This is a genomic window from Ruegeria sp. BHSC276 (assembly GCF_059612945.1).
The window spans coordinates 1-57,311 of sequence record NZ_JBXWRP010000007.1 but is presented as its reverse complement, the minus strand read 5'-3'; the positions used below and the strand labels follow the sequence as shown (position 1 = coordinate 57,311).

Annotated in this window: 51 protein-coding genes, 1 other RNA gene and 1 riboswitch (1 of these 53 running past the window's edge); of the genes, 35 read left to right on the top strand and 17 right to left on the bottom strand. The window is 62.5% G+C overall.

From position 1 onward, the window contains the following. On the top strand, positions 1-1,469 hold the 3' portion of the coding sequence (locus tag AC2FMD_RS12750; RefSeq protein ID WP_496742633.1) for a RiPP maturation radical SAM C-methyltransferase. Its footprint begins 511 nt before the window's first position; the window shows 1,469 of its 1,980 coding nt (coding positions 512-1,980); the start codon falls outside the window, past its left edge; it ends in the stop codon at positions 1,467-1,469. Between the two features lie 62 nt (positions 1,470-1,531). Here AC2FMD_RS12750 and AC2FMD_RS12745 read toward each other — a convergent pair whose 3' ends face one another. The 7 genes from AC2FMD_RS12745 to AC2FMD_RS12715 all read right to left on the bottom strand — a co-directional run bounded on the left by AC2FMD_RS12745 (position 1,532) and on the right by AC2FMD_RS12715 (position 7,318). Further along, positions 1,532-2,215, bottom strand: coding sequence for a type 1 glutamine amidotransferase domain-containing protein (locus AC2FMD_RS12745; protein ID WP_496710710.1), 684 nt, complete (start codon positions 2,213-2,215; stop codon positions 1,532-1,534). A gap of 33 nt (positions 2,216-2,248) precedes the next feature. Then, positions 2,249-3,277 carry an NADPH-dependent curcumin/dihydrocurcumin reductase gene (gene curA / locus AC2FMD_RS12740; protein ID WP_496795082.1) on the bottom strand — a complete coding sequence of 343 codons (1,029 nt, stop codon included), beginning with the start codon at positions 3,275-3,277 and terminating at the stop codon, positions 2,249-2,251. Positions 3,278-3,313: 36 nt separating this feature from the next. Beyond that, entirely contained in the window at positions 3,314-3,727 is a 414-nt protein-coding gene (locus AC2FMD_RS12735; RefSeq protein WP_496710708.1) for an organic hydroperoxide resistance protein, read from the bottom strand. Positions 3,728-3,788: 61 nt separating this feature from the next. Beyond that, positions 3,789-4,379 (bottom strand): TetR/AcrR family transcriptional regulator, encoded by a 591-nt coding sequence (locus AC2FMD_RS12730; protein ID WP_496710707.1) that lies wholly within the window; start codon positions 4,377-4,379, stop codon positions 3,789-3,791. A gap of 113 nt (positions 4,380-4,492) precedes the next feature. Continuing rightward, positions 4,493-5,086, bottom strand: coding sequence for a recombination mediator RecR (gene recR, locus AC2FMD_RS12725; RefSeq protein WP_496742630.1), 594 nt, complete (start codon positions 5,084-5,086; stop codon positions 4,493-4,495). A 46-nt stretch (positions 5,087-5,132) separates the two neighbouring features. Next, positions 5,133-5,477 (bottom strand): YbaB/EbfC family nucleoid-associated protein, encoded by a 345-nt coding sequence (locus AC2FMD_RS12720; RefSeq protein ID WP_170360889.1) that lies wholly within the window; start codon positions 5,475-5,477, stop codon positions 5,133-5,135. A gap of 86 nt (positions 5,478-5,563) precedes the next feature. Further along, positions 5,564-7,318 carry a DNA polymerase III subunit gamma/tau gene (locus AC2FMD_RS12715; protein WP_496795081.1) on the bottom strand — a complete coding sequence of 585 codons (1,755 nt, stop codon included), beginning with the start codon at positions 7,316-7,318 and terminating at the stop codon, positions 5,564-5,566. 155 nt (positions 7,319-7,473) lie between these two features. Here AC2FMD_RS12715 and AC2FMD_RS12710 point away from each other — a divergent pair, with 155 nt between their 5' ends. Next, positions 7,474-7,977 carry a protein-tyrosine phosphatase family protein gene (locus AC2FMD_RS12710; RefSeq protein ID WP_496742628.1) on the top strand — a complete coding sequence of 168 codons (504 nt, stop codon included), beginning with the start codon at positions 7,474-7,476 and terminating at the stop codon, positions 7,975-7,977. 3 nt (positions 7,978-7,980) lie between these two features. Here the strand turns inward: AC2FMD_RS12710 and AC2FMD_RS12705 are convergent, their stop codons facing one another. Next, on the bottom strand, positions 7,981-8,388 hold the full coding sequence (locus AC2FMD_RS12705; protein ID WP_496742627.1) for a hypothetical protein: 408 nt from the start codon (positions 8,386-8,388) through the stop codon (positions 7,981-7,983). Between the two features lie 87 nt (positions 8,389-8,475). Then, positions 8,476-8,691, bottom strand: a riboswitch (cobalamin riboswitch). 28 nt (positions 8,692-8,719) lie between these two features. Further along, entirely contained in the window at positions 8,720-9,292 is a 573-nt protein-coding gene (locus AC2FMD_RS12700; RefSeq protein WP_496710702.1) for a TetR/AcrR family transcriptional regulator, read from the bottom strand. Positions 9,293-9,375: 83 nt separating this feature from the next. On the opposite strand from AC2FMD_RS12700, the gene AC2FMD_RS12695 reads away from it, so the two are divergent. After that, entirely contained in the window at positions 9,376-10,233 is an 858-nt protein-coding gene (locus AC2FMD_RS12695; protein WP_496742626.1) for an alpha/beta hydrolase family protein, read from the top strand. Between the two features lie 62 nt (positions 10,234-10,295). Here the strand turns inward: AC2FMD_RS12695 and ffs are convergent. Next, positions 10,296-10,392: signal recognition particle sRNA small type (gene ffs / locus AC2FMD_RS12690), an RNA gene on the bottom strand. Between the two features lie 40 nt (positions 10,393-10,432). Continuing rightward, positions 10,433-12,352: a bifunctional 2',3'-cyclic-nucleotide 2'-phosphodiesterase/3'-nucleotidase gene (locus tag AC2FMD_RS12685; RefSeq protein ID WP_496742625.1), complete on the bottom strand. Its 1,920-nt coding sequence runs from the start codon at positions 12,350-12,352 to the stop codon at positions 10,433-10,435. Between the two features lie 144 nt (positions 12,353-12,496). Between AC2FMD_RS12685 and nudC the strand changes: the two genes are divergently transcribed. Together nudC and AC2FMD_RS12675 are read left to right on the top strand one after the other, a co-directional pair. Next, on the top strand, positions 12,497-13,480 hold the full coding sequence (gene nudC / locus AC2FMD_RS12680; RefSeq protein ID WP_496742624.1) for an NAD(+) diphosphatase: 984 nt from the start codon (positions 12,497-12,499) through the stop codon (positions 13,478-13,480). A gap of 38 nt (positions 13,481-13,518) precedes the next feature. Next, positions 13,519-13,986, top strand: a complete 468-nt coding sequence (locus AC2FMD_RS12675; protein ID WP_496795080.1) for an SRPBCC family protein — start codon at positions 13,519-13,521, stop codon at positions 13,984-13,986. A 20-nt stretch (positions 13,987-14,006) separates the two neighbouring features. Here the strand turns inward: AC2FMD_RS12675 and AC2FMD_RS12670 are convergent, their stop codons facing one another. Then, the gene (locus AC2FMD_RS12670) at positions 14,007-14,840 is read right to left on the bottom strand and encodes a prephenate dehydratase (protein ID WP_490360572.1); all 834 of its coding nucleotides are present in this window, start codon (positions 14,838-14,840) and stop codon (positions 14,007-14,009) included. A gap of 119 nt (positions 14,841-14,959) precedes the next feature. Here AC2FMD_RS12670 and AC2FMD_RS12665 point away from each other — a divergent pair, with 119 nt between their 5' ends. From AC2FMD_RS12665 to AC2FMD_RS12645, 5 genes are all read left to right on the top strand, one after another. Beyond that, positions 14,960-15,469 carry a c-type cytochrome gene (locus AC2FMD_RS12665; protein ID WP_496680455.1) on the top strand — a complete coding sequence of 170 codons (510 nt, stop codon included), beginning with the start codon at positions 14,960-14,962 and terminating at the stop codon, positions 15,467-15,469. Positions 15,470-15,638: 169 nt separating this feature from the next. Further along, positions 15,639-17,549 carry an extracellular solute-binding protein gene (locus tag AC2FMD_RS12660; protein WP_496742623.1) on the top strand — a complete coding sequence of 637 codons (1,911 nt, stop codon included), beginning with the start codon at positions 15,639-15,641 and terminating at the stop codon, positions 17,547-17,549. Between the two features lies 1 nt (position 17,550). Next, on the top strand, positions 17,551-18,645 hold the full coding sequence (locus tag AC2FMD_RS12655; RefSeq protein ID WP_496710696.1) for a microcin C ABC transporter permease YejB: 1,095 nt from the start codon (positions 17,551-17,553) through the stop codon (positions 18,643-18,645). Then, a complete protein-coding gene (locus AC2FMD_RS12650) occupies positions 18,646-19,752 on the top strand; it encodes an ABC transporter permease (RefSeq protein ID WP_496710695.1) in 1,107 nt (368 codons plus the stop codon). Then, on the top strand, positions 19,749-21,326 hold the full coding sequence (locus tag AC2FMD_RS12645; protein WP_496742622.1) for an ABC transporter ATP-binding protein: 1,578 nt from the start codon (positions 19,749-19,751) through the stop codon (positions 21,324-21,326). The genes AC2FMD_RS12650 and AC2FMD_RS12645 overlap by 4 nt, the downstream gene beginning before the upstream one ends. Here AC2FMD_RS12645 and AC2FMD_RS12640 read toward each other — a convergent pair. After that, the gene (locus AC2FMD_RS12640) at positions 21,323-23,251 is read right to left on the bottom strand and encodes an elongation factor G (RefSeq protein ID WP_496742621.1); all 1,929 of its coding nucleotides are present in this window, start codon (positions 23,249-23,251) and stop codon (positions 21,323-21,325) included. The two genes, AC2FMD_RS12645 and AC2FMD_RS12640, sit on opposite strands and share 4 nt — an antisense overlap. Before the next feature lie 212 nt (positions 23,252-23,463). Continuing rightward, positions 23,464-24,819: an oxygen-independent coproporphyrinogen III oxidase gene (gene hemN / locus AC2FMD_RS12635; RefSeq protein WP_496742620.1), complete on the bottom strand. Its 1,356-nt coding sequence runs from the start codon at positions 24,817-24,819 to the stop codon at positions 23,464-23,466. A gap of 61 nt (positions 24,820-24,880) precedes the next feature. On the opposite strand from hemN, the gene fnrL reads away from it, so the two are divergent. Further along, on the top strand, positions 24,881-25,624 hold the full coding sequence (fnrL, locus tag AC2FMD_RS12630; RefSeq protein ID WP_496682877.1) for a transcriptional regulator FnrL: 744 nt from the start codon (positions 24,881-24,883) through the stop codon (positions 25,622-25,624). A gap of 101 nt (positions 25,625-25,725) precedes the next feature. Continuing rightward, on the top strand, positions 25,726-25,980 hold the full coding sequence (locus AC2FMD_RS12625) for a GlsB/YeaQ/YmgE family stress response membrane protein (RefSeq protein ID WP_496682874.1): 255 nt from the start codon (positions 25,726-25,728) through the stop codon (positions 25,978-25,980). Positions 25,981-26,024: 44 nt separating this feature from the next. Here the strand turns inward: AC2FMD_RS12625 and AC2FMD_RS12620 are convergent, their stop codons facing one another. Further along, the gene (locus tag AC2FMD_RS12620) at positions 26,025-26,864 is read right to left on the bottom strand and encodes a universal stress protein (protein WP_496742619.1); all 840 of its coding nucleotides are present in this window, start codon (positions 26,862-26,864) and stop codon (positions 26,025-26,027) included. Positions 26,865-27,059: 195 nt separating this feature from the next. Here AC2FMD_RS12620 and ccoN point away from each other — a divergent pair, with 195 nt between their 5' ends. The 13 genes from ccoN to rplA all read left to right on the top strand — a co-directional run bounded on the left by ccoN (position 27,060) and on the right by rplA (position 38,803). Then, entirely contained in the window at positions 27,060-28,667 is a 1,608-nt protein-coding gene (gene ccoN / locus AC2FMD_RS12615; RefSeq protein ID WP_496742618.1) for a cytochrome-c oxidase, cbb3-type subunit I, read from the top strand. A gap of 14 nt (positions 28,668-28,681) precedes the next feature. Next, the gene (gene ccoO / locus AC2FMD_RS12610) at positions 28,682-29,410 is read left to right on the top strand and encodes a cytochrome-c oxidase, cbb3-type subunit II (RefSeq protein WP_496682866.1); all 729 of its coding nucleotides are present in this window, start codon (positions 28,682-28,684) and stop codon (positions 29,408-29,410) included. A 10-nt stretch (positions 29,411-29,420) separates the two neighbouring features. Continuing rightward, complete coding sequence (locus AC2FMD_RS12605) at positions 29,421-29,606, top strand: cbb3-type cytochrome oxidase subunit 3 (protein WP_496682863.1); 186 nt, start codon at positions 29,421-29,423, stop codon at positions 29,604-29,606. Then, positions 29,603-30,472, top strand: a complete 870-nt coding sequence (gene ccoP / locus AC2FMD_RS12600; RefSeq protein WP_496742617.1) for a cytochrome-c oxidase, cbb3-type subunit III — start codon at positions 29,603-29,605, stop codon at positions 30,470-30,472. Before AC2FMD_RS12605 ends, ccoP begins: the two co-directional genes overlap by 4 nt. Positions 30,473-30,879: 407 nt before the next feature. Beyond that, positions 30,880-32,301, top strand: a complete 1,422-nt coding sequence (gene ccoG / locus AC2FMD_RS12595; protein ID WP_496742616.1) for a cytochrome c oxidase accessory protein CcoG — start codon at positions 30,880-30,882, stop codon at positions 32,299-32,301. A 3-nt stretch (positions 32,302-32,304) separates the two neighbouring features. Continuing rightward, complete coding sequence (locus AC2FMD_RS12590; protein WP_496742615.1) at positions 32,305-32,763, top strand: FixH family protein; 459 nt, start codon at positions 32,305-32,307, stop codon at positions 32,761-32,763. A 4-nt stretch (positions 32,764-32,767) separates the two neighbouring features. After that, positions 32,768-34,945: a heavy metal translocating P-type ATPase gene (locus AC2FMD_RS12585; protein ID WP_496795079.1), complete on the top strand. Its 2,178-nt coding sequence runs from the start codon at positions 32,768-32,770 to the stop codon at positions 34,943-34,945. Positions 34,946-34,950: 5 nt separating this feature from the next. Beyond that, positions 34,951-35,109, top strand: coding sequence for a cbb3-type cytochrome oxidase assembly protein CcoS (gene ccoS / locus AC2FMD_RS12580; protein WP_496682852.1), 159 nt, complete (start codon positions 34,951-34,953; stop codon positions 35,107-35,109). A 79-nt stretch (positions 35,110-35,188) separates the two neighbouring features. Then, complete coding sequence (gene secE / locus AC2FMD_RS12575; RefSeq protein ID WP_138842374.1) at positions 35,189-35,386, top strand: preprotein translocase subunit SecE; 198 nt, start codon at positions 35,189-35,191, stop codon at positions 35,384-35,386. 241 nt (positions 35,387-35,627) lie between these two features. After that, positions 35,628-36,161: a transcription termination/antitermination protein NusG gene (gene nusG / locus AC2FMD_RS12570; RefSeq protein WP_496689162.1), complete on the top strand. Its 534-nt coding sequence runs from the start codon at positions 35,628-35,630 to the stop codon at positions 36,159-36,161. 160 nt (positions 36,162-36,321) lie between these two features. Continuing rightward, positions 36,322-37,431 (top strand): sugar-transfer associated ATP-grasp domain-containing protein, encoded by a 1,110-nt coding sequence (locus AC2FMD_RS12565; protein WP_496742613.1) that lies wholly within the window; start codon positions 36,322-36,324, stop codon positions 37,429-37,431. A 222-nt stretch (positions 37,432-37,653) separates the two neighbouring features. Beyond that, positions 37,654-38,103 (top strand): 50S ribosomal protein L11, encoded by a 450-nt coding sequence (gene rplK / locus AC2FMD_RS12560; protein WP_490360594.1) that lies wholly within the window; start codon positions 37,654-37,656, stop codon positions 38,101-38,103. A 1-nt stretch (position 38,104) separates the two neighbouring features. Further along, positions 38,105-38,803: a 50S ribosomal protein L1 gene (gene rplA / locus AC2FMD_RS12555; RefSeq protein WP_490360595.1), complete on the top strand. Its 699-nt coding sequence runs from the start codon at positions 38,105-38,107 to the stop codon at positions 38,801-38,803. 75 nt (positions 38,804-38,878) lie between these two features. Here the strand turns inward: rplA and AC2FMD_RS12550 are convergent, their stop codons facing one another. Continuing rightward, the gene (locus AC2FMD_RS12550; protein ID WP_496795078.1) at positions 38,879-40,150 is read right to left on the bottom strand and encodes a DUF2254 domain-containing protein; all 1,272 of its coding nucleotides are present in this window, start codon (positions 40,148-40,150) and stop codon (positions 38,879-38,881) included. Positions 40,151-40,480: 330 nt separating this feature from the next. On the opposite strand from AC2FMD_RS12550, the gene rplJ reads away from it, so the two are divergent. The 6 genes from rplJ to AC2FMD_RS12520 all read left to right on the top strand — a co-directional run bounded on the left by rplJ (position 40,481) and on the right by AC2FMD_RS12520 (position 53,005). After that, a complete protein-coding gene (rplJ, locus tag AC2FMD_RS12545) occupies positions 40,481-40,999 on the top strand; it encodes a 50S ribosomal protein L10 (RefSeq protein WP_496682842.1) in 519 nt (172 codons plus the stop codon). A gap of 79 nt (positions 41,000-41,078) precedes the next feature. Further along, a complete protein-coding gene (gene rplL / locus AC2FMD_RS12540) occupies positions 41,079-41,456 on the top strand; it encodes a 50S ribosomal protein L7/L12 (RefSeq protein ID WP_005980660.1) in 378 nt (125 codons plus the stop codon). A 251-nt stretch (positions 41,457-41,707) separates the two neighbouring features. Further along, a complete protein-coding gene (rpoB, locus tag AC2FMD_RS12535; RefSeq protein WP_496795077.1) occupies positions 41,708-45,847 on the top strand; it encodes a DNA-directed RNA polymerase subunit beta in 4,140 nt (1,379 codons plus the stop codon). A 173-nt stretch (positions 45,848-46,020) separates the two neighbouring features. Beyond that, positions 46,021-47,754, top strand: coding sequence for a hypothetical protein (locus tag AC2FMD_RS12530; protein ID WP_496795076.1), 1,734 nt, complete (start codon positions 46,021-46,023; stop codon positions 47,752-47,754). Next, positions 47,754-52,001: a DNA-directed RNA polymerase subunit beta' gene (rpoC, locus tag AC2FMD_RS12525; protein WP_496682834.1), complete on the top strand. Its 4,248-nt coding sequence runs from the start codon at positions 47,754-47,756 to the stop codon at positions 51,999-52,001. The genes AC2FMD_RS12530 and rpoC overlap by 1 nt, the downstream gene beginning before the upstream one ends. Before the next feature lie 134 nt (positions 52,002-52,135). Further along, a complete protein-coding gene (locus tag AC2FMD_RS12520) occupies positions 52,136-53,005 on the top strand; it encodes a DMT family transporter (RefSeq protein ID WP_496689236.1) in 870 nt (289 codons plus the stop codon). Here the strand turns inward: AC2FMD_RS12520 and AC2FMD_RS12515 are convergent. Beyond that, complete coding sequence (locus AC2FMD_RS12515; protein ID WP_496689152.1) at positions 52,990-53,796, bottom strand: glycosyltransferase; 807 nt, start codon at positions 53,794-53,796, stop codon at positions 52,990-52,992. The genes AC2FMD_RS12520 and AC2FMD_RS12515 overlap by 16 nt on opposite strands. A 348-nt stretch (positions 53,797-54,144) precedes the next feature. Between AC2FMD_RS12515 and rpsL the strand changes: the two genes are divergently transcribed. The 4 genes from rpsL to AC2FMD_RS12495 form a co-directional block, all read left to right on the top strand. Further along, positions 54,145-54,516, top strand: a complete 372-nt coding sequence (gene rpsL / locus AC2FMD_RS12510) for a 30S ribosomal protein S12 (RefSeq protein ID WP_005980675.1) — start codon at positions 54,145-54,147, stop codon at positions 54,514-54,516. A gap of 15 nt (positions 54,517-54,531) precedes the next feature. After that, a complete protein-coding gene (gene rpsG, locus AC2FMD_RS12505) occupies positions 54,532-55,002 on the top strand; it encodes a 30S ribosomal protein S7 (RefSeq protein WP_005980678.1) in 471 nt (156 codons plus the stop codon). 18 nt (positions 55,003-55,020) lie between these two features. Beyond that, positions 55,021-57,138, top strand: coding sequence for an elongation factor G (gene fusA, locus AC2FMD_RS12500; RefSeq protein ID WP_496682826.1), 2,118 nt, complete (start codon positions 55,021-55,023; stop codon positions 57,136-57,138). A 62-nt stretch (positions 57,139-57,200) separates the two neighbouring features. Then, on the top strand, positions 57,201-57,311 hold a 111-nt coding region (locus AC2FMD_RS12495; RefSeq protein ID WP_170744588.1), incomplete at its 3' end, for a GTP-binding protein.

The window sequence follows — 57,311 nt, the reverse complement described above, 5'->3', positions numbered from 1 at the left end:
CCGACGACCTGGTGATCGTCATGGGGGGTGCCAATTGCGAGGGGTCGCTGGGCAAGGCGCTTTTGCGGGCACACCCCGAACTGGATGCCGTGTGCCAGGGCGAAGGCGAGCAAGCCTTTGCCGAATTTCTCAACGAGGTGCGAACCCGGCGCGACCTGCCCGCCGTTCGCGGGATGTTGACGCGCTCGGACCTGCGGTATGACCGCCCCGGGCAGCCGCCACGTCTGACGGCAAATCTCGATGCCTTGCCGATCCCGGATTTCAGCGCGTTCTTCGATCGGTTCGAACAGACACCGGGATTGTCCGACATCCTGACGCCTTCGGCCACGATCGAGACGTCACGCGGGTGCTGGTGGGGCGCCAAGCACCATTGCACGTTCTGCGGCCTGAACGGTCAGACGATGGCGTATCGCAGCAAGTCCCCGGACCGGGCGCTTGCCGAGTTCCGCCACCTCGCCGACCTGTACGGGCCCGACATCGTGGTCGTCGACAACATTCTGGACCATCGCTACCTCAGGACGCTGATCCCGCGGCTTGCGCGCGACGAACGCCCGTTTCTGATGCATTACGAGGTGAAGTCGAACCTGTCCCCGTCAGTGATAGCAGCCTTGGCCGATGCCGGCATACGCAAGGTCCAGCCGGGGATCGAGACGTTTGACACGGCAACCCTGATGCACATGAAAAAGGGCGTTTCCGGGATTCAGAACATCCAGACGCTCAAGCTGTGCGCCGAGGCGGGCGTGTTCGTCGAATGGTGCTTTCTGTACGGCTTTCCCTGCGAGACCGCCGAGACTTTCCACAACCTGTCCCGTCTAATCCCGTTGCTTGCGCACCTGCAGCCGCCGGGCTCGGTCGGGCCGGTGCGGGCGGATCGTTTTAGCCCCTATTTCGAACGCCCCGAAGCCTTTGGCATCAAGGTCGCGCCGGCAAAGCCCTATGCGCATGTCTATGCGGTTCCGGCCGAAGATTTGTGGGATCATGCCTATCATTTCGACATTCTCGAGGACGGTTCAGCCCCGGCAGATCAGCGCGCGCAGCCGGTGCTGCACAGCCTGAAGGATTGGCAGGCCAGCGCGGCGGCGCTTTATTTCGATGGCGATCGTGTCGTGGATTCCCGTCGTCCCGAACGCCCGGTCACCCATACCCTGTCCGAGGTCGAACGATCCATTCTGGACCTGTGCCCGACGATCATGGGGGTCGATCTGTTGCACAAGCGGTTGATGGGCAGGTACGACGCCAAAGCCGTCGAGCAGGCCCTTGAACGGTTACAGCGCGCCGGGCTGATCCATGCCGAGGGCAGTTCGGTATTGTGTCTGGTTCTCAGAACGCCGGGCTTTTCGCGTGCGCCGGACTGGGCAGATATTCGCGCAATGCCCCAACACGCCTTCGCCGCACAACGACCGCAGGAATTCGCGCCCGAGAGCCGCTCGGCACCAGCGCCCGGTCCGACGGTCCCGCAGCACGGCTAAGGCAGGGTTGCCCGACGAATGCCCGCCCCCGCAGCGCATCTGCCGCAGGGGCGGTGCTCCGGTCAGTTTCCGTTCAACAGGGTCAGGAGGGCTTGGGCGGCCCCCACGGACGAGGCCGGGTTCTGGCCCGTGACGAGGCGCCCGTCGCTCACCGTCAACGGGCCCCAATCGTCGGCTTTTTCGTAATGCCCGCCATTGGCCTTCAACATGTCCTCGACCAGGAAGGGTACGATGTCGGTCAGTCCCACGGCCGCCTCTTCGGAATTCGAGAACCCGGTGACGCGGCGTCCCGAGACCAGCGGCTTTCCGTCTTGGGCGGTGGTGTGCCTGAAGACCGCAGGCGCGTGGCAGACGGCGCCGACCGGGCGATCCGTCGCGACGAAGGTTTCGATCAGGCGCTTGCTGTCCGCGTCTTCGGCCAAGTCCCACAGCGGGCCGTGGCCGCCCGGATAGAAGATTGCGTCAAAGCCTTCGGCGTCGATTTCCGACAGGCGCGGGGTCGATGCCAGCTGGGCCTGCGCGTCCGTGTCTGCCGCAAAACGCCGGGTGGCATCGGTCTGCGCGGCGTCTTCGTCGCTGGCCGGGTCGATGGGCGGTTGCCCGCCCTTGGGCGAGGCCAACACGATCTCGGCCCCGGCATCCTTGAACACGTAATAGGGGGCCGCGAACTCTTCCAGCCAAAAGCCGGTCTTGCGGCCCGTGTCGCCGAGTTGGTCATGAGACGTCAGAACCATGAGGATCTTCATTGCTTTTCCTTTCGTTTGGCTTGTCTGAAGCTGTCAGTCTTGCGCAACGCGGATCACGCGTTTGCCGAAATTCTCGCCCCGCAGCAGGCCGATCAGCGCCTTGGAGGCGTTTTCCAGCCCGTCGATCATTTCTTCGCGGTACTTGACGCGGCCGGAATTGACCCAGTCACCCATCTGCGCCGCGAAGTCCGGGTAGAGGTGGCCGAAATCCTCGAAGATGATGAACCCCTGCACAGTGATCCGCTTGCGCAGGACCTGACCCAGAAACCAGTTCATCCGGTCCGGCCCTTCGGGCAGCGCGGTGGCGTTGTACTGCGATACCAGCCCGCACACAGGGATGCGGCTTTTGGGGTTGAGGTTCGGGATCACCGCGTCCAGCACCTGGCCGCCGACATTCTCGAAATAGATGTCGATGCCGTCCGGAACGGCCTGGCCGAGCTGCTCGGCGAAATCAGGGGCCTTGTGGTCGATGCAAGCGTCGAAACCCAGCTCGTCCACCGCATGGACGCATTTCTCGGGGCCACCGGCCACACCGACGACGCGGCAGCCCAGAATCTTGCCGATCTGGCCGACCGTGGCCCCGACCGGCCCGGTCGCCGCGGCGACCACGATGGTCTCACCGGGTTTCGGCGCGCCGATCTGCGTCAGGCCGGCCCAGGCCGTAAAGCCCGGCATGCCGAGCACCCCAAGCGCCCAGGACGGATGCGAGGGCGCCTGGCCGAGGTTCAGCACGCCCTCGCCGTCCGACAGAGCATAGTCCTGCCAGCCATTGAAGCTGAGCACCCAGTCACCTTCGGAAAACCCGTCGATCTTCGAGGAGACCACGCGCGCCACGGTGCCGCCCACCATGACCCCGCCGATCTCGACCGGCGGTGCATAGGAGGGGGCGTCGCTCATGCGTCCGCGCATATAGGGGTCCAGCGACAGGTAAACCGTGCGCAGCAGCATCTGCCCCTCGGCCGGTTCGGGGATATCCGTTTCGACCATGCGCAGCGTATTGGTGTCGGGTTCGCCCTTGGGGCGCTCGGCCAGAACGATCTGGCGGTTCCTGGTGTCAGACATGTCGTGTCGGTCCTGTGGATTGCGTTGAGTGCGTGATCACGCGTTGGTATCGACATGCAGGCGCACGTCGATATTTCCGCGTGTGGCGCGGGAATATGGGCAGACCTGATGCGTCGCCTCGACCAGCTTGCGGGCGCCTTCATCGGACAGCCCGGGCAGATGCGCGGTGATGTCGAGGTCCAGCCCATAGCCACCATCCGACCGCTGCCCCAAACTGACCGCCACCGTGGTGCTGGTGCCGGTTGCATCCAGCCCCAGCGATTTCGCCATCAAATCCATGGCGCTGTCGAAACAGGCGGCATAGCCAAGGGCAAAAAGCTGTTCGGGGTTGTGGCCGTCGGCCTGAGAACCCGGACGCACCATCGGAATCGACAACGAGCCGTCATCCAGCGCGGTCACCCCCGACCGGCCACCGGTGGCCGTTGCTGATGTTTTGTAGAGAATTTTCATGGGCAGGCTCCTGTTTTCGGCTTTCTAATAGACCGGTCGTCTAGTATATGGTCAAAATTTTTTACATGGGGCGTATCGCGGATGCGGTTGATTTCATGGCCGATTCCAGCGGCTCGACCGATCCGGAGAGGCCAGCGACCAGGCTGGCGCCGAGCCACTGGTGATAGATCGCACGCGCAGTCATTGCCGGGTCCTCGAGCCGGGCCACCGAACCTTCGGCGATGCCGTCGCGCAGGGTCTGGGTCAGGGCCTCGACGATGCCGTCCACGGCGTTTTGCAGAACACCGCTCATGCTGTCTGACAGGTCCGAAACCTCGGCCGCAAGCTTGACGACCAGGCAGCGCTCTTCGGGGTTTTGCCCGGTCTGTTTGCGGATCCAGCCCTGGAAATAGGCAAGGAATCGATCATGCGCGTTCAGCGAGGGGTTGTTCAGCGTGTCCGCCAGCCCTTGTCGGTAATCGTCGGCAAAACTTTCTAGAAGCGCGCAGCCATAATCCTCTTTCGAGGCGAAGTAATGGTAGAACGAGCCCTTGGGAACTCCGGCCTCTTTCAGCAGGTCGCTCAGGCCGACGCCGACAAACCCACGCTCGGCGGTCAGCCGGCGGCCCACGGCCAGAATCTGTTTCCGGGTATCCTTGCGTTGCGTGCTCATGGGTCACGAGATGGCAGTTAACAGACCGGTCGTCTAGTGGGATGATGGATGAAAATCCAGATGACGTAACGTCGGGTCATCGCCCACGAAGAAAGTGCACGGATTTCGAAGCCTTACAGTTCCTTCCGCGCCCGCAGCGCTGCGGTGATTGTCCCGTCATCCAGATAATCCAACTCGCCCCCGATCGGCACGCCCTGCGCCAGCGAGGTCAGGCGGACCTGTCCTTCCAGCTGATCTGCGATGTAATGGGCCGTGGTCTGCCCGTCGACGGTGGCGTTCAGGGCCAGGATCACTTCGGTGATGTTTTCGGCAGTCACCCGGTCGCGCAGGCGGGGGATGCGCAGGTCATCCGGGCCGACGCCGTCCAGTGCCGAGAGCGTTCCGCCCAGCACATGGTAGCGGCCTTTGAATACCCCTGCGCGTTCCATCGCCCACAGGTCGGCCACGTCTTCGACCACGCACAGCTCTCCGGTGGCGCGGTCTTCGGAATTGCAGATGTCGCAGATGTCGGTGGTGCCCACGTTGCCGCAGTTCAGGCATTCGCGCGCGGTGGCGGCGACCTGCTGCATGGAGTCCGACAAAGGCTTAAGCAGTAAGGCGCGTTTGCGGATCAGGTGCAGCACCGCCCGCCGGGCCGAGCGCGGCCCCAGCCCCGGCAGCTTGGCCATCAGGTCGATCAGGGCGTCGATGTCACTGTTCGAACTCATGGCCTCTCCTGCGTGGCTTTGGCGGCGGGGGTTTGAGGGGCGAAGATTAGAACGGCAGCTTGATGTCCGCCGGCAGACCCATGCTTTCGGTCAGCTTGGTCATTTCTTCCTGCGACCGCTCGGCCGCCTTGGTCTGCGCATCCTTGATGGCGGCCAGGATCAGGTCCTCGACCACTTCTTTGTCGTCGCTGTTGAAGATCGACGGGTCGATGTCCAGACCTTTCAGCTCGCCCTTGGCCGAGGCCGTGGCCTTGACCAAGCCCGCGCCGGATTCGCCGACGACCATGATGGTGTTCAGATCTTCCTGCATCTGCGCCATCTTGGTCTGCAGTTCCTGCGCGGATTTCATCATCTTGGCCATGTCGCCCAGACCGCCGAGTCCTTTGAGCATCTGTATGTCTCCTGTCATTCGAATTGCGGCCTAAATACGGGCCGTTTGCGTCCTTCACAAGGGCAGCGCGCCTTCTGCGCGGGTGATTAGTCTTCCTCGAATGGATCCCATTCGTCCTCGACCTCGGGCAGGGCTTCGGTTTCGACCTTGGCCGCGCGGTCCTGAGGGGTTTCGATCCGGGTGATGCGGGCCTTGGGGAATTGTGTCAGAACCGCCTGAACCAAAGGGTGTTCTTCGGCCTTGGCCTTCAGCGCCAGCTCGGCCGCGTCGCGCAGTTCGGCGATGGTGGGCGCGTCCCCGTCCGAGACGATCGAGACCGCCCAGCGATTGCCGGTCCAGCGCTGCAGCGCGGACCCGAGCCGCGCGGCCAGGTCGGTGGGGGCCTTTTCGGTGGGCGTGAATTCGATCCGTCCCGGCTGGTACGAGACGAGGCGGACGCCGTTTTCGACCTCGACCAGCAGTTTTACGTCGCGGTTGGCGCGGATCAGTTCGACCACATGCTCAAAAGTTGGATAACGCGCCAGCGCGGTCTGCACGTCCTGGGCCAACGCCGCCGTCGGCGCGCCGCCCACGCCACGCGGGGCCGGCGCATGGGCCGAGGCCGTCGCGGTCACGGGCGGGGCGCTGTTTCCGGCGACCGGAACGCCGCCCCCCGGCCCGCCGACGGGCGGCGGAGGGCTGTCCTGAAGGCGCTTGATCAACTCTTCCGGGCTGGGCAGATCGGCCACATGGGTCAGACGGATCACCGCCATTTCCGCGGCCATCATGGCGTTGGGGGCGGCCGAGACTTCTTCGAGCGCCTTCAGCAGCATCTGCCACATCCGGGTCAGCACACGCATCGGCAACGCCTCGGCCATCTGCTGTCCGCGGGTGCGCTCATCGGGTGAGACGGTCGGATCTTCTGCCGCGTCAGGGGTGATCTTCACCACCGAGACCCAATGGGTGATTTCGGCCAGATCGTGCAGCACCGCCAGCGGGTCGGCGCCCTCGGCATATTGCGCGCCCAGTTCGGTCAGGGCCCCGGCCGCATCGCCACGCAGGATCATGTCCATCAGGTCAAGAACGCGGCCCCGGTCGGCCAGCCCCAGCATCGCGCGCACCTGATCGGCGGTGGTTTCGCCGGCGCCATGGCTGATCGCCTGATCCAGCAGCGAGGTCGCATCCCGGGCCGAGCCTTCGGCGGCGCGGGTGATCAAGGCCAGCGCGTCATCCGAGATTTCCGCGCCCTCGGCGGTGGCGATCTTGCGCAGCATGCCGATCATCACTTCGGGCTCGATCCGACGCAGGTCGAACCGTTGGCAGCGCGACAGCACGGTGACCGGAACCTTGCGGATCTCTGTCGTGGCAAAGATGAACTTCACATGCCCGGGTGGCTCTTCCAGCGTTTTCAGCAGCGCGTTGAAGGCGCTGGTCGACAGCATGTGGACTTCGTCGATGATATAGATCTTGTACCGCGCGCTGGCGGCGCGATAGCGCACGCTGTCGATGATCTCGCGGATGTCGTTCACGCCGGTGCGGCTGGCGGCGTCCATTTCCAGCACGTCCACATGGCGACCTTCCATGATGGCCACGCAATGCTCGCACTGGCCGCAGGGTTCGGTCGTTGGTCCGCCATTGCCGTCGGGGCCGATACAGTTCATGCCCTTGGCGATGATCCGGGCCGTGGTTGTCTTGCCGGTGCCACGGATGCCGGTCATGATGAAGGCCTGCGCGATCCGGTCCGCTTCGAACGCGTTTTTCAGCGTGCGCACCATGGCATCCTGACCGACCAGGTCGGCAAAGGTTTCCGGGCGGTATTTTCGGGCGAGAACCTGATAGGCGGGGCTGGACTGTGTGGTCATGTCTGCTCTGACGGATTCGTACTGACGATGCAGGGTAGAGTTCCCGGTGCCCCGCGTCCACAGCGCCGGTGCAGGTTTTTCGCTTTGGCGGTGGCGCTGGTTGGGCCATACTGGACCAATAGTTTCAGTGATGCGTTTCCCGAGGGGTGGTTTCGATGTCCAATCTGGTTGTTCATGCCCTGCAGGTCGGGGGCGGTTCGCTTGCCCTGACCTCGATACCCGGCGGAGGCGGCGACTACCGCGGCGACCTGGACCTGATCGGGGGCTGGGCGCCGGGTCTTGTGATCTCGATGACGACCCTGGCCGAGATGGTCGCCGTGGGGGCGGGAGATTTCGGATCGGACATCCAAGGGCGTGCTAGCCGCTGGGCGCATATGCCGGTCGCCGATTTTTCGGCGCCGGGGGATGACTTTGACGGCCAGTGGCCGCCAGTCAGCGCCGCCGCCCGCCATGCGCTGAGCGGCGGCGGGCGAGTTCTGGTGCATTGCCGGGGGGGCTGTGGACGATCCGGCATGGCCGTTCTGCGCCTGATGATCGAATGTGGCGAAGCCCCGGAACCGGCGCTCAAACGCCTGCGGGCCGTTCGCCCCTGCGCCGTGGAAACCGAGGCGCAGTTGCTCTGGGCCGCGGCGCCGGCTCGGGTTGCTACCCCGGACTGACCGTCAGATGACTGCCGGCAAGGCGTGTTCCGCCAGGGTGGCGGGTTCCAGCGCAACCGCCTGCAGCATCGCGCAGGGTGACGTGTCCAGCCCCTGCGCGGGGCAGGCATCGGCCTGATCATTGAACATCAGGTCGGCATAGGCGTCCAGGCTTTGCGTATCTGCCCCTGCGCGTGCGCCGCAATACACCCGGATCAGGTCGGCGCGAGCGTCAAAGCGGGCCATGCAGCCCGGCGTGCAATGGGTCAGTTCGCTGCTGCCTTCCACCCGGAAATGGGGCGAGGTTGCCGCGTCGGCCGCCGCGACCGCCTGCGCGACCGACCGGGCCAGATGCGCCAGCGCCGGGCAGGTCCTGCCCGTGCGTTGGCAGACGGTTGCGGAAAATTCGTGCGTGTTGGTCTTCCAGATCATGATGCGCCCTCCGCGCGCTGGGCGGGGCGGACCGGGGCGGACAGCCGATTTCACGGCCAGACCCTGCCCGGACACCCCGTCCGAGTTTCGGTTTCACGTTTGATGGCAGGTCTCCTGACTTGCGGGTCGTTGCTTTGCCGACCTTCCCAACCTTGCGGTCAGTGGTATCTCGGCATCGCTCTCCGCCTACAGTTGCGGGGGCAGTCCCGGCATTGGCCCGTTCCGATTGTCCCGGGGGGGGCCGCACCGTGTTCCCTTTTCATCCCGGCCGAAGGCGCGGGAACCATCACCCAATCGCTAGCGGTCAGGGTCGGGCCGAGTCAAGCCGCATTCAGTCGCGCGGCTGGAACCGGTCCCACGGGACATGCTCGGGCAACCGGCGCAGCACATTCGAATCCCGACGCGCGCGCGCCAGTTGCCAGCCGCCCTGCATCATGATGAACAGGGTGTCGGCCGCCATGTCAGGATGCGCGACGCCGAACCGTTCCGCGTGGCCGCGCACCTCGTCGATCCAGCTTTCGTACAGCCGGTCGGCATGGTCGCGGAAGGCCCGGTTGTCGGGGCTTTCGAACAGGGTGGCGGCGATCGGGCAGGTCTCCCATTGCGGCGAGGTGTCGAACAGTTTCGCGATCTTGTGGCAAAGGGTGGTGACCCCTGCGCGGAAATCCTGCGCGTCGTTGAACGCCGCCGCGATCATGTCGCGCATCCCGTCCGAAGCCCAGCTGGCCGCAGCCAGGGCAAGATCCTGCTTTCCCTTTGGAAAATGGTGGTACAGCGAGCCTTTGGGCGCCCGGGCCTCGGTCAGGATCTCGGTCAGGCCGACACCGTTGTAGCCCGAGCGCTGGAACAGCCGGGCGGCGGTCTGGGTCAGGCGATCGCGGGTGTTTTGCGGACGTCGGGTCATCTTGCACGCATCTTGACAGGGCTGGACCGATCGGTCCAGATGAAATGATTAGACCAATCGGTCCAGAGCGCTTGGAGGCATGGATGTTGGATTCGCAGCAGACCGTGAAAGTCGAGGATTTCGAGTTTTCGGCGGGCGAGGCAAACCTGTCGGCGCGGCTCTATGCACCGATGGCCAGGCCGGAAATCGCGGTCGTACTGAACGGGGCAACCGGCGTGCCGCGGGGCTACTACCAGCATTTCGCGCGGTGGCTGGCCGCTGAACGGGGCATGGCCTGCCTGACCTATGACTATCGCGATTTCGGGACATCTCTGAAACGGCGCCTGAAAGACTCGGATGCCACGATGGCCGATTGGGCGCTGAAGGACATGCCGGCGGCGCAGGCCGAGATGCGGCGGCGCTATCCCGATGCCAAGCTTTGGGTCATCGGTCATTCGGTTGGCGGGATGCTGGGGCCGCTTCAGCCCGGGATCGACCGGATCGACCGGATGATCTGCGTGTGTTCGGGGCTGGTGACCCTGGCCGATCATCCCTGGCCCTACAAAGGGTTGGCGAGCCTGTTCTGGTATGGTCATGTGCCGCCTCTGGTGCGTCTGCTGGGCTATCTGCCGGGGCGGATGCTTGGGTTCGGCTCCGACCTGCCATCCGGGGTCTATTGGCAGTGGCGGAAGTGGTGTACGTCACCCGACAGCTATCTGCCGGAACTGGGCGACACGCTTCCGCCGGCCGATTGGGGCCGAATGACGACCCCGGTGGACGTCATCGCCCTGGAGGATGATCAGACGGTTCCGCCGCCGGCGGTCTGGCGGCTGGCCGAGCTGTACGGGCCTGCGGCGCGGCGCCATCTATTGGCCCCGGCCGCCTTCGGCCTGCGCGAGGTCGGCCATATCGGCGCCTTCGCTCGGCGCAGCCGCGCAATCTGGCCGCGGCTGGTTGCCTGACGACCAGTCCGGCGGTCCTGCATCAGGGAATGATCGGAAAACAGTGTGCCGTGACGGCATCAAGTGAGAGGTTGGACAGCGACCCAAGCGGGGCTCGTTGTGGCTGCTTCCTTCCGGACCTGACCAGGTTGGCGAGGCGCTTGCCCGCGCCAACCTCTCGACCGCCGATATAGGCATCACGCAGGCGCTTGGCAACCCGTCACGGCCACAGCCGAATCCGGAGAAAGCCCTGGTCGTCCAACCCAAGCGGCTCGGGGCTGAAAGCGGCCAGTTCATCCAGGTATTTCTCGGCGCCCGGTCCGGTGCGCAGCACGGCCGCACGCCCGTGGAAACCGGTCAGGGAAAAGCTGGCCGGAGCATCTTCGAGCGGATCGCGTTCCAGCGCTCCGGACAGGTAATCCCGGACGATCGCGCGGATATTCATGCGCGGCATCTGGATCGCCGGACTTTGCCGCAGGATCGGGAAATTGCCACCGCCATTGGCCCGATAGTTGTTGACGGCCACGACATAGGCCTGTTCCGGCGTGACCGGGGTGCCGTGATGGCAAAGGTTTCGTATCCGCCCATTCTCGTTACCGGTCCGGTGTCCGCCAAGGTCGAAACGCGGCGGGCATGACGGATCGATTTTGTAGGTCACCCCGTGCAGAACGTCAAAATTGTGCCCGGTCGCCTGCGGGTCTATCAGGTCTGCTTCGCGGGCGCCGTCGATTTGCCGGTAGACTGCTGTCGACATTTCCAGCCAATCCCGCAACTGCGCACCGGTAACGACGACCGCGCGCAACTCATTGGGAAACACATGCAGATCCGACACGTGGCGCAGGAACACGTCGCCCCGCGGAACATCGGTGAAATGGCGTGGCCCGGCCCGACCCCCGAATTTGGAGGGTGCTACGCTCGACAGCAGCGGAAGGTTTTCCAACTTCGACTCTTTCAGAACCGGCCGCAGCGCTGCGGCCTGGGCCGCGGCGACCAAGGTCAGGCCGCGATCCAGCCCGCAGAAAGTGAAATAGCTGTGCATGGCCTGTTCCGTCCGCCCGACCGGCGATGCCGCACGGCGGCGTGTCCGTGCGTGTCCGTTCTGAAACACTTGCATCATCTCGGGGTCTTCGGGCACAGGCCCCGCATCCGGCTGCGCAGGCTGAACAGAGCGGAGTCGGCCGGATTTCGCGACGATTTTCCACCCTGTTGCATCTCGCTCCAGCGTCAGGTCGATCACGCCCAGATGCGTTCCGGCGGTTCCGGGCATGACCACGGGCTTGCCGTGGATCAGACCGTTTTGCAGGTCCATGCTGGCCACCGGGTCCGGGACGTCTGCGGGAAACAGCATGTGCGTGTGCCCGGCCACGATGGCATCCACGCCGGCCAGAGCCGCCAGCTGGATCACCACGTTTTCGGACATGGGGGCAGGTTCGGCGTCACCAAGGCCGGAATGGGCAAGGGCAATCACCAGGTCACAGCCGCGGTCGCGCAGTTCGGCAATGCAGGTCCGGGCGGTGGAAATCGAATCGGCGACCTCGACCTGCCCGTCCAGATGGTGCGCTTCCCACCGGGCCGTCTGCGGCGGCAGGATCGAAAAAACGCCGACGCGCAGCGGAACCTCTTGGCCGCCAACCCGCATCCGACGTGTTAGTACGACCCAGGGCTGCCAGGCCTGCGCCCGTCCAATGCGCCGGAGATTGCCGCACAGCACCGGAAACGGCGCGTGTTCGACGATGGCTTCCAGAACGGGCAGCCCGAAGCTGAAATCGTGGTTGCCAAGCGCGATTGCGTCATAGCCCAGTTTCTCGAAAGCCGACAACAGCGGATGCTGAGGGCCGGGCTGGTCGGCGGCCCAATCACCCAGCAACGTGCCTTGCAGCGCGTCGCCGTTGTCGAACAGCAGCACTTCGGCGCCCGACTGCCGGGCCTCTTGCCGGGCGACGCGGATCAGGCTGGCCGTGCGGGTCAGCCCGATGGCTTGGTCCGGCTGGTCGGCGTAATAGTCGAAGCTGGTCAGATTCATGTGCAGGTCCGTCGTCGCCAGGATGCGAAGGACGGATTGGATCGCTTGGCCATGCGCTTGGTGCGCCAAGGTTTTTGTTTTCAACTGCTCTGCTTTTGTGCGTTGTTTGAAATGCATGTTCGCCGAAAGGTAGAATATCCGTTTATTTGTCGGGCATCCATGTGTCTTTTTTGCAGGCGGTGCCGAACGGCGGCCTTGGCTTGGGCATTGCGCTGGGCCGACAGTCGTGGCAGCCCTTGAGCCAATCGCAGGAGCATGGACATGAAACGGGCAGAGCAGGTTACATTCGGCGGATCGGGGCTGAACCGTGCCGCTGATATTCGCGCCAACGGCGAAGAACTGGAGGCGGCCCGCAGGGACCCGATGTCGCGCTGCCTGTTGCTGTGGCGGGGCAAGATCTTGGTGCAGGGCGGCGATCTGGATCAGCTGGCTTGGGTGCCGATGACCCACGCTCTGGTGCAGAGCGGCCCCGGGGGTGCCGTCGAACAGCCCGTTTTCATGGGGAAGTCCGACGCGGGCGCGCCCTTGTTTGCCGCCGACATATCCGATTGGCCGGCCGACGGGCTGGACTTGTCTGGAGTCGGGGCCTTTGTCGATCGCTCCGAGCAGCAGCATCCGAACCTGCCCACCGGTCATGTCTTTGCCGAGCTGCGTCGCATCATGACCCGTCTGTCGCCCCGCGATGCCGAAATCGCCGCGACGGCGAAGGCGGTGATCGGCTGGCACGAAACCCATCGGTTTTGCGCCCGGTGCGGAACCCGCAGCGCCCCGGCACAGGGCGGCTGGCAGCGGGCCTGCCCCGAATGCGGCGCCCAGCACTTCCCGCGCACTGATCCGGTGGTCATCATGCTGGTCACCTTTGGCGACGCAGTGCTGATGGGGCGCTCGCCCGGCTGGCCCGAGGGGATGTATTCACTGTTGGCCGGATTCGTCGAACCGGGCGAAACGCTCGAGGCCGCCGTGCGACGCGAGGTCATGGAAGAAGCCGGCGTGCCGGTCGGTGCGGTCAGCTATCTGGCCAGCCAGCCCTGGCCGTTTCCAGCTTCGCTGATGTTTGGATGTGCGGCACAGGCCCTGTCGCAGCGGCTGATGATCGATCCGGTCGAGATCGAAGACGCGATCTGGGTGTCGCGCGCTGACATGATGCAGGCCTTTGCCGGGGAACACCCGCGGTTGATGCCGGCGCGAAAAGGCGCGATCGCGCATTTTCTTCTGCGCAACTGGCTTGCGGATACACTGGACTAGCGAGACACTGGCAAAAATACCGAACGATCAAGGCGTACATGCAGTTTTCGGCACAGCAAGACATTCAGGTCCCCATCTCGGACGTTTTCGAGATGGTCGCGGATTTCGGGCGTTTCGAACGCATGGCGCTGCGGCGCGGGATCGAGGTGCGGCGGACCTTCGATACGCCTTCCCCCGGGGTCGGCGCCTGTTGGGATGCCGAATTCAAGGTGCGCGGTCGAACGCGCCGCATGTCGGTCGAACTGGCCGAGTTCGAACGCCCGTCGCTGATGCGGTTCGTGGCCGCGGGTAAGGGCATGACCAGCCTGACCACGGTCGAGTTGCTGCCGCTGTCGCAGCGGCACACGAGGTTGTCCATCGAAATGTCGCTGGCCGCCCAGACTTTGCCCGCACGGCTGTTGCTGCAATCGTTCAAGCTGGGAAAAACTCGGTTTCGCCGCCAGTTCCAGTTGCGGCTGGGTGATTTCGCCCGCGAAATGGAAACCCGGTACGCGCACGGGGGCTGACGGCGCCCGGCAGCAAGTCGCTAGCCCCGAGGCCGCGCGGCGGGATAGACCCCCAGTATTTCGACATTCGTGGTGAAATGCTGCAACTCGTCCATCGCCAACTGCACGTTGCGGTCGTCGGGATGGCCGACGATGTCCGCATAGAATTGCGTCGCCGTGAAGGAACCGTCGACCATGTAGCTTTCCAGCTTGGTCATGTTGATGCCGTTCGTCGCGAACCCGCCAAGCGCCTTGTACAGCGCCGCCGGGATGTTGCGGACCTGGAAGACGAAGCTGGTGATCATGCCATGCGCACCCCGGCGCGTCTCGTCCACTTCGCGCGACATGACAAGGAACCGGGTGGTGTTGTCGTCATTGTCCTCGATATGCCGAGCCAGAACGTTCAGCCCATAGATCTCGCCCGCCAGTTCGCTGGCAAGGGCTGCCGAGTGTTTGTCTCCGGCCTCGGCAACCTCGCGCGCGGCGCGGGCATTGTCGGGGCTGACCCGGCCCCGGATGCCGTGTTCCTGCAGAAAGCCCGCGCATTGCGGCAGCAGGACCAGGTGTGAATGCGCCTCGGTAATGTCTTCAAGCGTTGCGCCGGGGACCGCCAGAAGGTTGATGTGCACACGCACGAAGGCTTCGTCGATAATGTGCAGCCCGCTGTGCGGCAGCAAACGGTGGATGTCGGCGACGCGGCCATAGGTGGTGTTCTCGACCGGCAGCATCGCCAGATCGGCCTGGCCCGACCGGACCGATTCGATCACGTCCTCGAAGGTGCGGCAGGGCAGGGGCTCCATGTCGGGGCGGGCCATGCGGCAGGCTTCGTGGCTGTAGGCGCCGGGTTCGCCCTGAAATGCGATGCGATTGGTCATTTGGTCGATTCCGTGCAACAAGTTACAGAATTGGGCGTTTGGTCGCGGTGTCTATACCTTGCCTCTTGCAAGGGGAAGCCTTAGACACCCCGCAGACAGCTGAAATGGACTCGCGATCAATGTTTGACACGATGACAGTTACCAAGGCCGCAGCCGGCCTGTTCGGTGCCTTTCTTTTCTTCCTCCTGGCGAAATGGGGGGCTGACGTTCTGTATAGCACGGACGCGCATGGTGAAATGGCCGCCTATGTGATCGAAACGGAAAGCGCCGGCGAAAGCGCTGACGGCGAAGAAGTGGTCTTTGCCGATCTGCTGGCCGCGGCCGATCCTGAAAAGGGAGCCAAGGTGTTCCGCAAGTGCTCGGCCTGCCACAAGCTCGAGAAGGGCGCGAACGGCACCGGCCCGTACCTGTACGCCGTCGTGAACCGTCCGATCGCATCGGCCGAAGGGTTCGGCGGGTATTCCGCCGCGATGCAGTCGCATGGCGGCAACTGGACGCCCGAGGAACTGGATGCCTTCCTGGCCAATCCGAAAGGCTATATCCAAGGCACTTCGATGAGCTTTGCGGGCCTGAAAAAACCTGAAGACCGTGCCGATCTGATCGCCTATCTGCAGACGATCGGCGGCTGATTGGTCAGGGTCCGTGACTTGCGAAAGCCGCTGCCGATGTGCAGCGGCTTTTTCGTCTCAACAAATCTTCACAAAGCGCTCACGCAGTCTAAACTTGCAACTGCCATCGCTGGCCCGTTAGCTAGCGTGGACAGACATGGAACCGAGACGAACGCGAAGGATGACCTGCATGAAACCCGTTTTACCTGGCGCGCGTGTACTGAGTATTCGGCATTGGGCGTCAGCGTTGGGGCTTTCGGCGGCGATCATGGCGCTGCAGACAGTGCCGGGCGTGGCAGATGAGGGCGACATCATCCGCAGCCACGGGTATTCGTATTTCGGCAACCTGGACTATCCGGCCGACTATGCGCATCTGAACTATGTGAACCCCGATGCGCCCAAGGGGGGCGAGCTGTCGCTGGCGGCGTCGGGGACGTTTGATTCGCTCAACCCCTATTCCCGCAAGGGGCGGGCCGGTGCTTTGACCACGTTGCAATACGACCGGTTGATCGACAGTTCGGATGACAGCATTGGCCAGTATTACGGCGTGCTGGCCGAAAGTCTGGAATATGACGCCGACCGCAACTGGGTCATCTTCCATCTGCGCCCCGAGGCGACCTTCTGGGACGGCACACCGGTCACGGCCGAGGATGTCGTCTACAGCCACCGCCTGTTCATCGAGCAGGGCCTGCCATCCTATGCGCAGGCCGTGGGCCGCATGGTCACTGGCGCCGAAGCTCTGGACACCCACACGGTGAAATTCACCTTCAATCCTGAATTGACCGCCCGCAGCCGTATCGAGACGGTGGGGTCCACCCCGGTGTTTTCGAAGGCCTGGTTCGAGGCCGACCCGTCGCGTCGCCTGGACGAGCCGCGGCTTGAGGTCGCCGTGGGGTCGGGACCCTACAAGCTGGACAGCTACGACATCAACCGGCGCATCGTCTACAAGCGGCGCGATGATTATTGGGGCAAGGACCTGCCGTTCAACAAAGGGCGGTTCAACTATGACAGCATCCGGGTCGAGTATTTCGCGGATCAGACTGCGGCCTTCGAGGCGTTCAAGGCCGGCGAATACACATTCCGCATCGAAAGCGACCCCAAGCTGTGGGCGACCGGGTATGATTTTCCCAAGGTCGCGCAGGGCTATGTGGTGAAGGATGCGATCCCCGACGGCAGTCCGCCGAATCCGTCCGGTTTCGTGTTCAATCTGGCGCGCCCGCAATTCGCCGACAAGAACGTGCGCAAGGCGCTGGCGCTGGCGTTCAATTTCGAATGGGCCAATGAATCGCTCCTGTACGGTCTGAACTCGCCGCGTGATTCCTTCATCGAAGGCACCCCGCTCGAGGCGAAGGATGTCCCGCAGGGTCCCGAGTTGGAGTTTCTGAAGTCGCTGGGCGACGTGGTGCCGTCGGAATTGCTCACCCAGCCGGTGGAAACGGTGCATCAATCGAACCCGGCACGGCTGAACGACCGGCGCAACTTGCGCAAGGCCGCGAAGCTGCTGGACGAGGCCGGATGGCCCGTGGGTGAGGGCAACGTGCGCCGCAACGCCCAGGGTCAAACCTTGCGGGTGAACATCCCGTACCCCTCCAACCTGCCGACCTCGACGGCCACGATGATCGAGACCTTCGTGCAGAACCTACAGGCCATCGGCGTGGACGCGACGGCGGAAAAGGTCGACCCGGCGCAATACACGCTGCGCAGCCGCGAACGTGACTACGACATGGTGTATTCCACCCGCTACAGCGCTTTCCTGTCCACCGGCGGCGGGCTGAGCCAGATGTACGGCTCGAAAGAGGCCGCGTTCAGCCTGTTCAACCCGGCCGGACTTGCCAGCCCCCTGGTGGACGCCATTATCGAGGCGTCTTTCGCCACGACCAACCAGACCGAGCAGGACGCGGCGCTGATGGCGCTTGACCGGGCCCTGCGGTACGAGTTCTTCATCATCCCCGACGGGTATATCGCGGAATACTGGACGGCGTACTACGACATGTATGAATATCCCGAACAGCTGCCGCCCTATTCGCTGGGTTATCTGGATCTGTGGTGGATCAACCCGGAAAAGGAAGCGGCCCTGAAAGCGGCAGGCGCGTTGCGGTAACATGGGCGCCTATATCCTTAGACGCCTGTTGCTGGTCATTCCGACCCTTCTGGGCATCATGATCGTCAACTTCACGCTGGTGCAGTTCGTGCCTGGCGGTCCAATCGAACAGATCATCGCCCAGATCGAAGGGCAGGGCGATGTGTTCGCGGGCTTTGCCGGATCGGGCGATGCCGGGGCCGGTGCCGAACCCGGCGGCGGCGTCTTCGATGACAAATACGTGGGCGCCCGCGGGTTGCCGCCGGAATTCATCGCCGAACTGGAGAAAGAGTTCGGGTTCGACAAACCGCCGATCGAGCGGTTCCTGAACATGATGGGCAACTATCTGACGCTGGATTTCGGCGAAAGCTACTTCCGCTCGGTCTCGGTGATTGACCTGGTGCTGGAAAAGATGCCGGTCTCGATCTCGCTGGGCCTTTGGTCGACGCTGATCGCTTATCTGGTCTCGATCCCGCTGGGCATCCGCAAGGCGGTCAAGGATGGTTCACGCTTTGACACCTGGACCAGCGCGGCCATCATCGTGGCCTATGCGATTCCGGGCTTCCTGTTCGCGATCCTGCTGCTGGTTCTGTTTGCGGGCGGGTCCTACTGGCAGATCTTCCCGCTCAGAGGGCTGACCTCGGATAATTGGGAAGACCTCAGCCTGCTGGGCAAAGTGGCCGACTATTTCTGGCACATCGCCCTGCCGACCATCGCGCTGACAATCTCGGCCTTTGCCACGCTGACGCTGCTGACCAAGAATTCGTTTCTGGACGAGATCAAGAAGCAATACGTCATGACTGCCCGCGCCAAGGGCCTGAGTGAACGGCGGGTTTTGTACGGCCACGTATTCCGCAATGCGATGCTGATCGTGATCGCCGGCTTTCCGGCGGTGTTCATCGGCGTGTTCTTCGGCGGGTCGATCATCATCGAGACGATATTCTCGCTGGATGGTTTGGGCCGTCTGGGCTTTGAGGCCGCGGTGGCGCGCGATTATCCGGTGATCTTTGGGACGCTGTTCATCTTCGGTCTGCTCGGGCTGGTCGTCGGCATCATCAGCGACTTGATGTATGTGCTGGTCGATCCGCGCATCGATTTCGAGAAACGCGAGGGGTAAATGGCACTTTCTCCTCTGAACCAGCGCCGCTGGCGCAATTTCTGCCGCAACCGCCGGGCCTTTTGGTCGCTGATCATCTTCACGGTGCTGTTCGGCCTGTCGCTGTTTGCGGAATTCATCGCCAATGACAAACCGATCCTGGTGAAGTACCGGGGCGAGTTCTACACGCCCATCTTCAATTTCTACGCCGAGACCGAGTTCGGCGGCGATTTTGAGACCGAGGCGATTTACCGCGATCCCGAGGTTCAGTGCCTGATCGACAGCGGCGGGCTGGAGGAGTGTTTCGACGACCCCGAAGGCATCATCGAACAGATCGAAGCGGGAACATTCCAGGCCGAAGGTTTCGAGCGGGGCTGGGCGATCTGGCCGCCGATCCCCTATTCCTACAACACCAGCGTCGACCGCCCCGGCGCAGCACCCCTGCCGCCTAACGGGCAGAACCTGCTGGGCACTGACGACACCAAGCGCGACGTTCTGGCGCGTGTCATCTATGGCTTCCGCCTGTCGATCCTGTTCACCCTGATCGTCACCGGTGCGGCCAGCCTGATCGGCATATTCGCCGGCGCGCTGCAGGGCTTTTTCGGCGGCTGGCTGGACCTGATCTTCCAACGCATCATCGAGATCTGGTCAGCGACGCCTTCGCTTTACGTCATCATCATCATGTTCGCGGTGCTGGGGCGAAGTTTCTGGCTGCTGGTGTTCCTGATGATCCTGTTTTCCTGGACGGGGCTGGTGGGCGTGGTGCGGGCCGAGTTCCTGCGCGCCCGCAACCTGGAATATGTGCGCGCGGCCAAGGCGCTGGGCGTGGGCAACCTGACGATCATGTTCCGCCACATGCTGCCCAACGCGATGGTGGCCACGCTGACCTTCATGCCCTTCATCGTGACCGGCACGATCGGGGGGCTGGCCAGCCTCGATTTCCTTGGCTTCGGGCTGCCGTCCTCGGCCCCGTCTCTGGGTGAGCTGACCCTGCAGGCCAAGCAAAACCTGCAGGCCCCGTGGCTGGCCTTCACCGCCTTTTTCACCTTTGCCATCATGCTGTCGCTGCTGGTCTTCATCTTCGAAGGCGTGCGTGACGCGTTCGACCCGCGAAAGACCTTCTCATGAGCTTGCTGGATGTGAAAAACCTCAGGGTCTCGTTCCGCCAGGACGGGCAGGTGAACACGGCGGTTCGGGGCGTGTCGTTCCATGTCGATCGCGGGGAAACCGTGGCGCTGGTGGGCGAATCCGGCTCGGGCAAATCGGTCACCGCGCTGTCTACCGTGTCGCTGCTGGGCGACAGCGCAATCGTCGAAGGATCGGTCACCTATGACGGCCAAGAGATGATCGGCGCCTCGGAGCAGCGTCTGATGGAGGTGCGCGGCAACGATATCAGCTTCATCTTCCAGGAGCCGATGACCTCGTTGAACCCGCTGCACACGATTCAGAAGCAGATGGCGGAATCGCTGGCCCTGCACCAGGGGCTGACGGGCGACGCGGCGCGCGCCCGGATCGTCGAATTGTTGAACAAGGTCGGCATCCGCGACCCCGAGGAACGGCTGGACGCCTATCCCCATCAGCTGTCCGGCGGACAGCGGCAGCGGGTGATGATCGCCATGGCGCTGGCCAATCAGCCCGATATCCTGATCGCTGACGAGCCGACCACTGCGCTGGACGTGACCATTCAGGCGCAGATCCTCGAGCTGCTGGTCGAGCTGCAGAAATCGGAAAACATGGGGATGTTGTTCATCACCCATGATCTGGGCATCGTGCGGCGCATCGCCGACCGGGTCTGCGTGATGAAGGATGGCGAGATCGTCGAGACCGGCCCGGTGGCCGAGATCTTCGACAACCCTCAGCACCCCTATACCCGCAAGCTGCTGGCGGCCGAACCCAAAGGCATTCCCGATCCGATAGACCCCGCGGCCGAAGAAGTGGCCCGGACCGAGCATCTGAAGGTCTGGTTCCCGATCCAGCGCGGGTTCCTAAAACGCACGGTCGGCTATGTGAAGGCGGTGAACGACGCTACGCTCAGCGTGCGGGCAGGCGAGACCTTAGGGATCGTGGGCGAAAGCGGCTCGGGCAAGACCACGCTTGCGCTTGCGATCATGCGTCTGATCGCTTCCGAGGGCGGGATCACCTTCCGTGGGCAGGATGTGCGCCGCTGGTCCACGCGTGAACTGCGCCGCCTGCGGAAGGACATGCAGATCGTATTCCAGGACCCGTTCGGCAGCCTCAGCCCGCGTATGACCTGCCAGCAGATCATCGCCGAGGGTCTGGCGATCCACAAGGTCGATCCGCACCGTGCCCCGCGCGAGTTGGTGGCCGAGGTGATGACCGAGGTGGGCCTGGACCCGGCGGCCATGGACCGCTACCCGCACGAATTCTCGGGCGGGCAACGCCAGCGCATCGCGATTGCCCGCGCCATGGTGCTGCGGCCCAAGCTGCTGGTGCTGGATGAACCCACCAGCGCGCTGGACATGACGGTTCAGGTGCAGATCGTCGAACTGCTACGCGACTTGCAGAAGAAATACGGGCTGGCCTACTTGTTCATCAGCCACGACCTGAAGGTGGTGCGGGCGATGTCACACAAGGTGATCGTCATGCGCAACGGAGACGTGGTCGAGATGGGCGCTGCCGAAGACCTCTTCGTCAACGCGCAGGATGACTACACCCGCGAACTGATCGCTGCGGCGGGTTAGGCGTTGGCCGCTTCGCGCGCCGCCGATTTGGGCAGCGGGCCGCGCAGCTCTTCATAGTGGTCGAACTGCAGCTTGACCCAGCCGGTACCGCGTGTGGCGCTGGCCAGCGTGCGGTGCAGTTCGTCCTCAGCCACGGCGGGCAGCTGGGCGTTGAAGATCTCCCAGCCCGGCGCGTTCGGGTTGCCCTCGAACCCCAGGACCTGCCCCTGAAGCGAGCTGATCGTGGGCACCAGATCGCCCACGAAGGCCGACGGAACATGGATCTCGGCGTTCAGGATCGGCTGCAACACGACGGGTTTGGCCTGCGGCAGGGCCTCGCGGACTGCGTTTTTTCCGGCCGTCCGGAAGGCAAAATCGGAACTGTCCACGTTGTGATGCTTGCCGTCATGCAGCGTGACCTTCACATCCACCACCGGAAAGCCCTCGGGGCCCTGCGCCAATGCATCGACCGCGCCTTGTTCGACCGAGGGGATATAGTTCTTGGGTACCGCGCCGCCCTTGACCACCTCGTCGAAGTGAAAATCTGATCCGCGCGGCAGCGGCGCGACCGAGATCACCACATCGGCGAACTGCCCCGCGCCACCGGATTGCTTGCGGTGGCGGTGTCGGTGTTCGACCGCGGCGCGGATAGTCTCGCGATAGGCGGTCTCGACCGGGGAAGTCTCGATCTCGATCCCGAAATCCTCGGCCAGCTTGGCGACCACCCGCCGCATGTGCTGCGGCCCCTGCGAGCCCAGAACGGCGTGGCCGCTCAGCTCGTCCTGTTCCAGCGTCAAGCCCGGGTCGATCTCGACCAGCCGAGACAGCGCGTTGGACAGGCGCACGTCGTCGCGTTCATGGGCTGGCGACACAACCTGCCGATAGGCGACCGGATGCGCCGTGGCCCAATCCGGCAGCGGTGTGGAGTCGCTGCTGTCATAAACATTGCCGGGGTTGAGGTGATCGGATTTTACCGCCAGCCCGATCTCGCCGGCCTTCAGCCCGTCGATCTGGGTCTTGGCATCCAGCGCGGTCAGGTTGCCAACGGTTTCGCCGCCCAGCGGATCATGCGCCTTGATCCCGTCGCCCAGCCCCCGCAGGACGATGATCTTGCCGATGTGCTTCTTGACGTCGGCAAAACCGGTGATGGCGCGCGCGGCTTCGGGCGCCGCGTCGCGGTCGGCGGCGATGTCGAACTCGGGCGCCTCGTGCCGCAGGGCCTTCATCAGGCGGGTCAGCCCGTTGCCATGGCTGGCCGCGCCCAGACAGGCCGGGATCAACTGGTGGTTCTGCAACACCTGCGCGGCCAAGTTATAGATCTCGGCGCTGGGCGGCTGCTTGTCCTCGATCAGCTGCTCAAGCAGGTGGTCGTCGAAATCCGACAAGGTCTCGAGCAGTTCGGTGCGGGCTTCGGCCTCGCGATCCGCAACCGATTGCGGCAGTTCGATCAGCGCCGAGGGCTGACCTTCTTGATATTTCCACGCGCGCTCCGAGATCAGGTCGACGGCCCCGATAATGGTTTCGCCTTCACGGATCGGCACTTGCCGCAGGGTAATGTGATGGCTGCAATAGGTCTGCAGTGCGGCGGCGATGTCTCGGATGCGGCCGTTGGGGTTGTCCATCCGGTTGATGAACAGAAAGCAGGGAATGCCCGCCTCCTCGACCAGCCGCAGGTAGGGGGCGCACAGAACAGCCGCGTCCGGGTCAGGCGGGACCACGACCACCGCCGCGTCGGAAATGGCCATGGCGGGCCCGGCATAGGCCATCGCATCGCCTCCGCCATCGACATCTATCGCGCACCACGGTTCGTCCAGATAAGAAAAACCGTGCAGATGCACGGTTCCGGATACCTCGAATGTGGTTGGCCGGCCATCAAGGCGACTGATGGCCTCGACCAGGGTTGTCTTGCCCGATTGGCTGGGGCCGAGAACGGTAAAAACGCGCATGGGTGCTGTCCCTTCGTCAAGTTGCAGAGTGGTTGCACGAAAGGAGCTGTCGAACGCGGATGCGCCGGCGAGTCTGTCTGAATGATGGCCTGCCTCGGGGGTCGGGCGGCCTGCCGCCCGTCTTCCGAGTGTGGGGAAAAGCCACCGCACGCGTCAACCCCCCGCTTTTTTGCATTGTGGCGACCGGCCGGGTTGCGGCCTGACGCCTGCCGTCAGATCGCCGAGCTGTGGCCCGCCTTGCTCAGGTCATAGGCGTCGAAGGTCCGGGCAATCATCCGGGTCAACGCGCGCGCTTCGGGCGGGATGAACAGCCCGTTATCGGTGATCTGCAACAACCCGTCGAAGGTGTCATTGGCGCGCTGGTACATCGCCGTCAGCTCGGCCGCCGAGATGTCGTGGTCGCGCAGGATCTCGGCCGTGTCGATGCGGAAGTCGCACATCAGGGCCTCGATCAGGCGGGCGCGCAGGATGTCCTGACCCTTGAACAGATGCCCGCGCGAGGTCGAGAATTGGCCTTCGCGCACCGCGTTGGTATGGGTCGAAGTGGCCGGTGCGTTCTGCGCATAACCCTGTGGGAAGCGCGAGATCGAGCTGGCGCCGACGCCGATCAGAACCTCGGCCTGATCGTCGGTATAGCCCTGGAAGTTCCGCTTGAGCCGTCCGGCTTTCAGCGCGTGGGTCAGCCCATCATCCTTGGTGGCGAAATGGTCAATGCCGATTTCTTCGTAATTGTCCCACAGGAACAGACGGCGGGCGGTGTCGAACAGCTCAAGCCGCTGTTCCGGCGTCGGCAGGGCGTCGGACGGGATCAGCTGCTGGCGTTTCGCCATCCACGGTACATGCGCATAGCCATACAATGCCACCCTGTCGGGGCTTAGCGACAGCAGCTTCTGCACGCTTTCGGTCATCCGCGCCTTGGTCTGGTGCGGCAGTCCGTACAAGATGTCAGCGTTCAGGCTGGGCACGCCGCGCTCACGGATCATGTCGATCGCCTCGCGGGTGGTGTCATAGCTCTGGATGCGCCCGATGCTCTTCTGGATCTCGTCATCGAAATCCTGAATCCCGATCGAGGCGCGGTTCATCCCGGCTTCGGCCAGCGCGTCAAGACGGGCGGCGTCCACCTCGTTGGGGTCGATCTCGACCGAGAATTCCGCGTTGGGTCCAAGTGGGACGATGCCCAGAATATGCGCGGCCAGTTCGCGCATCAGGTCGGGGTTGAGCAGCGTGGGCGTGCCCCCGCCCCAGTGCAGGCGCGACAGGGTCACCCCGCTGGGCAGGCGCGCGGCCAGCAGGTCCAGTTCGGCCTTGAGGACATCGACATAGGCGATGACCGGGTTGTCGGTCTGGGTGCCCTGGGTGCGGCAGGCGCAGAACCAGCACAGCCGGCGGCAGAACGGCACATGAACATAGAGCGAGATCGAACTGCCCGGCCGGATGGCGGAAATCCAGTCGCTGAACATGTCGGGCCCCACGTCATTGCTGAAGTGGGGGGCGGTCGGATAGCTGGTATAACGCGGTACCTTCGCGTCAAATAGTCCAAGCTTTGCCAATTGAGGTTTTACTATCATGGCGACACCGGTATAGGCTCGGAAACCAGAAGACCTTGACCGAGATCAAGTGGACGCGCGCATGACCCTGACTACACTCGTTGACCATTCGAACTGCGAAGACTGTCCAATTCGTCACCGAGCGGTATGCGCGCGCTGTGACGCGGACGAGTTGGTCGCGTTGGAAGAGATCAAGTATTATCGCAGCTTCGAGGCGGGGCAGACGATCATCTGGTCGGGCGACCAGATGAATTTCGTCGGCTCGGTGGTGTCTGGAATTGCATCGTTGACGCAAACCATGGAGGACGGGCGCACCCAGATGGTGGGCTTGCTGCTGCCTAGCGATTTCGTCGGCCGCCCGGGGCGCGAGTCGGCGCCTTATGACGTGGTGGCCACGACCGACGTGGTCATGTGCTGTTTCCGCAAGAAACCGTTCGAAGACTTGATGAACAGAACGCCGCATATCGCGCAGCGTCTGCTGCAGATGACGCTGGACGAACTGGACGCCGCGCGTGAATGGATGTTGGTCCTGGGCCGCAAGACCGCGCGCGAGAAGATCGCCAGCCTGCTGTCGATCATTGCCCGTCGGGACGCCTCGGTCAGCCAAAAGGGGCTTTCGGGACCGATCGTGTTTGATCTGCCGCTGACGCGCGAGGCGATGGCCGACTATCTGGGTCTGACGCTGGAAACGGTCAGCCGTCAGATATCGGCCCTGAAAAAGGACGAGGTGATCCTGCTGGAAGGCAAGCGCCACGTCACCGTGCCGGATATCGGGCGCCTGATGGAAGAAGCCGGCGACGACGCTGATGGCGGCTTTCTGGTCTGAGGGCATATCTGACAGCACAGTGCCCGGCGATCTTGATGCGTGACGCCAAGGCGCGTCCGTGCTCTAACTAAGGGCGCATCAACCCAAGTCAGGGAGCGGTCATGGAATTCAGCAGTATATTAGCGATGTTGTTCATCGGCGCGATTGCCGGTTGGCTGTCGGGCAAGATCATGTCCGGCCGCGGGTTTGGCCTGGTCGGCAACATCATCGTCGGTGTCGTCGGGGCGTTTCTGGCGGGGACGATCTTTCCGGCGCTTGGATTTTCCGTAGGCGGCGGGATTTTCTCGTCGATCTTCTTCGCCACGATCGGGGCGGTGATCCTTCTGTTCCTGATCGGGCTGGTCAAGAAGGTCTGAGCCAGTGGGCCGCCCCAACCCGAGGCGGCCGACCCTGTTTCCCGTCAATGCGCCATGAAAACCGGCACGGCGGATTTTTCCAGCATGTTCCGCGTGGCGCCGCCCAGAATGGCCTCGCGGAAGCGGGAATGTCCGTAGGCCCCCATGACGATCATGTCGGCCGCGGTGTCCTCGGCATGGCGGTTCAGAATGTCCGACACGCGGGTCATCGTCTTGCTGAGCACGTCGATTTCGCATCTCACCCCGTGCCGGGCCAGCATTTGCGACAACAGCCCGCCCGGGTCCGACCGATCAGGGCCGTGGGTCGGCGGGTCGATCACGACGATCCGGGTCAGATCCGCCGCCATCAGGAACGGCAGGGCGAACCGGATAGCGCGCATCGCCTCGACACTTTCGTTCCACCCGATCAGAACGGTGCGCGGCCGAGACACGATTTCCGCGTTATCCGGCACCACCAGAACCGGGGCATGGCCTTCGAACATCGCGGCCTCGATGATGGGCTCGGCCTCGGCGCCCCGGCCTTCGCCATAGGGTTGCGGCAGCACCACCAGATCCGAGAATCGGGCCCTGTGGGCGACATGCCGGCCCAGATCTGCGATCTGCGCGACGCCGCTTTCGGCCGACCAGCGCACGCCGGACTTGCCCAGGAATTCTTCGGCGAATTTCAGGTTCTCCTCAGCCTCGGCATTGGCCCGGTTCAGGGTTTCCTGCAAGATCAACGCATTGGCCCCGGCATAGTAGTATCCGGTCTGGCTGCGATCGACGCCCAGACACAGCGCCTCGGCATGGGCATCCTGAGCTTCGGCCAAAGCAGCCATCTGCTCCAGCGCCTTTTTTGCGAATTTTGTTTCCGTCACGACTGAGAGAAGCGATTTGTAAGCCATCTTGACCTCATTGTTCCATTGCTCGGTGCGGCGGTTTCGAGCAGGTCATTCATTTGGTTATGCGTGTCACAGTTTTCACTCTATTGTCTTGATACAGATCAAAGCAGTAGGGCCCGCGGTTGGCCGATACAGCAGGCAGTCAAAAAAGCCGCGCGCGGCAAGAGAATCGCGTGCGGCATGGCAAAGGGACGCAATATGTCGAATTACATCAAGCTGATCGCGTTTGGCCTGGTCACGCTGTTCGCAGCGATCGGGGCCAACTATGCGCGGGATTTGGCGTATCAGGTGCATGCGATACTGGTGATGCTGATCGCCGGTGGCCTGTTCATCTGGACGCTTCGCAACACCGACGAGCCCGACATTCTTGTCGATCGCTCGGGGGAATACATGGACGGCGTGATCCGCTATGGCGTGATCGCAACCGCCTTTTGGGGTGTCGTCGGATTCCTCGCGGGTACGTTCATCGCATTTCAACTGGCTTTCCCGGTGCTCAATTTCGAATGGGCCCAAGGATACCTGAACTTTGGCCGTCTGCGTCCGCTGCACACCTCGGCCGTGATCTTCGCCTTTGGCGGCAACGCGCTGATCGCCACGTCCTTCTACGTGGTGCAACGCACCAGCGCGGCACGGCTATGGGGCGGAAACCTCGCCTGGTTCGTGTTCTGGGGCTATCAGCTGTTCATCGTGCTGGCCGCGACCGGCTATGTGCTGGGCGGCACCCAGTCCAAGGAATATGCCGAGCCGGAATGGTATGTCGATCTGTGGTTGACCATCGTCTGGGTGGCCTATCTGGCCGTGTTCCTGGGCACGATCGTGAAACGGAAAGAGCCGCATATCTACGTGGCCAACTGGTTCTATCTGTCCTTCATCGTGACCGTGGCGATGCTGCACCTGGTCAACAACATGACCCTGCCGGTCAGCATCTGGGGCTCGAAATCCGTGATCGTCTGGTCGGGCGTGCAGGATGCGATGATCCAGTGGTGGTACGGCCACAATGCCGTGGGCTTCTTCCTGACCGCAGGCTTTCTGGGCATGATGTACTATTTCATCCCGAAACAGGCCGAACGCCCGGTCTTCAGCTATAAGCTGTCGATCATCCACTTCTGGGCGCTGATCTTCATCTATATCTGGGCCGGTCCTCACCACCTGCACTACACCGCGCTGCCTGACTGGGCCTCGACGCTGGGCATGGTGTTCTCGGTCGTGCTGTGGATGCCTTCGTGGGGTGGCATGATCAACGGTCTGATGACGCTCTCGGGCGCATGGGACAAGCTGCGCACCGACCCGGTCATCCGCATGATGGTCATCTCGGTCGGTTTCTACGGCATGTCCACCTTCGAAGGCCCGATGATGTCGATCCGTGCGGTCAACTCGCTGTCGCACTACACCGACTGGACCATCGGCCACGTGCACTCGGGTGCGCTGGGCTGGAACGGCATGATCACCTTTGGTGCGCTGTACTTCCTGGTGCCGGTTCTTTGGAAACGTGAGCGCCTGTACTCGCTGCAGATGGTCAGCTGGCACTTCTGGCTCGCCACCATCGGCATCGTGCTCTACGCCGCGTCGATGTGGGTGACCGGCATCATGGAAGGCCTGATGTGGCGTGAAGTGGATGCCAACGGCTTCCTGGTGAACTCGTTCGCCGACACTGTGGCGGCCAAGTTCCCGATGTACGTGGTGCGTGCCCTGGGCGGCGTGCTGTACGTCGCGGGTGCAGTGATCATGTGCTACAACCTGTGGATGACCGTCCGGAAGGCGCCGGCCAAAGAGGCCAGCCTGACCGTCGCGGTCCCGGCTGAATAAGGAGGGCCGGAGCAATGGCAATTCTTGACAAACACAAGATCCTCGAGACCAACGCGTCCCTCCTGCTGATCTTCAGCTTCCTGGTCGTGACCATCGGTGGCATCGTGCAGATCACGCCCCTGTTCTACCTTGAGAACACCATCGAGAAGGTGGAGGGCATGCGGCCCTACACCCCTCTCGAAATGGCGGGACGGGAAATCTACCTCCGCGAAGGCTGCTATGTCTGCCACAGCCAGATGATCCGCCCGATGCGGGACGAGGTCGAACGCTATGGCCACTACTCGCTGGCGGCCGAGTCGATGTACGACCACCCGTTCCAGTGGGGCTCCAAGCGCACCGGGCCGGACCTGGCCCGCGTCGGCGGCCGCTACTCGGACGAATGGCACGTGGACCATCTGCGTGATCCGCAATCGGTGGTGCCGGAATCGGTGATGCCGAAGTACGGCTTCCTCGAACGGCGCAAGCTGGACGGAAAGTATATCGGCGACATCATGGCGGCGAACGCCGCGGTCGGAACGCCCTATACCGACGAGATGCTGGAGAACGCGGAGGCGGATTTCCGCGCTCAGGCCGATCCCGACAGCGACTATGACGGTCTGCTGGAGCGCTATGGCGACAAGGTGAACGTGCGCAACTTTGACGGCCAGCCCGAGCTGACTGAAGCGGATGCGCTGATCGCCTATCTGCAGATGCTGGGGACGCTGGTCGATTTCTCGACCTTCACCCCGGACGCGAACCGGTAAGGGGGCTGTCATGGAGCAATACACGATCCTTCGGCAATTCGCCGACAGTTGGATGCTGCTGGCCCTCTTCGCCTTCTTCATCGGCGTGGTGATCTGGGTGTTTCGGCCCGGTGCCAGCAAGCAATACGAGGATACTGCCGGCATACCGTTTCGGCATGAAGACAAACCCGCCACATCCGAGGAGGCGCGGAAATGAGCAAAGCACCCGAAAAAAAGCCGGGCGATCCCGGTACGACCGGCCACGAATGGGACGGCATCGAAGAGTTCAACAACCCGCTTCCGCGCTGGTGGCTGTGGACCTTCTACGTCACGATCTTCTGGGGCGTCATCTACACGATCCTCTATCCGGCTTGGCCGCTGGTGAACCACGCGACGGCCGGTGTTCTGGGATGGTCGTCGCGCGCCAAGGTGGATGCGGAAATCGCCGCGGTGGAGGAGGCGAATGCACCGATCACCGCACGCCTTGAGCAGGCCGAACTGATCGACATCGCTGCCGATCCTGACCTCAGCAGTTTCGCGGTATCCTCTGGCGCGGCGGTGTTCCGGACTTGGTGCGCTCAGTGCCACGGTTCGGGCGCGGCGGGCGCCGTCGGTTATCCGAACCTCCTGGACGACTCGTGGCTCTGGGGTGGAGATCTGGAATCGATCTATCACACCGTCGCCGCCGGTATCCGCAACGAGGAATATGACGAGGCGCGCTATTCCGAGATGCCCGCCTTCGGTCGCGACGAGCTGTTGACGACCGAGGAGATCTCGCAAGTCGTCAACTATGTCATGTCGCTTTCCGGAGAGCCGAACGATCCCGCGCTGGTCGAGGCCGGATCCGTCGTCTATGCCGACAACTGCGCCTCCTGCCACGGCGAAAACGCCGAAGGCGACCGCGACCAGGGCGCGCCGAACCTAGCGGACGCGATCTGGCTCTATGGCGGCGACTACGACACCCTGACCGACACCGTGACCAACAGCCGCTTCGGCGTCATGCCCGGTTGGCAAAACCGTCTCAGCGAAGCGCAGATTCGCGCGGTTTCGCTCTACGTCCATCAATTGGGTGGCGGTCAGTAGACACAAGAAAACCTTCGGGCGGTTCGCCGCCCGAAGGCCTAGGTGCCGGCTGTTCCATCTGTTCGCGCGTTTCCTGAACAGCCGGCACCATTTTTCCAAACCTAGAGCGTGTCGCGGCGCCGGTCCAGAATTTGGCGCGGCAGTTGCGCGCATCGCCCCGGCTGCCTGCGGCATTTCGTCGATGATGATACACGACCGGTTGGCGCCTATTTTTGAGACATGCCAGATCCGGCGCGTTTATGACTCTGCCCGGCAGTAAGGTTTCGCCGAAACGGCGGCAATGCGATAGTGTCGGGTTCAGGTGTGACAAAAGATATCTGTACGATGCGCTTTTGACCCATGTCAAAGTTAACGCGTTCATGATCTGGAACAAGTCGCCAGAAAACAGCCTGATCCGGAGCCAGCCCGTGAGCGATTCCAATCCCGCCCCCAGCCTTTATGCCGCCCGAGAGCCGATCTTTCCCAGACGCGTGTCAGGAAAGTTCCGCAACCTCAAATGGATCATCATGGCAGTCACGCTCGGCATCTATTATGTGACGCCGTGGATCCGCTGGGACCGTGGCCCCAGCCTGCCGGACCAGGCGGTACTTTTGGACCTGGCGAACCGGCGGTTCTATTTCTTCTGGATCGAGATCTGGCCGCACGAATTCTATTTCGTCGCGGGTCTGCTCATCATGGCTGGTCTCGGGCTGTTCCTGTTCACCTCGGCGCTTGGGCGCGTGTGGTGCGGCTATGCCTGCCCGCAAACGGTCTGGACCGATCTGTTCATCCTGGTCGAGCGCTGGATCGAGGGCGACCGCAACGCCCGCCTGCGTCTGCACAGGCAGAAAAAGCTGGACTTCCACAAGGCGCGGCTGCGCCTGTCGAAATGGACGGCCTGGTTTCTGATCGGTCTGGCCACGGGGGGGGCTTGGGTTTTCTATTTTGCCGATGCGCCGACGCTGGCGCGCGATCTGATCACTGGCAATGCCCACCCGATCGCCTATACAACGATGCTGATCCTGACCGGCACGACCTTCTTCTTCGGTGGATTCGCACGCGAACAGATCTGCATCTATGCCTGCCCCTGGCCGCGCATCCAGGCAGCGATGATGGACGAGGACACGCTGGTCGTGGGCTATCGCGAGTGGCGGGGTGAACCCCGCGGCAAGGGCAAGAACCGCGAAGGCCTGGGCGACTGCATCGACTGTTATGCCTGCGTCAACGTCTGCCCGATGGGGATCGACATCCGCGACGGGCAGCAGCTGGAATGCATCACCTGCGCCCTGTGCATCGATGCCTGCGACGAAGTGATGGAAAAGGTCGGCAAGCCACGCGGCCTGATCGACTACATGGCGCTCAGCGACGAGCAGCGCGAACGCGCAGGGCATCCGCCCAAGAGCATCTGGAAGCATATCTTCCGTCCGCGCACGATCCTGTATTCGTCGCTGTGGTCGGCGGTGGGGGTTGCCCTGCTGTTCGCCCTGTTCATCCGGTCGGACATCGACCTGACGGTGGCGCCGGTGCGCAACCCGACCTTCGTGACCATGTCCGACGGCTCAATCCGCAATACCTATGACGTGCGGCTGCGCAACAAGCACGGCGAGGACCGGTTGTTCAAGCTGTCGCTGGTGGGCGATCCCGCGATGAAGCTACAGATCGAAGGTACGCCGCTGGATACCGTGAACGTCCCGGCCGATACCGCGCATTTGACGCGCGTGTATATTGTCGCCGACAAGGATTCGGCTCCGGCGGCGGCGGACACGACACCAGTCCGCATCTGGGTCGAGGATTTGGCCAGCGGCGAGCGGGCCTACAAAGACACCACTTTCAATGGGCGGGGGAACTGAGACATGAGCGAACGGCAATTCACCGGCAAACATGCTCTGGCCGTATTCGTGGGGGCGTTCGGCGTCATCATCGCGGTCAACCTCGTTCTGGCCTACAGCGCGGTCAAGACGTTCCCGGGACTCGAGGTCAAGAACTCGTACGTGGCCAGCCAGGAGTTCAACGAACGTCTGCGCGAACAGCAGGCGCTGGGTTGGGACGCCACGGCTGAGACCAAGGGCGGGCTGTTGATCCTCCGCATCACCGACGCGCAGGGCGATCCGGTGCGCGTGGCCGAATTGCAGGCCGTCGTGGGGCGTGCCACCCATGTGCGCGACGATTTCACGCCGGATTTCACCTTTGACGGTGTGGCCTATTCCGCCCCGGCGACTCTGGCCACGGGCAATTGGAACATCCGGCTGGTGGCGCGTGACCATGACGGAGCCGAGTTTTCCCGCCGCATTCCGCTGTATGTGAAGGGGTAATCCGATGAGCGGGCAGATCACGCCGACTGCTGCAGCCTGTCCCGGGTGCATTGCCGCCCCGGCTGATGCGGCCCGTCCGGTTCCGCCGGATGCACAGATCGCGTTGTCGCTGCCCGGCATTCACTGCTCAGCCTGTATCGCGAATGTCGAGCAGGCCCTGAACGCCGTGCCCGGCGTGCAGGACGCGCGCGTGAACCTGACGCTGAAGCGGGCGCTGATCAAGGCCGCACCGAATCTGCGTGCCGCCGATCTGATCCCGGTGCTCGAACGGGTTGGATACGAGGCGCACGAGTTGGACGCCGGCGCGCTGTCCGCCACCCAGACCGACAAGGCCGGGCGCGATCTGCTGATGCGGTTGGCGGTTGCCGGCTTTGCCTCGATGAACGTGATGTTGCTGTCGGTGTCGGTCTGGTCCGGGGCCACGGACGCGACACGCGACATGTTCCACTGGATCTCGGCGGCGATCACACTGCCGGCGATCGCCTTCTCGGCCCAGCCCTTTTTCGAAAACGCCTGGAGCGCGCTGCGCGTGCGCCGCCTGAACATGGACGTGCCGATCGTGCTGGCAATCCTGCTGGCGCTGGTCACTTCGCTGTGGGAAACCGCGCTGAGCGGTAAGCATGCCTATTTCGATGCGGCGCTGACGCTTACCTTCTTTCTGCTGGCGGGGCGGTATCTGGATTACCGCACCCGTGCCGCCGCCCGCTCGGCGGCCGAGGAATTGACGGCGCTCGAGGTCCCCCGCGCCATTCGCCTGCGCAACGGGGCCGAGGAGGAGGTCGCCGTCGCGGCGCTGAAGGTGGGCGACCTGATACTGGTGCGCCCCGGCGCCCGCATGCCCGTGGACGGCCAGATCGTGTCGGGCCGGTCCGAGCTGGACCGGTCGTTGCTGACCGGCGAGACGCTGCCGGTTTTCGCGCAACCCGGTACGCAGGTCAGCGCCGGTGAGGTGAACCTGACCGGCCCGTTGACCATCCGCGCCACGGCGGTGGGCGAGGACACCTCGCTGCACCGGATGGCTGATCTGGTGGCAATCGCCGAATCCGGGCGGTCGCGCTATACCTCGCTGGCCGACAAGGCGGCCAAGCTGTACGCGCCCGGCGTGCATATTCTGTCAGCACTTAGCTTCGTGGGCTGGTACCTCTATTCCGGCGATATCCGTACGGCGCTGAACATCGCCGCCGCAGTGCTGATCATCACCTGTCCCTGTGCGCTGGGGCTGGCGGTTCCGGCGGTGACGACGGCGGCATCAGGGCGCCTGTTCCGCAAGGGGATGCTGATCAAGCACGCCACGGCGCTGGAACGTCTGGCCGAGGTCGACACGGTCGTGTTCGACAAAACCGGCACTCTGACCGCAGGTACGCCGGATCTGGTGAACCTGCCTGAAATCGCCCGGAACGATCTGGCCATTGCGTTGGCGCTGGCCGAGGCGTCGGCGCACCCCTTGTCGGTTGCCTTGGCGCGCGCGGCGCGGGATGCGGGGATCACCCCGGCGGATATCTCCGAGATCGCCGAGGTTCCGGGTTTTGGCGCCGAGGGTCAGCATGCCGGACAACGGGTGCGTTTGGGCCGGGCAGAATGGGTGGGTGCACCGGACAGCGCTGAGACCACGGCGTGGCTGGCGGTGGGGGGCCGCGCGCCCGTTGCCTTCCGGTTTGTCGACAGCCTGCGCCCCGGAGCGGCCGAGGCAGTGCGCGCCCTGCGCGACGGCGGCAAGAATGTCATCCTGATCTCGGGTGATACGTCGAGTGCCGTGCAGGCTTTGGCCGAGAAGCTGGGTATCGAGAGCTGGATCGCCCGGGCCCTGCCGCAGGACAAGGCGGCCCACATCCAGAAGCTGACCGATCAGGGCCATCGCGTTCTGATGGTGGGTGACGGGCTGAATGACACGGCAGCGCTGGCGGCGGCGCATGTGTCGATCTCGCCGGCCTCGGCACTGGACGCGGCGCGTGTGGCCTCGGATATCGTGCTGCTGGGCACCGATCTGTCGCCGATCGCCGATGCCTGTCGGACTGCTGAAAAGGCAACGAAGCGGATTCGCGAAAACTTCCGGATCGCGACCATCTACAACGTGATCGCCGTGCCGCTGGCGGTGGCCGGCCTGGCAACGCCCCTAATCGCGGCCTTGGCGATGTCGACCTCGTCGATTACCGTATCCCTGAACGCCCTGCGCCTGAGGTGACCTGAATGGAAGTGCTGGCCTATCTGATCCCGATTTCCCTGTTTCTGGGCGGCGTTGGCCTTGTGGCCTTCATCTATACCGTGCGCACCAACCAGTATGATGACCCCGAGGGCGACGCCCGCCGCATCCTGAGCAACCAGTGGGATGATCACCCCAAGCCGTGACGGTCCCGTCGGCGGCCCTTGAAATTGCCGCAATGCCCGGCTATGTCCGGCCCATTCGCTAGCAGAGAGATCATGCCTCATGGCCACCACAAACCCCATCCAGTTCATTCAGCAAGTCCGTGCCGAAGTCTCGAAGGTCGTCTGGCCGACCCGGCGCGAGGTGCTGCTGACCACGGTCATGGTGTTCATCATGGCGGCGCTGACCGCGGTGTTCTTCGCGCTGGTCGATCTGGGCATCCGCGGCGGGCTGCAACTGATCCTGGGTGCGTTCAACTAGGTCTGGACGCGCGGGTGGGGCCGCGCAGGAGATCCCGTCATAACGCCCTCTTGGCGCACTGCCCTCTTGCACAGCGTGCGATGTCGGTTTAGGTGACGCGGTACCTTACGGGATGGGCGTGCGGCGATTCGGGCTGCGCGCCGCTTTTTATTCCGGATCACGCGGCGGGGCCGCGACAGAATTTCAATTCCGGTGCGCCCTTTGACGCGGCGCGCCAAAGGCAAACAAGGACGGCAGGTTCATGGCGAAACGGTGGTACTCGGTCAGCGTTCTTTCGAATTTCGAAAAGAAGATCGCAGAGCAGATCCGCACGGCTGTGGCCGAACAGGGCCTTGAGGACGAGATCGACGAGGTTCTGGTTCCCACCGAAGAGGTGATCGAGGTGCGCCGCGGCAAGAAGGTCACGACCGAGCGCCGCTTCATGCCCGGTTACGTTCTGGTCCACATGGAAATGTCGGACAAGGGCTATCACCTGATCAACTCGATCAACCGGGTCACGGGTTTTCTGGGCCCGCAGGGCCGCCCGATGCCGATGCGCGACGCCGAGGTGAACCAGATCCTCAACCGCGTGCAGGAAGGCGAAGAAGCGCCGCGCACCCTCATCAGCTTCGAGGTGGGCGAGAAGGTCAAGGTCAACGACGGCCCGTTCGAGGATTTCGACGGCATGGTCGAAGGCGTGGACGAAGAGAACCAGAAGCTGAAGGTTTCGGTCTCGATCTTCGGTCGCGAAACCCCGGTCGAGCTGGATTTTACCCAGGTGACGAAGCAGGGCTGAAGACTCTTCCATCATTTTATTCGCGCCGCGATGTCACACGCATCGCGGCGTTTTTCATTTCGTGTGCAACGAGTCGGGGCGGGGCTTGTCTGCGCCCAAGTATCGACACATTTTTCTTGGATTTTTTCCAGCAGGGCAACGATCGAGGAACGGCTGAAAAATGACAGCTTTTGCGCAGGATGTAGAGGCCATCAAAGGCAAGGAGACGGTCAATGTTTCCAGTCAACTTGTAGAAGTCGCGCGTGCGACTGGCATAAGCCCGTTTTCGCTTGCTTTTGATTTTCTCAAGCTGCGCAGAAAAAGCGGCAAGCTGAAGTTCTATGAGTATTTCCTGTATGAACTCTATGATCGCGCGCGATGGTCGGATGTCGAGCGCGAGGAATTCGTTTCCGCCCACATTCACTGGCCGCTCGTCAATGCCTGCAATGACGCACAGTGGTGGGCGTTGACCGAAGACAAATGGCTGTCCGCCTGTTTTCTCGAACATAACGGCGTGCCGACCCCGAAGACACTGGCCGTTTTTGACCGCAGCGCCCGCCATTTCGGCACTACGCCGAAGCTGACGAGCGGCGCAGACCTGAAGTCCTTCCTGTCGGCCCGGGGGCCGGCCCCTGTCTTTGCGAAGCCCATCGGTGGCATGTGGAGCGCCGGCGCCATGCGAATATCGGCGCATACCGACACGCATGTCATCGCGGATGGCCATGACCCGCAGACATTCGACGCGTTCGCCGACTCGGTCCTTGGTGAGATCCCCTACATCTTTCAGGACTGTCTCAAGCCGCACAGGTTCTTCGATGGCATCACCGATGCGATCGCAACCGTGCGTTGCCTGAACCTCATCGACGACAATCAGCTTTCCGTGCCGTTTGCGATGCTCAAGCTGCCCATGGCAGGCAATATCGCCGACAATTTCTGGCGTCCGGGCAACTTGTTGTGCAACCTCGACCCGGAGACCGGAGAAGTGAAGGGCCTGGCGGCCGTGGAAAATGGCCGCCGTGTCGCGTTGGATGCGCTGCCGGACTCGGAGCGCAAACTTGTCGGTGAAACGCTGCCGTTCTGGGACGATTTGAGGGAATTGAATCGGAAGATCGCGTTTCTGCATGCGGCGAACCACTTTGGGTCGACTGATATCGCACTGACGGACGATGGGCCGGTTGCGGTCGAGGTCAACAACGGCTGTGCGTTCGAGCTCATGCAGATTGCGACGGGCAGAGGCTTTCTCGACAGCCGGATGCGGGCGTTCTTCAACAAACACAACGTGAAACTCTAAGGCTTCGTCGCCGAAGTGCCGAGGCGCTTGCGGGCCAGGCGGGCCCGTGTTCAGCTCCTGTCGGCAGCCCCTTGCCAACCCCTCCGTTCCGCTGTAAACGCCGCCTCTATCGTCTTCGGGCGAGATTCTCTCGTGGGAGATCGCAGGGATCGCGATTCCGGATCGGACCACGCAACACAAACCGGGTGAAACGCGTTTCACCTACGTTGAAAGGAAAACCAAATGGCCAAGAAGCTTGCTGGTACGATGAAGCTGCAGGTTCCTGCAGGTCAGGCGAACCCGTCGCCGCCGGTTGGTCCGGCACTGGGTCAGCGCGGCATCAACATCATGGAATTCTGCAAGGCGTTCAACGCCAAGACCGCAGACATGGAGCCCGGCGCTCCGTGCCCGACCGTGATCACCTACTATCAGGACAAGTCCTTCACCATGGACATCAAGACGCCGCCCGCGTCTTACTACCTGAAGAAGGCGGCCGGTCTGAAGCCGGTCGGCAAGCGCAACCGCCCGAAAGGTGCGGAGAACCCCGGTCGTGAGACCGTGGCAACCGTGACCACCAAGCAGGTGCGCGAAATCGCCGAAGCCAAAATGAAGGATCTGAACGCGACCGACATCGAAGGCGCAATGAAGATCATCCTGGGCTCGGCCCGTTCCATGGGCATCGAGGTGAAATAAGATGGCAAAACTCGGTAAACGTACCCGCGCAGCGCGCGAAGCCGTCGCCGGCAAGGAAAACCTGTCGGTCGAGGAAGCTGTCAAACTGGTCAAGGCCAACGCGACCGCGAAGTTCGACGAAACCATCGAAATCGCCATGAACCTGGGTGTCGACACCCGCCACGCCGACCAGATGGTGCGCGGCGTCGTCGGTCTGCCGAACGGCACCGGCAAGGACATGCGCGTTGCCGTTTTCGCCCGTGGCCCCAAGGCCGACGAGGCGAAAGAGGCCGGAGCTGACATCGTCGGCGCCGAGGACCTGATGGAAAGCATCCAGGCTGGCAACATCGACTTTGACCGTTGCATCGCGACCCCGGACATGATGCCGATCGTCGGTCGTCTGGGTAAGATCCTGGGCCCCCGCAACCTGATGCCGAACCCAAAGGTCGGCACCGTGACCATGGACGTGAAAGCGGCCGTGGAAGCAGCCAAGGGCGGTGAAGTTCAGTTCAAGGCGGAAAAAGGCGGCGTCGTGCATGCCGGTGTCGGCAAAGCCTCGTTCGACGAAGCCAAGCTGGCCGAGAACGTCCGCGCCTTCATTTCGGCCGTGGCCAAGGCCAAGCCTTCGGGCGCCAAAGGCACCTACATGAAGAAAATCGCGCTGAGCTCGACCATGGGCCCCGGCGTGACCGTAGACGTCGCAGAGGCTGCGGCTGAATAAGCCGACACGTTCCGACGGAATTTCGAACCCCGGGTGGCCCTTCTGCCCGGGGTTTTTCATTTCTCCGAGGGTGCTTCAGCCGGCATGACCGCCGAAAACCTGATGGGACACCTCGCGCACGCGCGCCTTGTCAGCCTCGAGCCTGAGGTCGCGTTCTGCAATGGACAGCGCCTGGTCGGCGGCCTCTTGGGCCGCCTTCACCATGGCGGCATCTTGCGATTGTGCCAGCCGCGTCAATGCGTTCAGAAGAGCTTCGTGCACCTCGACCTTGTCGCCTGCATCTCTAGAAATGGCCGCATAGGCGTCGCGCAGATACAGATCCGTTGGGATCGCAGGCGCGTGGATTCTCGGGAAGCGCGGCTCGTCGGTGTGAAGGCGCCTTGCGCCAAGCGGCAAAAGAACTCGCAGTAGTCTCTCGACCATCTGGATCGCCGTCATCGGATCATTGATCCCGGGCGACAGCGCGCGTTGGGCGATTTCCGACAGGGTTTGAATGCCAAAGCGCGGATCCTGGTCAAAACTGCGCTCGGTTCCGATCACAAAGGCTTCCTGAATGGTCTTGCTGTCAATTTCCTTGGTGGTCTTGGCCAACGGTTCGCCTTCGATGACGAACTGCCCCGGCAGCGCAATGATCCATATCTCGCTGTCGTTTTCCTCGGCGCAGGAATTCAGCATTCCCACATCCACGTGCCGCACGTTCCCGGTGGCACTTGCCCTAACCTCGTGACTGGCCGGCGGAATGTCATCGGAGGCTTGGTAAGGCAAGGCGCCAAGGCAAGGGAGTTCGATGGAACGGGTGATCGTGTCCGTTGCGTTCTGTTCGATCTTCCGTGCTGTTTCGGAAATACTGCCGTAGCTGGGCAACTGGTCGATCCATAGCAGCAGGGCCAGCGTCACGAGGAAGATGACCACAAGCGTGAACGCCAGCGCTACGGCAATGGATTGCTGGGTGTAGACCCCGGTTTCAACCAGGATCAACGACACTAGGGCGAAGATGAAAGCGCCGAGAAAGGTCGCCAGCACGTTCTGCGAAACACTGTCTTCTTCGATCACCTGCTGCGCGCGCGGTGACGACTGGTTCGAGGCCCAACGTTGCGCCGCGACCATGATCGAAAGTGAGAATGTCGTAACAGCCAGCATCGACGATGCGAGAATGGCAAGAATCTTTGCCACCGCCTCGGCGCTCAGCCGTTGTGCAAGAAAATCCGGGATAAAGCCGCCCAGGTAGGTGCCAACTCCCGCGCTGACCACGGCCAACGCGGCGATCAGGCTGGTGCGAACCCATAATTGACGGGAAATCTGCCGGAACAGGAACTGCGGCTTTGAAATGGATTTCAGATTGATCATCCGTCGATCCTGTTCGGGTTTTCGGCTATTGTCTACCGGCTTGAGGAATGGGCCAATTTAGGCCTTGGAAACCCCGGCCATCTGCCCTAAAGAGAGCTACGGAATAAAGCGTGCGATTCGTCGTGCGCTTTATTTCGTTTCGTCCAAGACGGTGGGTGGGTCCATCAGGCCCCTTAATTTCCTGCCTGAGACGGGTAAGACCAAAAGATCGAGGGTCCCGCCCTCGGGCGATATTTTGGCTCCACCCCGTATCACGGACCTGAACGCCGTGGCGCAAGCTGCGGCAAAATTGAGCCGGGATGAAATTTCGTCCCTAACTTGGAGAGAACTGTGGATAGAGCCCAGAAAGAGAAAGTGGTCGAGGAACTCGGCCAGATCTTCGAAAGCTCTGGCGTCGTGGTGGTTGCTCACTACGCCGGTCTGACAGTTGCCGAGATGCAGGACCTGCGCGCGCGTGCACGCGAAGCGGGCGGTTCCGTGCGTGTTGCCAAGAACAGGCTCGCCAAAATCGCCCTCGAGGGTAAGCCGTGTGCAAGCATGGCCGACCTGCTGACGGGTATGACCGTTCTGACCTATTCCGAGGACCCCGTGGCAGCAGCCAAGGTGGCCGAGGACTTCGCCAAGGAGAACAAGAAGTTCGAAATCCTTGGCGGTGCAATGGGCGAGAACGCTCTTGATCGCAAAGGCGTCGAAGCCGTCTCGAAAATGCCGTCGCGTGAGGAGCTCATTGCTTCGATCGTGGGCTGCATTGGCGCACCTGCTTCGAACATCGCCGGCGCGATTGGCGCACCTGCAAGCAACATCGCAAGCATCCTTTCCACCATCGAAGAGAAGGCGGAAGCTGCGTAAGCGGTTGGCACTGAATGATCTGCGTGGGGCGCATGCCCTGACGTTGGAACACACACTGTAAACGGAAAGAGCTGATACAATGGCTGATCTGAAGAAACTGGCAGAAGAGATCGTTGGTCTGACCCTGCTGGAAGCACAAGAACTGAAAACCATCCTCAAGGACGAGTACGGCATCGAGCCCGCAGCTGGCGGCGCCGTCATGGTCGCAGCTGGTGGCGATGCCGCCGGTGGCGCAGCCGAGGAAGAGAAGACCGAATTCGACGTCGTTCTGAAGAACGCCGGCGCTTCGAAAATCAACGTCATCAAAGAAGTTCGCGGCATCACCGGCCTGGGCCTGAAAGAAGCCAAGGAACTGGTCGAAGCCGGCGGCAAGATCAAAGAAGCTGTGTCGAAAGACGAAGCCGAAGAGATCAAGGGCAAGCTGGAAGCAGCTGGCGCCGAGGTCGAGCTGGCCTAAGTCGGTCTGCTGGTGCATCGCTGAAGCACCGCAAATTCTGGCTGGGTTCGGAGAAATCCGGGCTCAGCCGAACCTGTCTTAGAAAGGGCCCCATGCGGCGGGGTGTTTTCTAAGACGCGGTTCGCGGATCGGGAGGCTGCCACTCGGGACGGTGGCCATGAATTGATCCGGACGTGTCGTCTCGTATGGAAAAGGTGCCGGAGCCCGGCGGTGCCTTTCTCCGCTGAGAATATCGAAAGGTGACATCTGACATGGCTCAATCGTTCCTTGGCCAGAAACGTCTTCGGAAATACTACGGCAAAATCCGCGAAGTTCTGGAAATGCCGAACCTCATCGAGGTCCAGAAATCTTCTTATGATCTGTTCCTGCGCTCTGGCGATGCCGACCAGCCGACCGACGGCGAGGGCATTCAAGGCGTGTTCCAGTCGGTTTTCCCGATCAAGGATTTCAACGAAACTTCCGTGCTGGAGTTTGTGAAATACGAGTTGGAAAAGCCGAAATACGACGTCGAGGAATGTATGCAGCGCGACATGACCTACAGCGCTCCGCTGAAGGTCACCCTGCGTCTGATCGTGTTCGATGTCGACGAAGATACCGGGGCCAAATCGGTCAAGGACATCAAGGAGCAGGACGTGTTCATGGGCGACATGCCCCTGATGACGCCGAACGGTACCTTCATCGTGAACGGCACCGAGCGCGTGATCGTGTCCCAGATGCACCGCAGCCCGGGCGTGTTCTTCGACCACGACAAGGGCAAGACCCATTCTTCGGGCAAGCTGCTGTTCGCCTGCCGCATCATCCCGTATCGCGGCAGCTGGCTGGACTTCGAGTTTGACGCCAAGGACATCGTCTATGCCCGCATCGACCGTCGCCGCAAATTGCCGGTGACCACGCTGCTCTATGCGCTGGGCTTGGACCAGGAAGGCATCATGGATGCCTACTACAACACCGTGTCCTACAAGCTGGACAAGAAAAAGGGCTGGGTCACCCCGTTTTTCCCCGAGCGCGTACGCGGCACCCGCCCGACCTATGACTTGGTCGACGCCAAGACCGGCGAAGTCATTGCCGAGGCGGGCAAGAAGGTCACTCCGCGCGCGGTCAAGCAGTTGATCGACGAGGGCAAGGTTACCCACCTGCTGGTGCCCTTCGATCACATCGTGGGCAAGTTCGTCGCCAAGGACATCATCAATGAAGAAACCGGCGCGATCTATGTCGAGGCCGGTGACGAGCTGACGCTGGAATACGACAAGGATGGCGAGCTGATCGGCGGCACCGTGAAGGAGCTGATCGACGCGGGCATCACCGACATTCCGGTTCTCGACATCGACAACGTCAACGTCGGCCCCTACATCCGCAACACCATGGCGCAGGACAAGAACATGAACCGGGAAACCGCGCTCATGGACATCTACCGCGTCATGCGCCCGGGCGAGCCGCCGACCGTCGAGGCTGCCTCGGCCCTGTTCGACACGCTGTTCTTCGACAGCGAGCGCTATGACCTGTCCGCCGTGGGCCGCGTCAAGATGAACATGCGCCTGGCGCTGGACAAGCCCGACACCCAGCGCACGCTGGACCGCGAAGATATCGTAGCCTGCATCAAGGCGCTGGTGGAGTTGCGCGACGGCAAGGGCGACATCGACGACATCGACCACCTGGGCAACCGCCGCGTCCGCTCGGTCGGCGAACTGATGGAAAACCAGTACCGCGTCGGCCTGCTGCGCATGGAGCGCGCCATCAAGGAACGCATGTCGTCGGTCGAGATCGACACCGTCATGCCGCAGGACCTGATCAACGCGAAACCGGCCGCGGCTGCTGTGCGTGAATTCTTCGGCAGCTCGCAGCTGTCGCAGTTCATGGACCAGACCAACCCGCTGTCGGAAGTCACCCACAAACGCCGCCTGTCGGCGCTTGGCCCCGGCGGTCTGACCCGCGAACGTGCGGGCTTTGAGGTGCGCGACGTGCACCCGACGCACTATGGCCGGATGTGCCCGATTGAAACGCCGGAAGGTCCAAACATCGGTCTGATCAACTCTCTGGCCACCTTCGCCCGCGTGAACAAGTACGGCTTCATCGAAACGCCCTATCGCGTCGTTAAAGACGGGCAGGTGACCGACGAGGTCCACTACATGTCCGCGACCGAGGAAATGCGTCACACCGTGGCGCAGGCCAACGCGACGCTGGACGAGAACGGCAAGTTCATCAACGATCTGGTCTCGACCCGTCAGGCCGGCGACTACACGCTTGCCCCGCGCGAGAACGTGGACCTGATCGACGTGTCGCCGAAACAGCTGGTGTCGGTTGCGGCTTCGCTGATTCCGTTCCTGGAAAACGATGACGCGAACCGCGCTCTCATGGGCTCGAACATGCAACGTCAGGCGGTTCCGCTGCTGCGCGCCGAGGCGCCGCTGGTCGGTACCGGGATCGAGGGCAAGGTTGCCATCGACTCGGGCGCTGCGATCCAGGCGAAGCGCGCGGGCATCATCGACCAGGTCGATGCCCAGCGTATCGTGATCCGCGCCACCGAAGATCTGGAGCTGGGCGATGCCGGCGTTGACATCTATCGTCTGCGCAAGTTCCAGCGGTCGAACCAGAACACCTGCATCAACCAGCGTCCGCTGGTGAAGGTGGGCCAGGAAGTCAAGAAGGGCGAGGTCATCGCCGACGGTCCGTCGACCGACATGGGTGAACTGGCGCTCGGCAAGAACGTGATCGTCGCGTTCATGCCGTGGAATGGCTACAACTACGAAGACTCGATCCTGATTTCCGAACGCATCGCGCGCGACGACGTATTCACCTCGGTCCATATCGAGGAATTCGAAGTCGCCGCCCGCGACACCAAGCTTGGCCCGGAAGAGATCACCCGCGACATCCCGAACGTCGGTGAAGAAGCGCTGCGCAACCTCGATGAGGCGGGCATCGTCTACATCGGTGCCGACGTCGAGCCGGGCGACATTCTGGTCGGCAAGATCACTCCGAAGGGCGAAAGCCCGATGACCCCGGAAGAAAAGCTGCTGCGCGCCATCTTCGGCGAAAAGGCATCCGACGTGCGCGACACCTCGCTGCGCGTGAAGCCGGGCGATTACGGTACGGTCGTCGAAGTCCGCGTCTTCAACCGTCACGGCGTCGAGAAAGACGAGCGTGCGCTGCAGATCGAGCGCGAGGAAGTCGAACGTCTGGCCCGTGACCGGGATGACGAGCTGGCGATCCTCGACCGCAACATCTATGCGCGTCTCAAGTCGATGCTGCTGGGCAAGACCGCCGTCAAGGGGCCGAAAGGCGTCAAGGCAGGCTCGGAAATCACCGAAGAGCTGCTCGAGTCACTGACCCGCGGTCAGTGGTGGCAGCTGGCGCTGGAAGACGAGAAGGACGCCCAGGTCGTCGAGGCCCTGAACGAGCAGTACGAGGTGCAGAAGCGCGCCCTGGATGCCCGTTTCGAAGACAAGGTCGAGAAGGTCCGCCGTGGCGACGACCTGCCGCCGGGCGTGATGAAGATGGTCAAGGTCTTCATTGCCGTGAAGCGCAAGCTGCAGCCGGGCGACAAGATGGCCGGCCGTCACGGGAACAAGGGTGTGATCTCGAAAGTCGTGCCGATGGAGGATATGCCGTTCCTTGCCGATGGTACCCCGGTCGACTTCTGTCTGAACCCGTTGGGTGTGCCGTCGCGAATGAACGTCGGTCAGATCCTTGAAACCCACATGGGTTGGGCCGCGCGCGGTCTGGGTCTGAAGATCGACGAGGCGCTGCAGGAATACCGCCGCTCGGGCGACCTGACGCCGGTGCGCGATGCGATGAAGCACGCCTATGGCGAGGACGTCTATGCCGAGGGTATCTCAAACATGGACGAGGACGAACTGGTCGAAGCGGCCAGCAACGTCACCCGCGGCGTACCGATCGCAACCCCGGTCTTCGACGGTGCGAAAGAGGCCGACGTCAACAACGCGCTGGTTCGCGCCGGTTTTGACACCAGCGGCCAGAGCATCCTGTTCGACGGCCGCACCGGCGAGCAGTTCGCGCGTCCGGTGACCGTGGGCGTCAAGTACCTGCTGAAACTGCACCACCTGGTGGACGACAAGATCCACGCGCGGTCGACCGGACCCTACAGCCTGGTGACCCAGCAGCCGCTGGGCGGCAAGGCGCAGTTCGGTGGTCAGCGCTTTGGTGAGATGGAGGTCTGGGCCTTGGAAGCTTACGGCGCCGCCTACACCCTGCAGGAGATGCTGACGGTGAAATCGGATGACGTCGCCGGCCGGACCAAGGTCTATGAGTCGATCGTCAAGGGCGAGGACAACTTCGAGGCGGGCGTACCGGAATCGTTCAACGTTCTGGTGAAAGAAGTCCGTGGTCTCGGCCTGAACATGGAGTTGTTGGACGCGGTTGAGGACGAAGGGTAAACCCTTTTGCCTACCGCGCCTTTAAAAAGCACCGGGATGGGCTTTGCCCATCCCGGTAAACGCAATCACGAGGGTTCTTGCATGAACCAGGTCACGCTCAGAGGTCTGCTGGTGGCGCCTGGCGCCAGTCGCGTCTTTCTGCGCCTGCCCGTTTCGGGTGGGGTGGAGGCGTAATGGCGGATCGTGTGTCCAGTGCAGCGGTTTCGGTCCCTGCTGCGGGGTCTGAAGGCATGTTTCGTGACGTGGCTCTGCTTTTGGTGACGAATGCAGAGAACGAGCGTTTCGTGCCTGCGATCCTGCGGACATTGCAGCAGTTCTGGCCTGGACATCCGGAATGCATCGTTGTGACCAATGGTGCCTATGACGCCGATCCTGTCATTCGCACCGGCGGTGCGACCGTCACGGGCATTCTGGATGAGGCCGTACAGCAACTGCGCCGCGATCGTCCGAATCTACGGCATGTGTTTCTGCTGCAGGACGTGTTCTGTCCGCTCGCGCCGGTGGACAATGCGATGGTCGCCGCCGCCATGGAGAGCGTTCGTGCGCATGACCTGAAATATGTCCTGTTCCAATGGCCGGGCGATTTCAGCAAAGCGCTTGACCCGGAAAGTGGTCCGGTGATCCGGGACGCTGGCCTGGAACTGACCCCGATCCGCTCAAACTGGGAAGCCGTGAATTCTCTGGCCCCGGCGTTGTGGAACCTTGATCATCTTGCGTCAGTCGCCGGCCACAAAGCCGCGGAAGGGTACAACAGTCTGCGTCTGTTCGAGCAGCCTTCTCAAACGAACGAAGTCCTGCACTACATGCAGATGGAGGCGTGGCCCGTGGTCGGTGGCGGGTTTCTGTCCGACGGCCAGATCAATCCCAAGGCGGTGTCGCGCAAGGAGTTTCCGGCGTCACCGTTGCTGTCGCAGCTGCGGGTCGAATATTGCGGTGTCGATAGCGCCAAGGCGGCCCGCCGCAAATATGATCTGGGCAAAATTGCCGGATGGTTCAAGCGTGGGTCCGAGCGGCGGCGCCGCTGGAAAGAGATCGCAGCGCGTGAACCCAGTGCGGGACCGTCGGACGTGTTTCGTGACACGGTCCTTCTGGTATCGACCTACTCGAAGAACGAACATTACATCCCCGCCGTGCTGCACACGGTCGACCGGATGTGGCCGGGTCATCCGGACTGTTTCGTTGCGACGGACGGGGATCTGGACGTGCCCAACACCCTGCGGTTTCCAGGTCGCAGTTTTGTTGAAATCCTGGGCGATGCCGCGCGCAGGATCAAACAGGATAGACCGGATACCCGGTTCGTGTTTCTGATGCTCGAAGACCTGTGCCCGCTTGGACCGGTGAACACCCCAATGATCGAGGCGGCCGTGGCAAAGGCGCGGACGCATGGCCTGAAATATGTGCTTTTCCCGTGGCATGGTGATTTTACCTGGACCTATGACCGGACGGCTGGGCCGACCTTCTTCGGTCCGGACATGGAACTGGTTCCAATGCGGCGGGACTGGGAGGCGCCGAATTCGCTAGTGGCTGCGCTTTGGGACATCGATCACCTGATATGGATGGCCGAGCAGAAGCTGGAAGCCGGCATCCACGACCCTTGGCGGTTCGAGTTCGAATTGCCCGGAAACCCGCATGTACACTATATCCAAGTCAATGGATGGCCCACGGTGTGCGATGGGTTCATGGTCGGCGGAAAGCTGAACGACCTGGCGCCCGCCGACCCCGATTTTCCGCCAACCGCGATCATGTCGAAACTCCGCAAACAGTATTGCGGGGTCGACAACCAGATAATTGCCCGATTGAAATACGGCTTGAAAACACTGTCCGAAGCGATCAAGGCGCGCCTTGCGCGCAAACCGGCAAAGGACACCAAAGTGACTGAGACGGCCAAACCTGCTGGAGACCTGTGATGAATCAGGAACTGACCCAAGGAAACAATCCCTTCAACCCGCTGACCCCGCCCAAGGTCTTTGATGAAATCAAGGTCTCGCTGGCGTCGCCGGAACGGATCCTGTCTTGGTCTTATGGCGAGATCAAGAAGCCGGAAACCATCAACTATCGCACGTTCAAGCCCGAGCGTGACGGCCTGTTCTGCGCGCGTATCTTTGGCCCGATCAAGGATTACGAATGTCTGTGCGGCAAATACAAGCGGATGAAGTATCGCGGCGTCGTCTGCGAGAAATGCGGTGTGGAAGTCACCCTGCAGAAGGTCCGCCGCGAGCGTATGGGCCACATCGAACTGGCCGCGCCCGTCGCACATATCTGGTTCCTGAAATCGCTGCCCTCCCGCATCGGTCTGATGCTGGACATGACCCTGCGCGATCTGGAACGCGTTCTGTATTTCGAAAACTATGTCGTCATCGAGCCCGGTCTGACCGACCTGACCTATGGCCAGATGCTGACCGAGGAAGAGTACATGGACGCGCAGGATGCCTATGGCATGGACGCGTTCAAGGCCAATATCGGCGCCGAAGCCATCCGCGAGATGCTGCAGAACATCGACCTCGAGGCCGAGGCCGAGCAGCTGCGCGCGGATCTGGCCGAAGCCACCGGTGAGCTGAAGCCCAAGAAGATCATCAAGCGCCTGAAGGTCGTCGAGTCCTTCCTGGAATCTGGCAACCGCCCGGAATGGATGGTAATGACCGTGATCCCGGTCATCCCGCCGGAACTGCGCCCGCTGGTGCCGCTGGATGGTGGCCGTTTCGCGACCTCGGATCTGAACGATCTGTATCGTCGCGTCATCAACCGGAACAACCGTCTGAAGCGTCTGATCGAACTGCGCGCGCCTGACATTATCGTCCGCAACGAAAAGCGGATGCTGCAGGAATCGGTTGACGCCCTGTTCGACAACGGCCGTCGTGGCCGCGTGATCACCGGCGCCAACAAGCGTCCGCTGAAATCGCTGTCGGACATGCTGAAGGGCAAGCAGGGCCGCTTCCGCCAGAACCTTCTGGGTAAGCGCGTCGACTTCTCGGGCCGTTCGGTCATCGTGACCGGCCCCGAGCTCAAGCTGCACCAGTGCGGCCTGCCCAAGAAGATGGCGCTGGAACTGTTCAAGCCGTTCATCTACTCGCGGCTGGAAGCCAAGGGTCTGTCTTCGACCGTGAAACAGGCGAAGAAGCTGGTCGAGAAAGAGCGCCCCGAAGTGTGGGACATCCTCGACGAGGTGATCCGCGAGCACCCGGTGATGCTGAACCGTGCGCCGACGCTGCACCGTCTGGGCATTCAGGCGTTCGAGCCGGTTCTGATCGAAGGAAAGGCGATCCAGCTGCACCCGCTGGTTTGTTCGGCCTTCAACGCCGACTTCGACGGGGACCAGATGGCCGTTCACGTTCCGCTGAGCCTTGAGGCACAGCTGGAAGCGCGCGTGCTGATGATGTCGACGAACAACGTTTTGTCGCCTGCAAACGGCGCGCCGATCATCGTTCCGTCGCAGGACATGATTCTGGGTCTGTACTATCTGACCCTGGAACGCGAAGGCATGCCGGGCGAAGGCAAGGTGTTCGGCTCGATCGAAGAGGTCCAGCACGCGCTGGACGCGGGTGAGGTGCACCTGCACTCGAAGATCACCGCGCGGATCACCCAGATCGACGAAGAGGGCAACGAAGTTCAGAAGCGCTATGAGACCACGCCGGGCCGCGTGCGCCTGGGGGCTCTGCTGCCCAAGAACAACAAGGCGCCGTTCGATCTGGTCAACCGTCTGCTGCGCAAGAAAGAGGTGCAGCAGGTCATCGATACCGTCTACCGCTATTGCGGTCAGAAAGAGTCGGTGATCTTCTGTGACCAGATCATGTCGATGGGCTTCCGCGAGGCGTTCAAGGCGGGCATCTCGTTCGGCAAGGACGACATGGTAATCCCGTCTGACAAATGGGCCATCGTGGATGAGACCCGCGAGCAGGTGAAGGACTTTGAACAGCAGTACATGGACGGCCTGATCACCCAGGGCGAAAAGTACAACAAGGTCGTGGATGCCTGGTCGAAGTGCAACGACCGCGTCACCGAGGCGATGATGAACACCATCTCGGCCGTCCAGAAGGACGAAAGCGGCGCCGACAAGGAGCCGAACTCGGTCTACATGATGGCGCACTCCGGTGCCCGTGGCTCGGTCACGCAGATGAAGCAGCTGGGCGGCATGCGCGGCCTGATGGCCAAGCCGAACGGTGACATCATCGAAACGCCGATCATCTCGAACTTCAAGGAAGGTCTGACCGTTCTTGAGTACTTCAACTCGACCCACGGCGCCCGCAAGGGTCTGTCGGATACCGCTCTGAAGACGGCGAACTCGGGTTACCTGACCCGCCGCCTGGTGGACGTGGCGCAGGACTGCATCGTGCGCGAGCATGATTGCGGCACCGACCGCGCCATCACCGCCGAGGCCGCCGTCAATGACGGCGAAGTGGTCGCCTCGCTGGCCGAGCGTATCCTGGGCCGTGTCGCGGCCGAGGACATCCTGCGCCCGGGTTCGGACGAAATTCTGGTCGCTGCCGGCCAGTTGATCGACGAACGCATGGCCGACGCGATCCACGAGGCCGGTGTTCAGTCGGCCCGCATCCGCTCACCGCTGACCTGCGAAAGCGAAGAGGGCGTCTGCGCCATGTGCTATGGCCGTGACCTGGCACGCGGCACCATGGTCAACACCGGCGAAGCGGTCGGCATCATCGCCGCCCAGTCGATCGGTGAACCCGGCACCCAGCTGACGATGCGGACCTTCCACATCGGTGGTGTTGCACAGGGTGGCCAGCAGTCGTTCCAGGAAGCCAACCAGGACGGCGTCGTCGCCTTTGAGAACCCGCAGATCCTGGTCAATGCCGCAGGTGAAAGCCTGGTCATGGGCCGGAACATGAAGCTGGTGATCAAGGACGAGCACGGCGAAGAGCGCGCCAGCTTCAAGCTGGGCTACGGCTCCAAGCTGTTCGTCAAGGATGGCGACAAGGTCAAGCGCGGCGACAAGTTGTTCGAGTGGGACCCCTACACCCTGCCGATCATCGCCGAGAAGGCCGGTACCGCGAAATATGTCGACCTGGTCTCGGGCATCGCTGTGCGGGATGAGACCGACGATGCAACCGGCATGACTCAGAAGATCGTGATCGACTGGCGTGCGGCGCCGAAAGGCAGCGACCTGAAGCCGGAAATCATCCTGGTGGACGAAAACGGCGAGCCGGTCCGCAACGATGCGGGTAACCCGGTTCACTACCCGATGTCCGTGGATGCGATCCTGTCGGTCGAAGACGGCCAGAAGATCGAGGCCGGCGACGTCGTTGCGCGTATCCCGCGCGAAGGCGCCAAGACCAAGGACATCACCGGTGGTCTGCCGCGTGTGGCCGAACTGTTCGAGGCCCGTCGCCCCAAGGATCACGCGATCATCGCCGAAATCGATGGTTACGTGCGCTTTGGCCGCGACTACAAGAACAAGCGCCGCATCTCGATCGAACCGGCGGACGAGTCGCTGGAACCCGTCGAATACATGGTGCCCAAGGGCAAGCACATCCCGGTGCAGGAAGGCGACTTCGTGCAGAAGGGTGACTACATCATGGACGGCAACCCGGCTCCGCACGACATCCTGTCGATTCTGGGCGTCGAGGCTCTGGCCGACTACATGATCAACGAGGTGCAGGAGGTCTATCGTCTGCAGGGCGTGAAGATCAACGACAAGCACATCGAGGTCATCGTGCGCCAGATGCTGCAGAAGTGGGAGATCCTCGACTCGGGCGATACCACCCTGCTGAAGGGCGAGCATGTCGACAAGCAGGAGTTCGACGCGGCCAACGAAAAGACCATCGCCCGCGGTGGTCGTCCGGCCCAGGGCGAGCCGATCCTGCTTGGGATCACCAAGGCGTCGCTGCAGACACGTTCGTTCATCTCGGCGGCATCGTTCCAGGAAACCACCCGCGTGCTGACCGAAGCCTCGGTTCAGGGCAAGAAGGACAAGCTGGTCGGCCTGAAGGAAAACGTCATCGTCGGCCGCCTGATCCCGGCGGGTACCGGTGGCGCGACGCAGGCCGTGCGCCAGATCGCACAGCAGCGTGACAACGTGGTCATCGAGGCCCGTCGCGAAGAGGCCGAGGCCGCAGCCGCCCTGGCGGCTCCGGTGATCGACGACGACGTGATGGGCGACGATCTGGACGCGCTGATCGAAACCCCGGAAAGCCGCGAGTAAACTCCGATTTCCGTGGAACGAAACAGGCCCCGCATCTGCGGGGCCTTTTTCGTTTTTCCGAGTGCTCCCGGCATATTGACAACGGGCCGGTGGCGCGGGCCAATGGGCCGGTGATTTCCCAATGGGCCATTTCGATGACTCCGAACGTCAAGGGCGCGCTGCTGATGATGGGCAGCATGGCCGCCTTCACCGTGAACGATACGCTGGTCAAAGCGGCTGGACAGGATCTGCCGCTGTTTCAGCTCGTTGCGATGCGCGGGCTGCTGGCCACTACCCTGGTGTTTCTACTGGCGCGGCGTCTGGGCGCGTTGCACCTGCGGTTTTCCGGCCATGACAGGGTTCTGGTGGCGGTGCGCTCGCTGTCCGAGCTGTTGGCCACGTTCTTCTTTCTGACCGCGCTGATGCACATGCCGCTGGCCAATGTGACGGCGGTTCTGCAGGCGCTGCCGCTGACGGTGACCCTCGGCGCGGCAATGTTCTTCGCCGAACCGATCGGATGGCGGCGAGTTCTGGCCATCGCCATGGGGTTTGCTGGAATGCTGTTGATCGTGCGGCCAGGGCCGGACGGGTTCAGCCTGTATGCACTCTATGCGCTGGTAGCTGTCATGTGCGTGACTGCGCGCGACTTGATCACGCGGCGGATGTCGTCTGAGGTCCCGTCGATGGTGGTGACGCTGGCGACATCGCTGACGATCACCCTGGCGGCGGCCGTGGCCTCGGTGTTCCAGGGATGGGTGCCCGTCGCCGCGCCGACGGGTCTTCTGATCGGCTCGGCTGCCATTTTCGTTTTGCTGGGGTATCTGTTCAGCGTGATGGTCATGAGGGTGGGCGAGGTCGGGTTCGTCGCGCCGTTCCGCTATACCAGCCTGATCTGGGCGCTGGTGCTGGGCTGGGCCGTTTTCGGCGACTGGCCAGACCGGCTGACGATGCTGGGCGCGGTGCTGGTCGTAGGGGCGGGGCTGTTCACCCTGTTCCGCGAGCGGAGGCTTCAAGCCTCGGAGTAGCCGCGGCGGACGGCGTCAGCGTCGATTGCGAACCGGGTGCGGAACAGGTCCCGCTCTGCATCGTCAAGGGGGGGCAGGGCGCTTCGGTTGGTTCGCGCCTTTTGCGAGTCGTTGAAGCCGTTGAACGTTCGGACCCACATCGGCCGATCGGGCACCGTGACCACCGGCATGAACCGCCCCATGCGCTGATGGGCAAAATTCATGATGGTCAAGGGGCAGCCGCCTTGGACGAGCATACCCAGACCCACGCCCAGCAGTTTGCGCCGGACCGGCTTGGCCTGCACGCCGAAGGGACCGAACCGGGCCAGATACCCCTGGTCGAAATCAATCGCCACGGACAGGTTGCGGGCCGCGAGCTCGGTCGCCTCAACCGCCGCCTGCCGCAAGCTTTCGATGAAGTCGACCGCGACGGCGTCATCGTCATCCTGCCGGAACTGCAGGCAGGGCCGGTCAGGATGACGGCGGGCGTCGTTGAGGATCTGCTTCATCACCGCGCGATGCCGTCCGGGCTCGCGCTCGATGATCCTGACCTGCGGCATTCCGGCCGTCAGGTCGCGCAGGCGAGCCTTGGCCGGTGACGGCAGGCAGGTGCCGGTCACGATGATCAATTCGAAATCGGGGTCGGTCTGGGCCTTCAGGCCCGGCAGGGCGCAGGTTTCGAACAGGCGGAAGCGCTCGACCAGACGGTCGGTACGGTACAGGTGGCGGCGCCGGGCCTCGATCGTGTCATGTTCGGTCTGGTACCCGCCGATCGCAGGGTAGGAGAACCGGCACAGGCCAATGACTTGCATGATCTCGTCCGCTTGGGTATCGCCACGCCGGACTATGCATCGGCCCGCCGCAGGCTGCAACAGGGGCCATTTCCGGCCAGTGCGGCCGTGGCTGTTGACACTTGGGCCGACTCCCCCTATACGCCCGTCATCTCGGTATGGGGGCCGCCCCGAAACCGAAATCAGAAACGGACTGGTCAAGGCCCGGACAATTTTGTCGTTCGCGCCCTCTGATAACCAACCGCGACGTTCACCTCGGAATGGGAACGCTCGCGGGTTTTGCGCTTGTGGACGCATTGGCGCAGCGAAGTTAACCGCACGCAATGCGCGTGCATGTCATGTGTGTTGCAAAACGGGGAAGAAACCGGAATGCCAACTATTCAGCAGCTGATCCGCAAGCCGCGGCAGCCCAAAGTGAAACGCTCGAAGTCCATGCACCTGGAGCAGTGCCCGCAGAAGCGCGGCGTCTGCACCCGCGTGTACACCACCACGCCGAAGAAGCCGAACTCGGCCATGCGGAAGGTCGCCAAGGTGCGCCTGACCAACGGATACGAGGTGATCTCGTACATCCCCGGTGAAAGCCACAACCTGCAGGAGCACTCGGTGGTCCTGATCCGTGGCGGCCGTGTGAAAGACCTTCCGGGTGTCCGTTACCACATCCTGCGCGGTGTTCTGGATACCCAGGGCGTCAAAGACCGTAAGCAGCGTCGTTCGAAATACGGCGCGAAGCGTCCCAAGTAAGAAGGAGAGGCCGAGATGTCCCGTCGTCACGCCGCCGAAAAACGCGAAGTCCTGCCTGACGCCAAATTTGGCGACAAGGTTCTGACGAAATTCATGAACAACCTGATGATCGACGGCAAGAAGTCGGTCGCCGAGCGCATCGTCTACAACGCCTTCGACCGCATCGAAAGCAAGATCAAGCGCGCACCCGTCGAAGTGTTTCACGAAGCGCTCGACAACATCAAACCGTCGGTCGAGGTCCGCTCGCGCCGGGTTGGTGGTGCAACCTATCAGGTTCCGGTCGAAGTGCGCCCCGAGCGCCGCGAAGCGCTGGCTATCCGCTGGCTGATCGCCGCCGCGCGCAACCGCAACGAAAACACCATGGAAGAACGCCTCGCCGGTGAATTGCTGGACGCCGTACAGTCCCGCGGTACTGCCGTTAAGAAGCGCGAAGACACCCACAAGATGGCCGAGGCGAACAAAGCCTTCAGCCACTACCGCTGGTAACCCTAGAGGCTTATCCAAATGGCACGCGAATATCCGCTCGAACTATACCGTAACTTCGGTATCATGGCGCACATCGACGCAGGCAAGACCACCTGCTCGGAGCGTATCCTGTATTACACCGGCAAATCCCACAACATCGGTGAGGTGCACGATGGTGCAGCCACCATGGACTGGATGGAGCAGGAGCAGGAACGCGGCATCACCATCACCTCGGCTGCGACCACCACATTCTGGGAGCGCACCGAGGACGGTAAGACCGCCGATACCCCCAAGCACCGCCTGAACATCATCGACACCCCCGGCCACGTTGACTTCACCATCGAAGTGGAGCGCTCGCTGGCCGTTCTCGACGGTGCCGTCTGCGTTCTGGACGCAAACGCCGGTGTTGAACCCCAGACCGAAACCGTGTGGCGTCAGGCTGACCGCTACAAGGTTCCGCGCATCGTGTTCGTCAACAAGATGGACAAGATCGGCGCCGACTTCTTCAACTGCGTGCGCATGATCGAAGACCGCACCGGCGCGCGCGCCGTTCCGGTCGGTATTCCGATTGGCGCCGAGAACGAGCTGGAAGGCCTGATCGACCTGGTCACCATGGAAGAATGGCTGTGGCAGGGCGAAGACTTGGGTGCAAGCTGGGTCAAGGCTCCGATTCGCGACAGCCTGAAGGACATAGCCGAAGAGTGGCGCGGCAAGATGATCGAAGCCGCCGTCGAGCAAGACGACGACGCCATGATGGAATACCTGGAAGGCAACGAGCCCGACATCCCGACCCTGCGCAAACTGCTGCGCAAGGGCACTCTGGCGCTGGACTTCGTACCGGTTCTGGGTGGTTCGGCGTTCAAGAACAAAGGTGTTCAGCCGCTGCTCAACGCCGTGATCGACTATCTGCCCAGCCCGCTGGACGTTGTCGACTATATGGGCTTCAAGCCTGGCGACGAGACCGAAGAGCGCAACATCGCCCGTCGTGCCGATGACAACCAGCCCTTCGCTGGCCTGGCGTTCAAGATCATGAACGACCCGTTCGTCGGTTCGCTGACCTTCACCCGGATCTACTCGGGCGTGCTGAACAAGGGCGACTCGATCCTGAACTCGACCAAGGGCAAGAAAGAGCGCATCGGTCGTATGATGATGATGCACTCGAACAACCGGGAAGAGATCGAGGAAGCGTTTGCAGGCGACATCATCGCGCTGGCGGGTCTGAAGGACACCACCACCGGTGACACCCTGTGCGACGCGAAGGATCCGGTGGTTCTGGAAACCATGACCTTCCCCGATCCGGTGATCGAGATCGCGGTCGAGCCCAAAACCAAGGGCGACCAGGAGAAGATGTCGCAGGGTCTGGCCCGTCTGGCCGCCGAAGACCCGTCCTTCCGCGTGGAAACCGACCTGGAATCGGGTCAGACCATCATGAAGGGCATGGGCGAACTTCACCTGGACATCCTGGTTGATCGTCTGAAGCGCGAGTTCAAGGTCGAAGCCAACATCGGTGCGCCGCAGGTGGCCTATCGTGAGACCATCTCGATGCCGATTGAACACACCTACACCCACAAGAAACAGTCGGGTGGTTCGGGTCAGTTCGCCGAGGTCAAGCTCGAGATCACTCCGACCGAACCGGGCGAAGGGTATTCGTTCGAAAGCCGCATCGTGGGTGGCGCCGTTCCCAAGGAATACATCCCGGGTGTCGAAAAAGGCATCCAGTCCGTCATGGACAGCGGCCCGCTGGCCGGCTTCCCCGTGATCGACTTCAAGGTTGCTCTGCTGGACGGTAAATTCCACGACGTCGACTCGAGCGTTCTGGCGTTCGAAATCGCGGCGCGGATGTGCATGCGCGAAGGTCTGAAAAAGGCCGGCGCGAAACTGCTGGAACCGATCATGAAGGTCGAAGTGATCACCCCGGAAGAGTATACCGGCGGTATCATCGGCGACCTGACTTCGCGTCGGGGCCAGGTGTCTGGACAAGAGCCGCGCGGCAACGCGATCGCCATCCAGGCCTTCGTGCCGCTGGCGAACATGTTCGGCTACATCAACACCCTGCGTTCGATGTCGTCGGGCCGTGCCCAGTTTACCATGCAGTTCGACCACTACGATCCGGTTCCGCAGAACATCGCGGAAGAGATCCAGGCGAAATACGCCTAAGCGACAAAGTTTGAGGGGGCCCGGTCTCCGGGCTCCCGTCATTACCGAAAAAGGAGGCCATCATGGCAAAGGAAAAGTTTGAGCGTACAAAACCGCACGTCAACATCGGCACGATTGGCCACGTTGACCACGGCAAGACGACGCTGACCGCAGCGATCACCAAGTATTTCGGC

Coding starts and splice junctions, on each gene's coding strand:
- curA (WP_496795082.1), bottom strand. CDS start 3,277: ATGTCTGACACCAGGAACCGCCAGATCGTTCTGGCCGAGCGCCCCAAG.
- recR (WP_496742630.1), bottom strand. CDS start 5,086: ATGAGTTCGAACAGTGACATCGACGCCCTGATCGACCTGATGGCCAAG.
- AC2FMD_RS12620 (WP_496742619.1), bottom strand. CDS start 26,864: ATGGCTTACAAATCGCTTCTCTCAGTCGTGACGGAAACAAAATTCGCA.
- fnrL (WP_496682877.1), top strand. CDS start 24,881: ATGACCCTGACTACACTCGTTGACCATTCGAACTGCGAAGACTGTCCA.
- AC2FMD_RS12520 (WP_496689236.1), top strand. CDS start 52,136: ATGACTCCGAACGTCAAGGGCGCGCTGCTGATGATGGGCAGCATGGCC.
- AC2FMD_RS12675 (WP_496795080.1), top strand. CDS start 13,519: ATGCAGTTTTCGGCACAGCAAGACATTCAGGTCCCCATCTCGGACGTT.
- AC2FMD_RS12685 (WP_496742625.1), bottom strand. CDS start 12,352: ATGCATTTCAAACAACGCACAAAAGCAGAGCAGTTGAAAACAAAAACC.
- AC2FMD_RS12700 (WP_496710702.1), bottom strand. CDS start 9,292: ATGACCCGACGTCCGCAAAACACCCGCGATCGCCTGACCCAGACCGCC.
- AC2FMD_RS12670 (WP_490360572.1), bottom strand. CDS start 14,840: ATGACCAATCGCATCGCATTTCAGGGCGAACCCGGCGCCTACAGCCAC.
- rplA (WP_490360595.1), top strand. CDS start 38,105: ATGGCAAAACTCGGTAAACGTACCCGCGCAGCGCGCGAAGCCGTCGCC.
- AC2FMD_RS12665 (WP_496680455.1), top strand. CDS start 14,960: ATGTTTGACACGATGACAGTTACCAAGGCCGCAGCCGGCCTGTTCGGT.
- AC2FMD_RS12705 (WP_496742627.1), bottom strand. CDS start 8,388: ATGATCTGGAAGACCAACACGCACGAATTTTCCGCAACCGTCTGCCAA.
- AC2FMD_RS12745 (WP_496710710.1), bottom strand. CDS start 2,215: ATGAAGATCCTCATGGTTCTGACGTCTCATGACCAACTCGGCGACACG.
- rplK (WP_490360594.1), top strand. CDS start 37,654: ATGGCCAAGAAGCTTGCTGGTACGATGAAGCTGCAGGTTCCTGCAGGT.
- AC2FMD_RS12625 (WP_496682874.1), top strand. CDS start 25,726: ATGGAATTCAGCAGTATATTAGCGATGTTGTTCATCGGCGCGATTGCC.
- nudC (WP_496742624.1), top strand. CDS start 12,497: ATGAAACGGGCAGAGCAGGTTACATTCGGCGGATCGGGGCTGAACCGT.
- rpsL (WP_005980675.1), top strand. CDS start 54,145: ATGCCAACTATTCAGCAGCTGATCCGCAAGCCGCGGCAGCCCAAAGTG.
- AC2FMD_RS12515 (WP_496689152.1), bottom strand. CDS start 53,796: ATGCAAGTCATTGGCCTGTGCCGGTTCTCCTACCCTGCGATCGGCGGG.
- AC2FMD_RS12720 (WP_170360889.1), bottom strand. CDS start 5,477: ATGCTCAAAGGACTCGGCGGTCTGGGCGACATGGCCAAGATGATGAAA.
- AC2FMD_RS12585 (WP_496795079.1), top strand. CDS start 32,768: ATGAGCGGGCAGATCACGCCGACTGCTGCAGCCTGTCCCGGGTGCATT.
- rpoB (WP_496795077.1), top strand. CDS start 41,708: ATGGCTCAATCGTTCCTTGGCCAGAAACGTCTTCGGAAATACTACGGC.
- AC2FMD_RS12655 (WP_496710696.1), top strand. CDS start 17,551: ATGGGCGCCTATATCCTTAGACGCCTGTTGCTGGTCATTCCGACCCTT.
- AC2FMD_RS12735 (WP_496710708.1), bottom strand. CDS start 3,727: ATGAAAATTCTCTACAAAACATCAGCAACGGCCACCGGTGGCCGGTCG.
- AC2FMD_RS12605 (WP_496682863.1), top strand. CDS start 29,421: ATGGAGCAATACACGATCCTTCGGCAATTCGCCGACAGTTGGATGCTG.
- AC2FMD_RS12645 (WP_496742622.1), top strand. CDS start 19,749: ATGAGCTTGCTGGATGTGAAAAACCTCAGGGTCTCGTTCCGCCAGGAC.
- ccoP (WP_496742617.1), top strand. CDS start 29,603: ATGAGCAAAGCACCCGAAAAAAAGCCGGGCGATCCCGGTACGACCGGC.
- AC2FMD_RS12660 (WP_496742623.1), top strand. CDS start 15,639: ATGAAACCCGTTTTACCTGGCGCGCGTGTACTGAGTATTCGGCATTGG.
- nusG (WP_496689162.1), top strand. CDS start 35,628: ATGGCGAAACGGTGGTACTCGGTCAGCGTTCTTTCGAATTTCGAAAAG.
- rpsG (WP_005980678.1), top strand. CDS start 54,532: ATGTCCCGTCGTCACGCCGCCGAAAAACGCGAAGTCCTGCCTGACGCC.
- AC2FMD_RS12550 (WP_496795078.1), bottom strand. CDS start 40,150: ATGATCAATCTGAAATCCATTTCAAAGCCGCAGTTCCTGTTCCGGCAG.
- AC2FMD_RS12695 (WP_496742626.1), top strand. CDS start 9,376: ATGTTGGATTCGCAGCAGACCGTGAAAGTCGAGGATTTCGAGTTTTCG.
- AC2FMD_RS12715 (WP_496795081.1), bottom strand. CDS start 7,318: ATGACCACACAGTCCAGCCCCGCCTATCAGGTTCTCGCCCGAAAATAC.
- AC2FMD_RS12565 (WP_496742613.1), top strand. CDS start 36,322: ATGACAGCTTTTGCGCAGGATGTAGAGGCCATCAAAGGCAAGGAGACG.
- AC2FMD_RS12730 (WP_496710707.1), bottom strand. CDS start 4,379: ATGAGCACGCAACGCAAGGATACCCGGAAACAGATTCTGGCCGTGGGC.
- AC2FMD_RS12650 (WP_496710695.1), top strand. CDS start 18,646: ATGGCACTTTCTCCTCTGAACCAGCGCCGCTGGCGCAATTTCTGCCGC.
- ccoO (WP_496682866.1), top strand. CDS start 28,682: ATGGCAATTCTTGACAAACACAAGATCCTCGAGACCAACGCGTCCCTC.
- fusA (WP_496682826.1), top strand. CDS start 55,021: ATGGCACGCGAATATCCGCTCGAACTATACCGTAACTTCGGTATCATG.
- secE (WP_138842374.1), top strand. CDS start 35,189: ATGGCCACCACAAACCCCATCCAGTTCATTCAGCAAGTCCGTGCCGAA.
- AC2FMD_RS12530 (WP_496795076.1), top strand. CDS start 46,021: ATGGCGGATCGTGTGTCCAGTGCAGCGGTTTCGGTCCCTGCTGCGGGG.
- AC2FMD_RS12640 (WP_496742621.1), bottom strand. CDS start 23,251: ATGCGCGTTTTTACCGTTCTCGGCCCCAGCCAATCGGGCAAGACAACC.
- AC2FMD_RS12710 (WP_496742628.1), top strand. CDS start 7,474: ATGTCCAATCTGGTTGTTCATGCCCTGCAGGTCGGGGGCGGTTCGCTT.
- rplL (WP_005980660.1), top strand. CDS start 41,079: ATGGCTGATCTGAAGAAACTGGCAGAAGAGATCGTTGGTCTGACCCTG.
- rpoC (WP_496682834.1), top strand. CDS start 47,754: ATGAATCAGGAACTGACCCAAGGAAACAATCCCTTCAACCCGCTGACC.
- ccoS (WP_496682852.1), top strand. CDS start 34,951: ATGGAAGTGCTGGCCTATCTGATCCCGATTTCCCTGTTTCTGGGCGGC.
- hemN (WP_496742620.1), bottom strand. CDS start 24,819: ATGATAGTAAAACCTCAATTGGCAAAGCTTGGACTATTTGACGCGAAG.
- AC2FMD_RS12590 (WP_496742615.1), top strand. CDS start 32,305: ATGAGCGAACGGCAATTCACCGGCAAACATGCTCTGGCCGTATTCGTG.
- ccoN (WP_496742618.1), top strand. CDS start 27,060: ATGTCGAATTACATCAAGCTGATCGCGTTTGGCCTGGTCACGCTGTTC.